The sequence below is a fragment of the Bacillota bacterium genome (assembly GCA_013177945.1).
Lineage (GTDB): Bacteria > Bacillota > DSM-12270 > Thermacetogeniales > Thermacetogeniaceae > Ch130.
The window spans coordinates 54,957-112,627 of record JABLXW010000016.1; the positions used below are offsets into that span (position 1 = coordinate 54,957).

Annotated in this window: 54 protein-coding genes, 4 tRNA genes, 1 pseudogene, 1 riboswitch and 1 other annotated feature (3 of these 61 running past the window's edge); of the genes and pseudogenes, 55 read left to right on the forward strand and 4 right to left on the reverse strand. The window is 56.5% G+C overall.

Features of this window, described 5'->3' with window-relative positions; all coding sequences use genetic code 11:
* Positions 1 to 14: the 5' end (the start) of a glycosyltransferase gene (locus HPY58_11105; GenBank protein NPV30174.1), read on the reverse strand. Its footprint begins 1,135 nt before the window's first position; the window shows 14 of its 1,149 coding nt (coding positions 1–14); it begins with the start codon at positions 12 to 14; the stop codon falls past the left edge of the window.
* A 265-nt stretch (positions 15 to 279) separates the two neighbouring features.
* On the opposite strand from HPY58_11105, the gene HPY58_11110 reads away from it, so the two are divergent.
* The 34 genes from HPY58_11110 (at position 280) to cadA (ending at position 33,978) form a co-directional block, all read left to right on the forward strand.
* Positions 280 to 846, forward strand: a complete 567-nt coding sequence (locus tag HPY58_11110; GenBank protein ID NPV30175.1) for a DedA family protein — start codon at positions 280 to 282, stop codon at positions 844 to 846.
* Between the two features lie 78 nt (positions 847 to 924).
* Positions 925 to 1,770 (forward strand): hypothetical protein, encoded by an 846-nt coding sequence (locus HPY58_11115; GenBank protein ID NPV30176.1) that lies wholly within the window; start codon positions 925 to 927, stop codon positions 1,768 to 1,770.
* An 82-nt stretch (positions 1,771 to 1,852) separates the two neighbouring features.
* On the forward strand, positions 1,853 to 2,911 hold the full coding sequence (locus HPY58_11120) for an HlyD family efflux transporter periplasmic adaptor subunit (protein ID NPV30177.1): 1,059 nt from the start codon (positions 1,853 to 1,855) through the stop codon (positions 2,909 to 2,911).
* A 65-nt stretch (positions 2,912 to 2,976) separates the two neighbouring features.
* Positions 2,977 to 3,960, forward strand: coding sequence for an ABC transporter ATP-binding protein (locus tag HPY58_11125; protein NPV30178.1), 984 nt, complete (start codon positions 2,977 to 2,979; stop codon positions 3,958 to 3,960).
* Positions 3,938 to 4,744 (forward strand): ABC transporter ATP-binding protein, encoded by an 807-nt coding sequence (locus tag HPY58_11130; GenBank protein NPV30179.1) that lies wholly within the window; start codon positions 3,938 to 3,940, stop codon positions 4,742 to 4,744. The genes HPY58_11125 and HPY58_11130 overlap by 23 nt, the downstream gene beginning before the upstream one ends.
* 6 nt (positions 4,745 to 4,750) lie before the next feature.
* A complete protein-coding gene (locus HPY58_11135) occupies positions 4,751 to 5,875 on the forward strand; it encodes an ABC transporter permease (protein ID NPV30180.1) in 1,125 nt (374 codons plus the stop codon).
* Positions 5,876 to 6,010: 135 nt separating this feature from the next.
* The gene (locus tag HPY58_11140) at positions 6,011 to 6,319 is read left to right on the forward strand and encodes a metal-sensitive transcriptional regulator (protein NPV30181.1); all 309 of its coding nucleotides are present in this window, start codon (positions 6,011 to 6,013) and stop codon (positions 6,317 to 6,319) included.
* Positions 6,320 to 6,392: 73 nt separating this feature from the next.
* On the forward strand, positions 6,393 to 6,746 hold the full coding sequence (locus HPY58_11145) for a hypothetical protein (protein NPV30182.1): 354 nt from the start codon (positions 6,393 to 6,395) through the stop codon (positions 6,744 to 6,746).
* A gap of 75 nt (positions 6,747 to 6,821) precedes the next feature.
* Positions 6,822 to 9,173, forward strand: a complete 2,352-nt coding sequence (locus tag HPY58_11150; GenBank protein ID NPV30183.1) for a copper-translocating P-type ATPase — start codon at positions 6,822 to 6,824, stop codon at positions 9,171 to 9,173.
* 59 nt (positions 9,174 to 9,232) lie between these two features.
* A complete protein-coding gene (locus HPY58_11155; GenBank protein NPV30184.1) occupies positions 9,233 to 9,865 on the forward strand; it encodes an isoprenylcysteine carboxylmethyltransferase family protein in 633 nt (210 codons plus the stop codon).
* A gap of 3 nt (positions 9,866 to 9,868) precedes the next feature.
* Positions 9,869 to 10,066 (forward strand): hypothetical protein, encoded by a 198-nt coding sequence (locus tag HPY58_11160; protein NPV30185.1) that lies wholly within the window; start codon positions 9,869 to 9,871, stop codon positions 10,064 to 10,066.
* 155 nt (positions 10,067 to 10,221) lie between these two features.
* Positions 10,222 to 10,352, forward strand: a riboswitch (SAM riboswitch).
* 770 nt (positions 10,353 to 11,122) lie between these two features.
* Entirely contained in the window at positions 11,123 to 12,391 is a 1,269-nt protein-coding gene (ltrA, locus tag HPY58_11165; protein ID NPV30186.1) for a group II intron reverse transcriptase/maturase, read from the forward strand.
* 101 nt (positions 12,392 to 12,492) lie between these two features.
* The gene (locus HPY58_11170) at positions 12,493 to 13,737 is read left to right on the forward strand and encodes a homoserine O-acetyltransferase (GenBank protein NPV30187.1); all 1,245 of its coding nucleotides are present in this window, start codon (positions 12,493 to 12,495) and stop codon (positions 13,735 to 13,737) included.
* A complete protein-coding gene (gene metW / locus HPY58_11175; protein ID NPV30188.1) occupies positions 13,734 to 14,342 on the forward strand; it encodes a methionine biosynthesis protein MetW in 609 nt (202 codons plus the stop codon). Before HPY58_11170 ends, metW begins: the two co-directional genes overlap by 4 nt.
* Before the next feature lie 330 nt (positions 14,343 to 14,672).
* Positions 14,673 to 14,786: a YezD family protein gene (locus HPY58_11180; GenBank protein NPV30189.1), complete on the forward strand. Its 114-nt coding sequence runs from the start codon at positions 14,673 to 14,675 to the stop codon at positions 14,784 to 14,786.
* A gap of 147 nt (positions 14,787 to 14,933) precedes the next feature.
* Positions 14,934 to 15,917 carry a cysteine synthase A gene (cysK, locus tag HPY58_11185; GenBank protein NPV30190.1) on the forward strand — a complete coding sequence of 328 codons (984 nt, stop codon included), beginning with the start codon at positions 14,934 to 14,936 and terminating at the stop codon, positions 15,915 to 15,917.
* A gap of 22 nt (positions 15,918 to 15,939) precedes the next feature.
* Complete coding sequence (locus tag HPY58_11190) at positions 15,940 to 16,767, forward strand: ABC transporter permease subunit (GenBank protein ID NPV30191.1); 828 nt, start codon at positions 15,940 to 15,942, stop codon at positions 16,765 to 16,767.
* Between the two features lie 226 nt (positions 16,768 to 16,993).
* A complete protein-coding gene (locus HPY58_11195) occupies positions 16,994 to 17,437 on the forward strand; it encodes a permease (protein ID NPV30192.1) in 444 nt (147 codons plus the stop codon).
* 153 nt (positions 17,438 to 17,590) lie between these two features.
* Complete coding sequence (locus HPY58_11200; protein ID NPV30193.1) at positions 17,591 to 18,388, forward strand: ABC transporter ATP-binding protein; 798 nt, start codon at positions 17,591 to 17,593, stop codon at positions 18,386 to 18,388.
* Between the two features lie 123 nt (positions 18,389 to 18,511).
* On the forward strand, positions 18,512 to 19,531 hold the full coding sequence (locus HPY58_11205) for an ABC transporter substrate-binding protein (protein NPV30194.1): 1,020 nt from the start codon (positions 18,512 to 18,514) through the stop codon (positions 19,529 to 19,531).
* 27 nt (positions 19,532 to 19,558) lie between these two features.
* Positions 19,559 to 20,482, forward strand: a complete 924-nt coding sequence (gene cysK / locus HPY58_11210) for a cysteine synthase A (protein NPV30195.1) — start codon at positions 19,559 to 19,561, stop codon at positions 20,480 to 20,482.
* 39 nt (positions 20,483 to 20,521) lie between these two features.
* Positions 20,522 to 21,406, forward strand: a complete 885-nt coding sequence (locus HPY58_11215) for an epoxyqueuosine reductase (protein NPV30196.1) — start codon at positions 20,522 to 20,524, stop codon at positions 21,404 to 21,406.
* Positions 21,407 to 21,608: 202 nt separating this feature from the next.
* The gene (locus HPY58_11220; GenBank protein ID NPV30197.1) at positions 21,609 to 22,895 is read left to right on the forward strand and encodes a homocysteine synthase; all 1,287 of its coding nucleotides are present in this window, start codon (positions 21,609 to 21,611) and stop codon (positions 22,893 to 22,895) included.
* A 92-nt stretch (positions 22,896 to 22,987) separates the two neighbouring features.
* Complete coding sequence (locus HPY58_11225; GenBank protein ID NPV30198.1) at positions 22,988 to 24,421, forward strand: hypothetical protein; 1,434 nt, start codon at positions 22,988 to 22,990, stop codon at positions 24,419 to 24,421.
* A 156-nt stretch (positions 24,422 to 24,577) separates the two neighbouring features.
* Positions 24,578 to 25,030, forward strand: a complete 453-nt coding sequence (locus HPY58_11230; GenBank protein NPV30199.1) for an Rrf2 family transcriptional regulator — start codon at positions 24,578 to 24,580, stop codon at positions 25,028 to 25,030.
* 73 nt (positions 25,031 to 25,103) lie between these two features.
* Positions 25,104 to 26,273, forward strand: a complete 1,170-nt coding sequence (nifS, locus tag HPY58_11235) for a cysteine desulfurase NifS (protein NPV30200.1) — start codon at positions 25,104 to 25,106, stop codon at positions 26,271 to 26,273.
* Between the two features lie 27 nt (positions 26,274 to 26,300).
* The gene (nifU, locus tag HPY58_11240; GenBank protein ID NPV30201.1) at positions 26,301 to 26,675 is read left to right on the forward strand and encodes a Fe-S cluster assembly scaffold protein NifU; all 375 of its coding nucleotides are present in this window, start codon (positions 26,301 to 26,303) and stop codon (positions 26,673 to 26,675) included.
* Between the two features lie 218 nt (positions 26,676 to 26,893).
* Entirely contained in the window at positions 26,894 to 28,168 is a 1,275-nt protein-coding gene (locus HPY58_11245) for a 2-hydroxyacyl-CoA dehydratase (protein ID NPV30202.1), read from the forward strand.
* 78 nt (positions 28,169 to 28,246) lie between these two features.
* Positions 28,247 to 28,690 carry a hypothetical protein gene (locus HPY58_11250; protein ID NPV30203.1) on the forward strand — a complete coding sequence of 148 codons (444 nt, stop codon included), beginning with the start codon at positions 28,247 to 28,249 and terminating at the stop codon, positions 28,688 to 28,690.
* A gap of 2 nt (positions 28,691 to 28,692) precedes the next feature.
* The gene (locus HPY58_11255; protein NPV30204.1) at positions 28,693 to 29,160 is read left to right on the forward strand and encodes a hypothetical protein; all 468 of its coding nucleotides are present in this window, start codon (positions 28,693 to 28,695) and stop codon (positions 29,158 to 29,160) included.
* Between the two features lie 144 nt (positions 29,161 to 29,304).
* The gene (locus tag HPY58_11260; protein NPV30205.1) at positions 29,305 to 30,189 is read left to right on the forward strand and encodes a DUF2837 family protein; all 885 of its coding nucleotides are present in this window, start codon (positions 29,305 to 29,307) and stop codon (positions 30,187 to 30,189) included.
* 160 nt (positions 30,190 to 30,349) lie between these two features.
* Positions 30,350 to 31,090 (forward strand): DUF169 domain-containing protein, encoded by a 741-nt coding sequence (locus HPY58_11265; GenBank protein NPV30206.1) that lies wholly within the window; start codon positions 30,350 to 30,352, stop codon positions 31,088 to 31,090.
* A gap of 348 nt (positions 31,091 to 31,438) precedes the next feature.
* Positions 31,439 to 31,819, forward strand: coding sequence for a winged helix-turn-helix transcriptional regulator (locus HPY58_11270; GenBank protein NPV30207.1), 381 nt, complete (start codon positions 31,439 to 31,441; stop codon positions 31,817 to 31,819).
* On the forward strand, positions 31,819 to 33,978 hold the full coding sequence (cadA, locus tag HPY58_11275) for a cadmium-translocating P-type ATPase (GenBank protein NPV30208.1): 2,160 nt from the start codon (positions 31,819 to 31,821) through the stop codon (positions 33,976 to 33,978). Before HPY58_11270 ends, cadA begins: the two co-directional genes overlap by 1 nt.
* 29 nt (positions 33,979 to 34,007) lie before the next feature.
* On the opposite strand, the gene HPY58_11280 is transcribed toward cadA, so the two are convergent.
* Both HPY58_11280 and HPY58_11285 read right to left on the reverse strand, forming a co-directional pair.
* The gene (locus tag HPY58_11280) at positions 34,008 to 34,301 is read right to left on the reverse strand and encodes a PIN domain-containing protein (protein NPV30209.1); all 294 of its coding nucleotides are present in this window, start codon (positions 34,299 to 34,301) and stop codon (positions 34,008 to 34,010) included.
* A complete protein-coding gene (locus tag HPY58_11285; protein ID NPV30210.1) occupies positions 34,298 to 34,504 on the reverse strand; it encodes a hypothetical protein in 207 nt (68 codons plus the stop codon). The genes HPY58_11280 and HPY58_11285 overlap by 4 nt, the downstream gene beginning before the upstream one ends.
* 89 nt (positions 34,505 to 34,593) lie before the next feature.
* On the opposite strand from HPY58_11285, the gene HPY58_11290 reads away from it, so the two are divergent.
* From HPY58_11290 to HPY58_11355, 14 genes are all read left to right on the forward strand, one after another.
* A complete protein-coding gene (locus tag HPY58_11290) occupies positions 34,594 to 34,869 on the forward strand; it encodes a helix-turn-helix transcriptional regulator (protein NPV30211.1) in 276 nt (91 codons plus the stop codon).
* Between the two features lie 197 nt (positions 34,870 to 35,066).
* A complete protein-coding gene (locus HPY58_11295; GenBank protein ID NPV30212.1) occupies positions 35,067 to 36,155 on the forward strand; it encodes a C4-dicarboxylate ABC transporter in 1,089 nt (362 codons plus the stop codon).
* A 382-nt stretch (positions 36,156 to 36,537) separates the two neighbouring features.
* On the forward strand, positions 36,538 to 37,563 hold the full coding sequence (locus HPY58_11300; protein NPV30213.1) for a thiazole biosynthesis adenylyltransferase ThiF: 1,026 nt from the start codon (positions 36,538 to 36,540) through the stop codon (positions 37,561 to 37,563).
* Positions 37,564 to 37,568: 5 nt separating this feature from the next.
* Entirely contained in the window at positions 37,569 to 38,720 is a 1,152-nt protein-coding gene (locus HPY58_11305; GenBank protein NPV30214.1) for an aminotransferase class V-fold PLP-dependent enzyme, read from the forward strand.
* A gap of 434 nt (positions 38,721 to 39,154) precedes the next feature.
* Positions 39,155 to 39,368 (forward strand) — a binding site (T-box leader).
* Positions 39,369 to 39,418: 50 nt separating this feature from the next.
* Entirely contained in the window at positions 39,419 to 40,114 is a 696-nt protein-coding gene (cysE, locus tag HPY58_11310) for a serine O-acetyltransferase (GenBank protein NPV30215.1), read from the forward strand.
* The gene (locus HPY58_11315) at positions 40,083 to 41,585 is read left to right on the forward strand and encodes a cysteine--tRNA ligase (protein ID NPV30216.1); all 1,503 of its coding nucleotides are present in this window, start codon (positions 40,083 to 40,085) and stop codon (positions 41,583 to 41,585) included. The genes cysE and HPY58_11315 overlap by 32 nt, the downstream gene beginning before the upstream one ends.
* Positions 41,586 to 41,618: 33 nt before the next feature.
* Positions 41,619 to 42,329: an FAD-dependent thymidylate synthase gene (locus HPY58_11320; GenBank protein ID NPV30217.1), complete on the forward strand. Its 711-nt coding sequence runs from the start codon at positions 41,619 to 41,621 to the stop codon at positions 42,327 to 42,329.
* Complete coding sequence (gene rlmB, locus HPY58_11325; protein NPV30218.1) at positions 42,304 to 43,047, forward strand: 23S rRNA (guanosine(2251)-2'-O)-methyltransferase RlmB; 744 nt, start codon at positions 42,304 to 42,306, stop codon at positions 43,045 to 43,047. Before HPY58_11320 ends, rlmB begins: the two co-directional genes overlap by 26 nt.
* A gap of 37 nt (positions 43,048 to 43,084) precedes the next feature.
* Complete coding sequence (locus HPY58_11330; GenBank protein ID NPV30219.1) at positions 43,085 to 43,597, forward strand: NYN domain-containing protein; 513 nt, start codon at positions 43,085 to 43,087, stop codon at positions 43,595 to 43,597.
* 259 nt (positions 43,598 to 43,856) lie between these two features.
* The gene (gene sigH / locus HPY58_11335; GenBank protein NPV30220.1) at positions 43,857 to 44,501 is read left to right on the forward strand and encodes an RNA polymerase sporulation sigma factor SigH; all 645 of its coding nucleotides are present in this window, start codon (positions 43,857 to 43,859) and stop codon (positions 44,499 to 44,501) included.
* Positions 44,502 to 44,634: 133 nt separating this feature from the next.
* A tRNA-Thr gene (locus HPY58_11340) sits at positions 44,635 to 44,711 on the forward strand.
* Positions 44,712 to 44,747: 36 nt separating this feature from the next.
* Positions 44,748 to 44,832 (forward strand) — tRNA-Tyr (locus HPY58_11345).
* 3 nt (positions 44,833 to 44,835) lie between these two features.
* Positions 44,836 to 44,911, forward strand: a tRNA-Met gene (locus tag HPY58_11350).
* Position 44,912: 1 nt separating this feature from the next.
* Positions 44,913 to 44,988: transfer RNA gene (locus HPY58_11355), tRNA-Thr, on the forward strand.
* 91 nt (positions 44,989 to 45,079) lie between these two features.
* Here HPY58_11355 and HPY58_11360 read toward each other — a convergent pair.
* Positions 45,080 to 45,343 (reverse strand): hypothetical protein, encoded by a 264-nt coding sequence (locus tag HPY58_11360; GenBank protein ID NPV30221.1) that lies wholly within the window; start codon positions 45,341 to 45,343, stop codon positions 45,080 to 45,082.
* Between the two features lie 149 nt (positions 45,344 to 45,492).
* Between HPY58_11360 and HPY58_11365 the strand changes: the two genes are divergently transcribed.
* Positions 45,493 to 46,857, forward strand: a complete 1,365-nt coding sequence (locus HPY58_11365) for a copper amine oxidase (protein ID NPV30222.1) — start codon at positions 45,493 to 45,495, stop codon at positions 46,855 to 46,857.
* Between the two features lie 128 nt (positions 46,858 to 46,985).
* Positions 46,986 to 47,882 (forward strand): NERD domain-containing protein, encoded by an 897-nt coding sequence (locus HPY58_11370; protein NPV30223.1) that lies wholly within the window; start codon positions 46,986 to 46,988, stop codon positions 47,880 to 47,882.
* A 388-nt stretch (positions 47,883 to 48,270) separates the two neighbouring features.
* Entirely contained in the window at positions 48,271 to 48,432 is a 162-nt protein-coding gene (locus HPY58_11375) for an NUDIX domain-containing protein (GenBank protein ID NPV30224.1), read from the forward strand.
* 57 nt (positions 48,433 to 48,489) lie between these two features.
* Positions 48,490 to 51,886, forward strand: a pseudogene (locus tag HPY58_11380) (DUF3883 domain-containing protein).
* Between the two features lie 189 nt (positions 51,887 to 52,075).
* Positions 52,076 to 57,199: an ATP-binding protein gene (locus HPY58_11385; GenBank protein NPV30225.1), complete on the forward strand. Its 5,124-nt coding sequence runs from the start codon at positions 52,076 to 52,078 to the stop codon at positions 57,197 to 57,199.
* 83 nt (positions 57,200 to 57,282) lie between these two features.
* A protein-coding gene (locus tag HPY58_11390) for a DUF1156 domain-containing protein (GenBank protein NPV30226.1) crosses the window boundary here: on the forward strand, positions 57,283 to 57,671 show its 5' portion. The gene runs 49 nt beyond the window's last position; 389 of the gene's 438 nt are visible here — the first part of the coding sequence; its start codon is at positions 57,283 to 57,285; the stop codon falls past the right edge of the window.
* Positions 57,647 to 57,671 carry the 5' portion of a hypothetical protein gene (locus HPY58_11395; GenBank protein NPV30227.1) on the forward strand. The gene runs 683 nt beyond the window's last position, so only the first 25 of its 708 coding nucleotides appear in the window; it begins with the start codon at positions 57,647 to 57,649; the stop codon falls past the right edge of the window. Before HPY58_11390 ends, HPY58_11395 begins: the two co-directional genes overlap by 74 nt.

Below are 57,671 nucleotides of genomic sequence, written 5' to 3' on the forward strand. Positions count from 1 at the left end.
AGAATGTTTAGCATTGACTCCTCCCCCTATTCGGTATTGTTTTAAGAATTTTATGCCGGCCGGCCCAATATTTTTTCTTCACTGCCGGGGGCGGAAATCGCAACTGCCGTTCCTGAAGCATGTCCCCCAAGAACAATTCAGCGTTTTGTTAATTTTTCCTCCCCCCGGGTGGAATTCTTCCGTTGAATGAAACACGGCTGCAGGGACCGTTTTCTCGAGCAGGGAAGCGGAAAGATCGGTCGAAGAATATAAACAGGTAGCTCGAGAAGGGAGAAGTTAATGGACGATCTGGTAGAGTTTCTGCTCCAGTACGGTTTGGCCGGATTGCTTGTGGTTGCTTTTGTTGAAGCCTCTTTCTTTCCGGTTCCTCCCGATGCCCTGCTGATTCCCCTGGTGCTTTTAAAGCCCGGGCGCGGCCTGTGGTACGCTTTCCTCTGCACCCTTGCCTCGGCCGCAGGGGGCCTCTTCGGGCATTTCCTGGGAAAACTGGCGGGACGCCCCCTGCTGGAGCACTATGTTCAGGGGAAGCGGCTTGCCCGGATCGAAGATCTTTTTCAGAAGTACGGGGGCTGGGCCGTGGCCTTCGCCGCCCTGACTCCGGTTCCCTACAAGGTCTTTACCATCGCGGCGGGGGTTTTTCTCGTAAGGCGGCGGATCGTTTTCGTGAGTTCTTTGCTGGGGCGGGGAGTGCGTTTTTTCTTTGAGGCGCTGGCTGTTGATCTGATGGGGCCCGCGGCGGTGGCCCTCCTGAAAAAGTATTCGGGGCCGGTTACCTTTGGCCTTGGGGTTTTGCTGGTGGGCGCGGCGGTGTGGTATACTTGGTACAGACAGAAACGCTCCAGGTGATTTTTAGAAGGGGAGAGGAGCAAGGCAAAAGCTTGACTCAGTGGTCTGAACTCTTTTAGTTAAAGGGGGGCCTTGCCGATGCCAGATGCGGCCCGGGACTTGCTTTCGACCGCTGAAGTCTGCCGGATTCTGGGGGTTACGCCGCGCGAGGTGCGCCGCCTTGCTGCGGAAGGCTATCTTGAAATCAAGCGCGTTGACCGCTGCAAGCACGGAATCCTGCCGTTTTTTTCTGAGAGGCAGGTGGAAGCTGTCCGGCGCCAGCTGCCCCGGATTTTAAGACAGTGGGAAGGGAGGGAGGGCGCCGAAAGGGGGGCGGCGGCCGCCTGGAAGCGGCTCAGGGAGTGGCGCTCCTGCCATCAAACTAAATTAAGAAAAGAAAGGTTTCTCAAAGCCCTGGAAGAGCTTCCGGAGAAGAGCGGTCTGCTCCTGCGTGCCGCCTATTACCTTTACCACCTCAACCACTATGCGAAGGCGGGGGAATCCTATCTTTACGATCTCAAGGAAAAAGTGCTGGCCTGTATGGCGGCTCATTTTGCGCCCGAAGATGGCTTGCGGTTGTACTTTATTCCCGGCCCCGCCCGGATTCGCCTCTGCCCTGCCTGCAGGCGCCGGGCGCGGAGTCAAAAGAAAACCTATCTGGAATACTGCCGTCTCACCGGAGGGTGCCCCTGCTGCCGCAGGGATGAAGATTACTACAGCCTGTACGAGTTTCTGATTGAGTCAGAGGAGCACCGCTTCTGCTTCCATACTCCTGCCCAGCTCGGCCGGAAATGGCTCAAAGGGATGGAGATCCCGGAGAAGGAGGGTTCGGAGCGGGAAGGCGGCTACCCTTTTGGGAGGCCGATTTTCCCAGGGGAGGCGGCAGCCGTAAACCTCGCCGAGGTGATCGAAGAACTCGAAAAGTTCCTCAAAAATTTTACCTGATAGAAAAGATTTTTCGGGGGCTTGACCGGAGCCGGTCAAGCCCGTTGGTGCGTGAGCCCAACACAAGGCAGGAGGGTGAACTGTGGCGGAAGAGAAGGATCAAGAGAGGCAGGGGTCGGGAAGGGGAGCCAGGCGGATTTTGGGAGTTATCCTGCTTTTCTTTTTCCTCGGGGGAGGGGGAGGGTTTGCCTGTCTTCGTTTTGGACCGAAGCTTCGGTCAAAAACGGGCAGTGCCGGCCTGATTTCTGCAAGCGGAACCATTGAAGCGACGGAAATCGATGTCTGCCCTGAGGTGGGGGGCCGGATCGTTTCCCTGCAGGTGGAGGCGGGCGAGCAGGTGAAGGCCGGACAGGTTATTGCAGTTCTGGATCAGGCTCAACTCCAGGCCCAGGTCGAGGGGGCAAGGGCAGCCCTCGCCCGCGCCCGGGCGCGTTTGGAGGATCTCGAGGCCGGGGCGCGGGAGGAGGAAAAAGGTGAAGCGGCAGCAGCTCTGGAGCAGGCGCGGGTGAGCCGCGAGCGCGCGGCGCGGGACTGGGAACGGGTGGCTGCGCTTTACGAGGCAGGAGCAGTTTCCGAACAGGAGCGCGACCGGGCCCGGACCGCTCTTGAGCTTGCCGAGGCGCAGCTGAAAGCGGCAGAGCAGCGCCTTGCTCTGGTGGAGGCCGGAGCGCGGCCCGGCGTCATTGCCCAGGCGCGCCAGGAGGTGCGCCAGGCGCAGGCCGCCCTTGCCCAGGCGGAGGCGGCTTTAAGCCGCACCGTGCTCCGGGCGCCTGTTAGCGGAACAGTTTTGCTGAAGAATTTCGAGGTCGGGGAAATCGCGGCGCCCGGTGTACCCGTCGTCACCCTTGCGGACCTCCGGCAGATGTGGCTGCGCCTGTACCTGCCCGAGCCTGATCTGGGGAGGGTGAAGCTGGGGGCGGAGGTTGAAGTCAGCGTAGATTCTTTTCCGAACCGGACTTTTCGGGGAAAAATCACCGAAATCTCCCAGCAGGCGGAGTTCACTCCCAAGTTTGTGCAGACAAAAAAGGAGCGGGTCAACCTGGTCTTTGCGGTGAAGGTGCTCGTTCCTAACCCTGAAGGGCTGCTGAAGCCCGGCATGCCGGCTGATGCCGTGATTCACACCGGCCTCAACGGTAGTTGAACTGCCCCTTAAGGCCGGGGCAGGATTTATGCTTGCCGGGTATAGCAGGAAACGGGAGGAAGGAATTGGGGGAAGCGGTTGTCATCACCCGCGATTTGCAGAAGGATTTCGGGAGCGTGAAAGCGCTCCGGGGCCTCGATCTTGAGGTCAGGCGGGGTGAAATTTGGGGTCTTATCGGGCCCGATGGGGCCGGTAAAACCACGGCTTTGCGCCTCCTGGCCGGCCTCTTTCCTCCGACCCGGGGAGAGGCTCTTGTTTTAGGGGCGCGGCTCACCCCCCTGGGCGCCGCGGCGCTGGAGCGGGCGCGGCACCGGATCGGCTACATGCCCCAGGGCCAGTGCTGCTACGGGGATTTAACAGTTTCCGAAAACCTGCACTTTTTCGGGCGGATTTACGGTGTCGGCAGCCCCGCCAGAAAAGAGCGGATCGATTTCCTGCTGGAGTTCACGGGCCTTGCTCCCTTCGCGAGGCGCCCGGCGGATCACCTTTCAGGTGGGATGCGCCAGAAGCTGGGCCTGGCCTGCAGCATTCTCCCTGAACCGGAGCTCTTGCTTCTGGATGAACCCACCACCGGCGTCGACCCTGCAGCCCGCCAGGATTTCTGGGATTTGCTCAGGGCTTTACGGCAGGAGCGGGAGCCGGCCGTTCTCATCGCCACCCCCTACATGGACGAGGCCGCCCGCTGCGATCAGATCGTGCTTTTGCACGAGGGGAGGGTCCTGGCGGTAGGGCCCCCGGCCTCCCTTGCCGGATTGCTGGAGGGAAAGATCCTGGAAGTGAAGGTGGCGCAGGGAGCGCAGATCTACCGCGCCCGGGAGGTGCTGGCCTCCCTGCCGGGCGTAAAAGATGCCAACCTTTTCGGCGACCATTTGCACCTGACAGTGGAGCAGATCCAGGAGGAAGAAGTGCAGGCTGCCCTGGCCGGGGCAGGGCTGCCCGATGCGGAAGTCCGGCAGGTTCCTCCCTCCTGCGAGGACATCTTTCTTTCCCTCCTGGCGCGCCGGGGAAATATGGTGGAAAGAGGGGATGGCAGTGACGGCCCTGGTTAAAAGCCGGGGAGAACAGGGGCTGCCGGAGGGGCGAGATAAGCAGGCGGTAATCGTCACCGAAAACCTCCTGAAAGCATTCGGGAGCTTCGTTGCCGTCGACCGGGTCAGCATCACGGTCCGGGCGGGGGAGGTTTTCGGGCTGCTGGGGCCGAACGGGGCGGGAAAGTCCACCCTGGTCCGGATGCTCTGCGGAATTCTTGCTCCTACGGCAGGAGGGGCGCACGTTCTGGGCTTCGACCTGAATTCAGAAGCCGAGCGGGTCAAGGCGCACATCGGCTACATGTCCCAGCGCTTCAGCCTCTACCAGGATCTGACAGGAGAGGAGAACCTGTTGTTTTACGCCGAGATTTACGGGGTTTCGGGGAGGCGGCGCAGCTTGCGGATCGCGGAGGTTGCGGCGCTGCTCGATCTGACGAAGTGGCTCCGCCTGCGGGTGGAGCATTTGCCTCGCGGCATCCGGCAGCGGCTCGCGCTGGGCTGCGCCCTCCTGCACGAACCCCCTCTTTTGTTCCTGGACGAACCCACCTCCGGGGTGGACCCCCGGGCGCGGCGCCTTTTCTGGGATATCATCCACCGTCTTGCCCAGGAAGGGGTGACGGTTTTAGTGACGACCCACTACATGGACGAGGCGGCTTACTGCCACAGGCTTGCTTTTATGTATGGAGGAAAGCTCCTGATCTGCGGAACGCCGGAGCAGGTAAAAGAGCGGTCAGGAGAGCAAAACCTGGAGGCGGCCTTTGTGAGGCTGGTGCGCGGCCAGGGGAATTTTACAGCCAGGGGGTAGATGTCCGTGCAAAGGGTGCTTCCGATTATTTACAAGGAACTGATCCAGATGCGGCGCGACCGGCTGACCCTCGCAATGATGCTCCTGCTTCCCGTAATCCAGCTTTTGCTTTTCGGGTTTGCCGTAAACACAGATGTCAAGCACCTCCCCACCGTGGTCTGGGACCAGTCCCGGAGCCGGGCAAGCAGGGAGATCCTTGATGCCTTCCAGCACTCCCAGTACTTCGACCTGCGCTACGCCGCCGGGAGCTACCGCGAGGTAACCGCCTGCCTGGACAGCGGGAGGGCGCGGGTGGGGATCATCTTCCCCCCGGACTTCGCCCGGAAGTTGAAGCGGGGTCAGAGCGCCCCGGTGCAGGTGCTCGTTGACGCTTCGGACCCGATGACGGCCACTTCTGCCATCAGCACTTCCCAGCTGATCGGGCAGTTGAAGTCCTTCGAGATCGTTGCCCGTACCCTCCCGGCGCGGAGTTCCGGCAGCGAAGCCCTTCCGGTTGATGTCCGGGTGCGCGCCTGGTACAACCCGGACCTCCTCTCGGTGAACTTTATGGTGCCGGGGCTCCTGGGGGTAATCCTGACCATCGCGATGGTCCTGTTTACCGCAATGGCCGTCGTCCGGGAACGGGAGCGGGGGACGCTGGAGCAGCTGATCGTCACTCCGGTCCGCCCTGCGGAACTGATGGTTGGAAAAATTTTACCCTACATGGCCGTTGCCCTGGTGATGATGACCCTTGCCCTGCTGGCGGGGGTGATCGTCTTCCGGGTTCCCATCAACGGGAGCATCGGGCTCCTTTACCTTCTTTCCCTTGTTTTCATGCTGGCCTGCTTAGGGATCGGCCTCCTTATTTCCACCGTTGCCAGAAACCAGCAGCAGGCGATGCAGATGGCCTTTTTCATCATTTTTCCTACCATCCTGCTCTCGGGGTTCGTCTTCCCCCGCGAGGCGATGCCCCCCTTCTTTTACGCGCTCGGCTACCTCGTTCCCGCCACCTACTTCCTTCAGATCCTGCGCGGGATCATTCTCAAAGGGATCGGGCTCAACTACCTCTGGCCCCAGGTGCTTTCCCTCCTGGTCTTCGGCCTCATTGTGAACCTCGTCAGCATCCTGCGCTTCCACAAAAGACTTTCCTGAAAAAACTTCTTGACACGGGGCGGTGCAATGTTTTATACTTCCCTCAAAGGTGAGTAAAAATATTTAAATACTTAGTTATCTTAAAAAACGATTTTTTAAAAAACTGCCGAGAATACCCTACTATGGTATAGTAGTATGGCAAAATTAAAAACGGCACGGGGAGGTGGGAGCTTGAATTCTTACGAACCTGTCAGGGATGAACTTCTGGAGAGATTGCGAAAAATCGAAGGGCAGGTCCGGGGCCTCCAGCGCATGGTCGAGGATGGTCGCTACTGCATTGATGTCCTGACGCAGCTTGCTGCCGCAAGGCAGGGCCTGAACCGCGTGGGCCTCCTCATTCTGGAGCGCCACCTGAAGGGGTGCGTCGTCAACGCCATCCGGGCGGGGGAGGAGGAAAGGGCGGTGAAAGAGCTTCACCAGGTTCTGCTCCGGTTTCTTCGTTGAGTTTGTAAAAAGATTAGGGGTGGCCCTTTTGAGGCGTCCTTTTGAAGGGAGAAAAAGCTAAGGAGGCAAAGAGATGCGGAAGGTTGGCTACCTGTTGCTTGGTTTCCTGTTTCTGGCAGGTGTGCTGGGAACCCTTTGGTTTCAGGCTAATGCCGGACCCCGGCCGGCAGAGGAAATTCCGGACCGGGCCCGGCTGGCTTCAAATCCCGGCTGGATAGAATCCCACCGGGAGATGATTCAGCAGTGTCACCCGGAGGCAAACGAAAAGTTCCTGCAGGAAATGGCGCAAGGCTGCCCTGCTTTCCAGGGCCCAGAGTCTTCGCCGGGGAATAAGCGGCAGCAGGAGAGGGGTAAAATGATGCAGAGATCGGGAATGTGGGAACTGCACCAGCAGCACCACGAAGGGGGAGTAGTCAGAAACCTTTAAGCCATTTGGGGCCACCTCTCTTTCATGTGTAGCCATTACGAAGGTTTTACACCTTACCCAACAGGAGGTTGGTTTATGGAGCGGGAATTAAGGGATGCTGCGCTAAGAGGCCCGACCGGGGGCCAGGGGCCCCCTCCGGAGCATCAAGAGAAAGGAGGGAAGGGACCGGCCCCGGAAGGGGAAACGAAGCGCCTTTACCTGACCGTCCGGGGGATGTCCTGCGCGGCCTGCGTGCGCAGGATTGAAAACGCCCTCCGGCAGACGCCCGGCGTTGTTCAGGCCTCCGTCAACTTTGCCGGGGAAAAGGCCGTCGTCGACTACGTTCCCGGGGTTGTCGCCCCGGAGGAACTGCGGTCCCTGGTGCAGGGTTTGGGGTACGAGGCCCTGCTGGACGAGGAACAGCCGCCGGACCATGAGGAGGCGGCGCGGGAAGGCGATCTTAAGAAACTGGGCCGGACGCTGCTCTTTGCCGCGGCTTTCACGGTGCCGGTGGTGCTGGGCAGCTTCCGGGAGTTTCTCCCCGGCATCCCTGCCTTGCTGGCCAACCCCTGGCTCCTGCTTCTCCTCACCACGCCCGTTCAGTTCGGAGCAGGGTGGCGTTTTTACCTGGGCGCCTGGTCGGCACTCAAGGCCCGCAGCGCCGACATGAACGTCCTCATCGCTACGGGTACGAGCGCCGCCTACCTGTACAGCCTCCTCATGACCGTGGCGCCTGGCTACTTTGAGGCGCGGGGGATGACCCCCGTGATTTACTACGATACGGCGGCGGTGATCATCACCCTGATCCTGCTGGGCCGGTATCTTGAGGCGCGGGCAAAGCGGCAGACCTCAGCGGCGATCAGGAAGTTGATGGGATTGCGGCCCAAGATGGCCAGGGTGGTGCGCGCCGGGAGGGAGGTGGAGGTCCCTGTAGAGGAGGTGGTTCCCGGCGATCTCGTGGTCGTCAGGCCCGGGGAAAAGGTCCCTGTGGATGGGGTGATTGTGGAAGGGCATTCCACCCTGGATGAGTCGATGCTGACAGGTGAAAGCGTTCCGGTGGAGAAGGGGCCGGGAGACGAAGTGATCGGGGCGACTTTGAACAGGACGGGAACCTTCCGGTTCCGCGCCACAAAGGTGGGAAGAGAAACGGTTCTCGCCCAGATTATCAGGCTGGTGGAGGAGGCCCAGGGATCAAAGCCCCCCATTCAGCGCCTTGCCGATGTGGTGGCGAGCTACTTCGTGCCGGCCGTTTTAGGCATCGCCGTCCTCACCTTCCTCGGCTGGTACTTTTTCGGGCCCGCCCCCTCCCTGCTCTACGCCCTGCTTAATTTCGTCGCAGTTCTGATCATCGCCTGCCCCTGCGCCCTGGGCCTGGCAACGCCCACTGCAGTGATGGTGGGCACGGGAAAGGGAGCCGAGTACGGAGTCCTGATCAAAAACGGGGAAAGCCTGGAGCTGGCCCACAGGCTGAGTACCATCGTTTTCGACAAAACGGGGACCCTGACCGAAGGGGAGCCGGTTGTGACCGATGTTATGGCGCGGGGAGCAGGGGAGCGGGACCTGCTGTTCTATGCCGCCGCTGCGGAGCAGGGCTCGGAGCACCCTCTGGGGGAGGCGGTGGTGCGCCACGCGCGGGAGCAGGCCGGCCTTGATCTTCCCGGCGCGGAAGATTTTGAGGCGATCCCCGGGCGGGGGGTGCGCGCCCTGGTTGCGGGGAAGGAGGTTCTCGTGGGAACTCCGGAACTCCTCGAGGGGAGGAAAGTAGTTCTAGGAGACCTGAAGCATGAAGGAGAAGTCCTCGCGGAGCAGGGAAAGACTCCCATGTATGTTGCGCTCGATGGGGTGTGCGTGGGGCTGATCGGTGTTGCCGACCGGCTCAAGCCCACCTCGCGGCGCGCCATCGCCGCCCTGCACCAGATGGGCCTGGAGACGGTGATGATCACCGGGGACCACGCCCGCACTGCGGCGGCCATTGCCCGGGAAGCCGGCATCACCCGGTTCCGGGCGCGCGTCCTGCCGGGGGACAAGGCAGCAGAGATCAAGAAACTGCAGGAAGAGGGGCGGATTGTGGGAATGGTGGGCGACGGGATCAACGACGCCCCGGCGCTTGCCCAGGCCGATGTCGGAATCGCCCTGGGAACCGGCACCGATGTGGCGATGGCCTCCTCAGACATCACCCTGATCACCGGCGACCTGCTGGGGGTGGTTACGGCACTCCAGCTGAGCAGGAGAACGATCAGGACGATCAAGCAGAACCTTTTCTGGGCTTTTATCTACAACATCATCGGAATTCCCGTTGCCGCGGGGGTGCTTTACCCGTTTTTCGGGGTCCTGCTCAACCCGATGATTGCGGCGCTGGCGATGGCATTCAGTTCTGTCTCCGTTGTTACCAACTCCTTGCGCCTGCGCTCATTCAGGCCGCGCTTTCCCCGGCTGCCGGAGGGCTGAAGAACGAAAAAATTGATGGGAGAGGTGAATCTGTCTTGAGTACCACCTATGATTACGGAATGTGGAGTCTTGTTTTCTTCAACAGCGCCCTCTTTTTGCTCTTTGTGTTTGCTTTCCTCCACCCCCGGAAGAAGCGAGAGTGGCGCTCTCTGGGGGTCGCCGCTGCCTTTATCGTCGCGCTTTTTACGGAAATGTACGGCTTTCCTTTAACAGTTTACATTTTAACCGGGGTTTTAGGTGCTAAGTATCCTGCTTTGCAACCTTTTTCCCACGCCCGGGGGCACCTCCTGGCCACTTTGTTTTTAGGTGAAAAGTGGACGCTTGTCGTTTGCCAGCTTGGGAACCTTTTCATGCTGGGCGGCATGGCGCTTGTGGCTGCAGGGTGGTGGCGAATTTACCGCGCCCAGGGAGGACTGGTCACCGGGGGGATCTATCGCTACCTGCGGCACCCCCAGTATCTCGGGTTGATCATTTTTGCAGCGGGCCTCATCGTCCAGTGGCCGACCATTGCTGGCCTGCTGATGTTCCCGCTGGTGGTTCTTGCCTATGTGCGTTTGGCCGGCAGGGAGGAAAAGGAACTGGAAAGAGAGTTTGGGGAGGCTTACCTTTTCTATAAAGAGAGAACCCCGGCCTTTCTTCCTTTCTTGAGGCGCTCCGCACTCAATTCGTACAGTTCGTGCAGGGAGGTGTGAAAGGTGGAGAAGTGGATCTGGCTGATCGCTTTGGGTGCGTTGTTCCTTTTGATGTTCTGGCGCGGCGGCTGCTGCGGTCACATGGGGTCCTCCCGGCGAAACAAGGAAACCTCTGCTGCCGAAGGGGATGCTCCCGGCCGGAACGAGGAGAACCCTCGGTCGCATGACTCTCTGCGCTCCAGGGGCGGTTCCTGCCACTAAGATAGCTGGTGGGCATAACCGTTCTTGCCGGCCTTGCCTCACTCCTTTTTGAGCCCCGGCTCTTTGGCCGGGGTTTTTTCAAAAAATTGTAGTTGACAAGGAGATGCGCAGCATATATATTTTGTAGTAAATCAATAAGATTAATCAGTTATATCTTCTTATCCAGAGAAGGGGAGGGAAGGGCCCGAGGAACCTTCGGCAACCATCCCGGCACCAGGAATGCCGGGAAAGGTGCCAATTCCCGCCGGGATGACCGGAAGACACCGGAAACCCGGAAAGATAAGAAGAGGAGTTGCCATACCGGCCCTCTTCTTATGCAAGAGGGCCTTTTCGTTCGCCCAACATGTCTGCTGAGCCGATGGGTTGAAAGAAACCCTGTCGCCTAACCAGCGGGAAGACAATCCGTAGGCAAGGGTGTCGCCGGTAACGGCGGGATCTGAAGGAAGCCGAAGGAAGAACATGGAACGTAGCGCAAGCGAACCGGGGTTGGCTTCTCAGGTGGGTAACCTTGCGAAAAGTGGGAAAGCCCGAAGGCTGGATGACCTGAGGAGTTTGGACGGACGGGTTCATGTTCAGGCAGGCAGGCTTAATTGGGGAAGCCCTGTATCATCCAGGCCAGACCTGGTAAGCTCGAACAAGCCGGGAGGCAAGGGAGAGAAGAAGTGGTGCAGGGTGGCAGATGAGTCCGTAGTAGTGATGAACCTTCAGCCAATGAAAGCCGGTAACGGACTGGAGGGTAAAACTGAAGGGACAGCATCCGAGAGATGCTGGGCCAAAGGAGCCAAAAGTTCCTCTGGTTGCGAAGGGACGAAGGCAAACCAAAGCGTGCGACCGCGGATCGAACGAACATGGGAGAAGACAACTGAGGCTGAGATGCCAAGGGGAACGGGGCATCCGGGGGTGACGAGCCGGCTGGAGCTTTCGTCCGCTCAGCAGATTATCGGAGCAGAGCGCGGTAGATTGCCTTAGAGCTAGAGACGCCGTGCGAACTTTGAGAAGGAACTGCAACCATGCGAGGGAGAGACGCAGGGAGTACGGCGAGATGCGGGAGAAGAGATGAAGTACTACAGCCTAATAGACAAAGTATACCGTATTGAGAACCTGAAGAAGGCATACGGTGCCGTCAAGGCGAACAATGGTGCTCCCGGGGTAGACGGGGAGACCGTGCGAGCCTTCGGCGAGAATCTAGACGATGAAATAGCCAAACTTCATCTTGAACTCAAGACCGGGACGTACAGACCAAGCCCAGTCCTGAGGGTGGAGATACCCAAGCCGGATGGAGGGAAGAGGCTGCTTGGGATACCTACCGTTAGGGACAGGGTAGTCCAGCAAGCACTGTTAAACGTACTTCAGCCAATCTTTGACCAAGACTTTCACCCGTCAAGCTATGGATACCGACCGGGGCGTTCCTGCCAGCAGGCAGTAGCCAAAGCCGAGAGGTTCATGAACCGGTATGGACTTACACATGTAGTAGACATGGACCTCTCCAAGTGCTTTGACCGTCTTGACCATGACCTAATTCTTCAGGGAGTGAACCGGAAAGTCAGCGATGGTTCTGTGCTGCGATTAATCCGGTTGTTCCTGGAGGCTGGCGTCATGAGGGACGGGGTCTTTGAAGGGACTGAAGTAGGGAGTCCACAAGGTGGTGTAATATCACCCCTTCTCACCAACATCTATCTGGACTATTTTGACCGGGCGATGAAAGAGAGGGGTATTCGCATAGTTCGCTATGCGGACGATATTCTCATCTTTGCCAGGACACCCCGGCAGGCGGAAAGGTACATGAAGACTGCCTATGAAATCCTTGAAGGCGAGCTCAAACTCGTTGTCAACAAGGAAAAGACGCGTATAACCAGCGTCTATGAGGGTGTAGCCTATCTTGGGTTTATCATCTACCCCAAGAATGTGGGCATTCACCCCAAGAAAATAAAGGCCTTCAAAGAGGCTATCCGCCAGCTGACGCCCCGGAACCATGGCATGAATGTGGAGGAAATGGTCAGGAGGCTTAACCCCATCCTGCGGGGGTGGATTAACTACTTCCGCATAGCGAACTGCAAGAGAGTACTTCGCGAGCTCATGGGATGGATACGTCGACGGCTCCGAATGAAGAAGATGCTGGAGTGGAAGACCTGGAAGGCGTTTCATAAAGCCCTTCGCCGTCGAGGTTACAAAGGGGAATTTGAGAAGATATCCATGCGAAGATGGAGAAACTCAGCCAGTCCTCTCGTTTCGATGGCTCTTCCAAACACCTGGTTTGACGAAATCGGTTTAGTTAACCTCGAGAGATATGAGGTTGGCATCTTGCATCGTTATTATGAAAGCTAACGACTGAGGTTTGCCAGGAGCCGTGTACGTGGCCCGTACGCACGGTTCTGTGAGAGGGACAGCGCTAGACTGATTACCTAGCGCTGCCCTACTCGATAATCTTGTCAAAAGTTCGAGGTGATCCCAGGGTGAGCGATCCGCTCAACGTTCTCGTCAAAAAGGCTCCCGATCAACATGATCCACCTGACTCTCTGCGTTCCGTAGGGTGGACCGTGCCGCATCGGGTGCGGCTTGCAGATGAAAAAAACCCCCTTCCCCTCGACTGCGGGAGAACCTTTGCTCCCGTTGATGTGGAGTACGAAGTTTACGGGGAGCTGAACCCCGCTCGGGACAACGCCATCCTGATCCTGCACGCCCTTTCGGGAGATGCTCATGCTGCAGGCTGGAGCGCCAGGGCCGACGAACTGGGCCGCCCCTGGCTTAAGAAAAGGCCCGGCTGGTGGGACGGGATGATCGGCCCGGGCAAGGCTTTTGATACCACGAAGTACTGCGTGATCTGTTCCAATCTTTTGGGAAGCTGCTACGGAACAACAGGCCCCGCTTCCATCGATCCCGAAACCGGGCGGCCCTACGGCCTCCGCTTTCCTGTAGTAACCGTGGGAGACTGGGTCCGGCTGCAGGAGCGCCTGGTCAGTTATCTCGGCATCACGCGCCTGCGCGCGGTGGCAGGAGGTTCCCTGGGCGGGCAGCAGGCCCTGGAGTGGGCGCTTGCCTACCCGGAGCGCGTGGAATCGGCTCTGATCATTGCTTCTGCGGCCCGCCTGAGCGACCAGGGGCTTGCCTTCAACGCCGTTGCCAGGCACGCGATCACTACCGATCCCAATTTTCAAGACGGCGACTACTACGGGAAGGCGACGCCGGACCGGGGGCTTGCAGCCGCCCGGATGCTCGGCCATATCACCTACCTTTCGGAGGTTTCGATGCGCTGGAAATTCGGCCGCAGGTTTTGCAACGGGGAGGGCCCCGGGTTTCACCTGGGCGTGGATTTCGAGGTTGAGAGCTATCTCCGGCATCAGGGAGAGGCCTTTGTGGAGAGATTTGACGCCAACAGCTACCTTTACATCACCCGGGCGATGGACTACTATGATGCCGCGAACTGGGGGGAGGGGGACCTGGATCGGGCCTGCAGCAGGATTCAAAGCAGATTGCTCCTGGTTTCTTTTTCCTCCGATTGGCTTTATCCACCGGAGCAGATGAAGGAACTGGCGCTTGCCCTGACCCGTAGCAGGAAGCGGGTGAGTTATGTCAATATTCCATCCACCTACGGGCATGATGCCTTCCTCCTTGAGGTCGAGAAGCTCTCCTGCCTGGTCCGCTCCTTTCTGGAAGGGGGGAGGCTCGCGTGAACGGAAACGGAAAACACCGCTGGGATCACGAGGCCATTTTTGATCTTATCCCCGAGGGGTCCTCTGTCCTCGACCTGGGCTGCGGGGATGGGGAACTCCTCGCAAGGCTGATGGCAGAGAAGAAAGTCGAGGGGCTGGGAATTGAAAAGGATTTTCACCGGGTGGCAGGAGCCATCGCCAGGGGGGTTCCCGTCCTGCATTTGGATCTGGACGAGGGGCTGACAGGCTTGCCGGACGGTTTTTTTGATTTTGTGGTTTTGGAGAAAACCCTGCAGGAGGTCAACAAACCCCTCTTTGTTCTTGAGGAAATGCTCCGGGTTGGAAGGGCCGGGGTGATCAGTTTCCCGAACTTCGGACACTGGCATGTCGTTGCCTCGCTGATTTTAACGGGGAGAATGCCGGTGACGCCGGCCCTTCCCTACCAGTGGTATGAGACTCCAAACATCCACCTCTTCACGGTGAGAGATTTTCTCGATTGGGCGCGCTCCAGTCAGGTCCGGATAGAACGGGGGTTGTCTTGGGTCGAGGGAAGGGTTCTTCCTTTTTGCGAGGAGGATGCCGTAATTGCCGAGGAGGTTTTGTTTGTCGTCTCCCGTGCTTTGTAAGTCCAAGCTTTATTAAGAGGTGATGAGGGTGAAACTGGCAACACAGCTTAATTCCGATGGAAGTAAGGCGGCAGTTGGGAATAAATGAATGCCTGCTCAGGCTTTCTGTGGGACTAACGGGCATTTTAATTTCCGGCAAAATTTCTGTTATTTTTTTCTCAGCCCCTTGACACCTGCAATATTAATTGTTATATTGGTAAAAAAGTATAGTAAACCAAGTAACATACTAGGAATTCCTGAGTCGGGAAGGAGGGTGAGGCTGTGGGTGCGCGCCAGTTTTTTCTGGAGAAGGAAGGGGAAGATGTTAAATCCGTAGTACAGGCACCCTGGCTGAAAGGGCTTCTCTTGCTTTTAAAAGATCTCCGCTACGGAAGTGTGACCCTCGTGGTGCAGGACGGGAAAATAGTCCAAATGGAAAGAATTGAAAAAGTTCGCCTCTGTTGAGCAAACGAGAGGCTGACCGGACAACCGGAGGCCAGGCAAGTTTCTTGCCTGGCCTTTCGTTTCAAAATGGCATTTTCCGGGCATGGGATGGGGAGCACCGGACAGGAAGAGACTCAAAAAATTTTGAGAGAAGGAGTGGAAATGTTCATGCGCATTTATGAAAACCTGACGGAGCTGATTGGGGGTACACCCTTGCTGCGCCTGAAAACGCTTTCTCAGGGTACAGGTGCAGAGATCGCGGGAAAGCTGGAGTCCTTCAACCCTGCCGGCAGCGTCAAGGACCGGATCGGCTACGCCATGATCAAAGATGCCGAGGAGCGGGGATTGATTGACAAGGATACGGTGATCATCGAGCCCACCAGCGGGAACACGGGGATTGCCCTCGCCTTCGTCTGCGCCGCCAGGGGTTACCGCTTGATTCTCACGATGCCCGAGACAATGAGCATCGAGCGGCGCAACCTCCTGAAAGCATACGGGGCAGAACTGGTCCTGACACCCGGTGCAGAGGGAATGAAAGGAGCGGTCCGGAAGGCAGAAGAACTGGCGGCCCAGATCCCGAATTCCTTTATTCCCCAGCAGTTCCGGAATCCCGCGAATCCGGCCATCCACCGCGCCACCACGGCTCTCGAGATTTGGGAGGATACCGAAGGCCAGGTGGATCTTGTTGTGGGCGGAGTCGGCACGGGGGGAACGATTACCGGTGTCGCAGAAGTGCTGAAACCCCGCAAGGAGTCGTTGAAGATTGTTGCCGTCGAGCCGGCGGAGTCCCCCGTGCTCTCGGGAGGGAAGCCGGGGCCGCACCGCATCCAGGGGATCGGTGCGGGTTTTATCCCTGAGGTGCTCAACCTGTCCCTTGTTGATGAAATTATCCAGGTCCGCTACGAGGAGGCGGCTGCAACCAGCCGGATGCTGGCGCGCAGCCTCGGGCTGCTGGTCGGGGTTTCTTCAGGCGCGGCGGCCTTTGCAGCCCGGCTGGTGGCCCGGCGCCCCGAAAATCAAGGGAAGCTGATCGTAGTCATTCTCCCCGATACGGGGGAACGCTACTTGAGCACCACCCTCTTCCAGGAAGAGGAAAACATCAACCAGTTGCGGGGCGTGCTTAACCTGGCTGCCGTTCAGGCCCGGTGCTGAAACCAGGAGGAAGGTGATTTTAATGGAGGCAGTTTCGGGACGGATCGATCTCAGCCGGAGGCTGCTGCGGTTGCAAAAAGCCTTAAAAGAGCCCTGGGGGCGTCAGGTTCCTCTTCTTCTGGCGATACTGGTGCTCGTCTTGCTGTGGGATCTGCTTACAAGCAGGTTGCGCCTGCTTCCTCTCCCGTATTTTCCGGCCCCAGGTGAGATTCTATTCGAACTCTGGCGGGACCGCTCCCTGCTCGGCCTGAGCATCGTCCATTCCCTTCGTCTGCTTGGCCTGGGCTATCTTGCCGGAACTCTTGCGGGGCTTGGAACCGGCATCTTGATGGGCTGGTTCAGGCAGGGGGAATACTGGCTCCAGCCGGTGCTCCGCTTTATGGGCCCCATCCCCGCACCGGCGTGGATTCCCCTTGCAATGGTACTCTTTCCCAACAGCTTCTCCGCCAGCATTTTTCTCCTGGCGCTGAGCGCCTGGTTTCCCGTGACCATTCTCACCTGGTCGGGGGTGGCAGGTGTGAACAGGTCCTACCTGGAGGTGGCACGGACGCTGGGGGCCGGGGGGTGGGTTCTTTTGTGGAAAGTGGCGATTCCCGCGGCGCTTCCCTCGATTTTCGTCGGGCTTTTCATGGGGTTGGGGCTTTCCTTTGCAACCCTGGTTGTGGCTGAGATGCTCGGTGTGAAAGCGGGGCTGGGCTGGTACGTTCAGTGGGCTCAGGGGTGGGCCGAGTACGACAAGGTTTACGGAGCCCTTCTGATCATGGCACTGCTTTTTTCAACACTCTTAACTGTTATTTTCCGCTTCCGGGATCGCTTTCTGGCCTGGCAGCGGGGACTGATCAGGTGGTAGGAGGGGGCTGTATATTCCACTTCCTGCCGCTGGTGGCAGCCTTTGTGGGGGCCGACAACGCGGCGGTCCTGCCGGCCCTGTTGCCGATACTCCCGGAAATCAATGAGTCAGGTTTTGGGGTGCCCGGGAATTTATGTTATGGAATGGAGGAAGGAGGTAATTTATGCCACCACAGATGATGGGCCAGATGATGAACGAGATGGTGAAGCAGGCGATGAGCCAGCAGATGACCCACTACATGGAACTGCTGGCAACAAATCAACCGTGGAACCTGATCATCTTCATGGCCATCCCTGTGATCTTGGCCGAGACCCTTACGGTGACCGAATTTTTTGTGGTTTTCCGCCGGCTGCACGAAGGTCCGCTCCGCCACTTTAACCGGTGGGTGGGGATTATCCTGGGCTTCTATTTTCTTGGGATTTTCCTGTACCTGACGACGAAAGTGGTGCCGGGAATTGAGTGGCGCGGGTTGGTGGACATCCTGGCGGTAGGGTTTTATTTGAGCGGCGTGATTTTCCTCTTCGGAATCGCCCTTTTGGAGCTGGGAATCCTGGGCAGGCACCGGGATCTTGAGGGCAAGATGCAGCTGCACTTTACCCTCTTGATCGGTTTCCTCATCGTTGCCCATATCGCCATGATCTTCGGAATGATGAATCCGTCTCTGCTCTAAGCCAGGAGGGGCCGGGCACCCCCTTTTCTTGAGAAACGGTGCAGTTTTTGGGGCAGCGCCCCCCGGAAGCAACGCCGGTTTGCCCTTTAACTGAAAAGAGCGTTGAAGTTTAGGGGGAAACCCTGAATTACCCCAGAGAATGGAGGAATAAAAGTGCAGGCAAAAAAAGGGGGAGGAGATATTCTTCTGCAAAATGTGACCAAGGTTTTTCCAGACGGGAGCGGCCAGGAGATACCCGTCCTGGCCGGAATCAACCTGGAGGTCGGGGCCGGAAGTTTTGTTTCTTTGCTCGGCCCCAGCGGTTGCGGAAAGTCAACCCTGCTCCGTTTGCTGGCGGGCCTTGAAAAACCAACCTCAGGCTCTCTCTATGTCAACGGCGAGGCGGTCCAGGGGCCCCATTACAGCCGGGGGCTTGTTTTCCAGGATCCAACCCTCTTCCCCTGGCTGACGGTGGAGGGGAATCTCACTTTCGGCCCCAGGGCGCGGGGGGAGCGTGTAAGTCCCGAGGTTGTGGAGGAGTTCCTCGAGCTGACCGGACTTAAAGAGTTTAGAAACATGTTTCCTTACCAGCTTTCGGGAGGGATGGCCCAGCGGGCGGCGCTGGCGCGGGTGCTGATCAACCGGCCCGTTGTACTCCTTCTCGACGAGCCTCTGGGGGCGCTTGATGCCTTGACGAGGATGCAGATGCAGGATGAGCTTTACCGCATCTGGCGCCTCCGGCGCACGACGGTCATTCTGGTGACCCACGATATTGATGAAGCAATTTACCTCAGCGAGCAGGTTGCAATCCTTACTCCCCGGCCGGCCCGGATCCAGAGCATACTGGATATTCCTTTGGGGTACCCCCGCGCCCGGGATCATCCGGATTTTTTCCGCCTGCGCAGCCAGATCTTAAGGCTGCTTCATTTGAACCGCGATGAAGAGGAGGGAGAGTTGACTTATGCCATCTAGTTTACCGGTGCAGCTTAACCGGTGCAGGCAGTTGTTGGAGGAGGTGAGTTGTCGAGTTTAGCTGAATTTATTTTACCGGAGCAAGCCGTTCTTATGAAAAGCATTGGAAAAGGGGGAGTTTCCGTGAAAAAGAGGGCGGCAGCCGTAATCCTGGTGGTTGCCTTGCTGGCGCTGCTCGTTTCCGGGCTGGCTGGGTGCGGCCGGAAGACGGAGAGCCAGAAGCAAGAGGACAGCGGAAGCACAGGTCAGGTCAGAACTGTAAAAATAGGCAGCGCCGGTGCGCTTTGCTATGCGCCTATTTACGTTGCCGCAGAGAAAGGTTTTTTTGAAAAGGAAGGCTTAAGTGCCGAGGTTGTCAGAACCGATTTTGAGCACATCAGGGAGGGTCTTGCTACCGGGAAAATCGATGCAACTCTGGGGCTCTTCCATAAATGGATCAAACCTGTCGAGCAGGGGACAGATATCAAGTTTACAGCTGGATTACATACCGGTTGCATTCAAGTTGTGGCGGGAAATAATAGCGGGATTACAAAAGTGGAAGACCTTCGCGGGAAACGGATCGGGGTTGATGCCATCGGCGCGGGCCCCATGAACTTCCTTGCCGTTGCTCTAACCCGGGCAGGAATTGACTGGAAGCGCGACGTGACCTGGAAAGCATACCCCCCCGATCAGTTGGAAACGGCACTGGATAAGGGGGAAATTGATGCTGTGGCGATTGCCGACCCGTGGGGACAGTTGATCCTCGACAAGAATAAAGGCCGACTGGTTATCAGCCTTTCGGAGACCAAGCCCTATGCCGACGAGTACTGCTGCTATGTTGCTGTGAGCGGGAAGTTGATTAAAAAGGATCCGGAGGCTGCGGCAGCCCTTACCCGGGCCTTGATGAAGGCAACTCTTTGGGTAAATGAGCACCGCGAGGAAGCGGCGCAACTGAGTGTGGAGAAGAAGTACACGGGAGGCACCGCGGCCGGGAACGCGAAGCTGCTGGCCAAGTACCGGTACGTCCCCGGGATCAAATCGGCCCAGAGAGATCTCTTCCAGGGGATTAAGAACCTCAAAGCTGCGGGTGTCCTTGAAACCCGGGAGCCCGTAGCCCTGGCAGAAAGGATCTTCGTTTCTGTAACCGACGACATAAAGAAGTAATTTAGAGTGATTTGGGAGGTTTTTGCGGTGCGAATTGCGCGCACGGTGGAAGAACTGATCGGAAGAACTCCTCTTGTTCAGCTGAACCGTTTAGCCAGGGAATCTCTCGGCAGGGTGGTCGTCAAGCTGGAAAGCTTTAACCCGGGCGGGAGCGTGAAGGACCGCATCTGCTTGAGCATGATCGAGAAAGCGGAGCGCGAGGGGATCATTGCTCCCGGTAGAACGACCATTATCGAACCTACGGGCGGCAACACCGGCATCGGCCTGGCTATGATCGGCGCGGTTCGCGGGTACCGGGTGATTCTGACCATGCCCGAGAGCATGAGCGTCGAGAGGGTCAGGCTGTTTCGGGCTTACGGCGCGGAGGTGGTATTAACTCCTGCTGAGGAGCTGATTCCCGGGGCGGTGCGCAAGGCCGAGGAACTGGCAAAGGAAATACCCGGTGCCTGGATTCCGAACCAGTTTGCCAACGAGGCCAATCCCGACATCCATTCAGAAACAACGGCAATGGAAATCTGGCGGGATACCGAGGGGAAGGTAGACATCGTTGTGGGAGGTCTGGGAACGGGAGGAACCGTTGTTGGTGTGGCGCGGAGGTTGAAGGAGATGCGGCCCGATATCAAAGTTGCAGGAGTGGAGCCCTTCCGCTGCCCGGTTTTCTCCGGAGGGAAGCCTGCCCGCCACAAGATTCAGGGCATCGGGCCCGGTTTCGTTCCTGCCGTTTTCGACCGGAAGGTGGTGGACGAGATCATTACCGTGAAGGACGAGGAGGCCTATGAAACATCCCGGCGCCTCGCCCGGGAAGAGGGCCTCCTCGTCGGAATCTCCTCTGGTGCGGTGGCCTTCGGGGCGCTCCAGATCAGCAGCCGCCCCGAGGCGCGGGGGAAGCTGATTGTAGCCATTCTCCCCGATACGGGAGAACGATACTTGAGCACCGATTTGTTCGATTGAGCCTGGTCAGGTAAATTCAAGAATCTGGAGGCCGAAAAGATGAGGGAGCTTACTGAAAGTTTGCGCAGGTTTGCCCGGGCCCTTGGGGCTGATTTAGTCGGGATCACTCCTGCGGCGCGGCTGGACGCGGCCCTTACACCTCCGAACCGGGCCGGGGACCAGTTTCCCGGCGCAAAAAGCGTGGTTGTCCTGGGCCTGCATATCCCCGATGCGAGCCTTGAGGTTATGCGGAAGGGAATTTCCAATTACTCTTACAACATGTTCGGTTATGCGTACCTCAACCGCGAGCTGGACTACCTGGCCTACCGGGTGACCCGGTACCTGGAGGATCACGGCTTTCTCGCCTTGCCCATTCCGGCGCGGGGAGAGCACTACTGGGAGCAGCGCAGACACTACGGGCCGCTTTCTTTCCGCCACGCGGCAGTCGCGGCGGGCTTGGGAACTTTTGGGTGGCAGGGGCTGGTCCTGACACCTGAGTTCGGGCCAAGGCAGCGCTTTATTACCGTGCTGACGGACGCCGAACTGGAGGCGGATCAGGTTCTAAAAGAAGATGTCTGCAGGCGCTGCATGGCCTGCGTCAGGAACTGTCCGGCGGGGGCGATTAAAGAGGAGGAGTGGGAGGTTGTTATCGGAGGGAGAAAGTTTGTTTACGGTGTGGTAGATTCCGATGCCTGCTGGTGGACGGCAGTAGGCTTGAGCACCAGATTGTGGGAGGGGACTCCTTTCCAGCCCCAGGTGGATCTACCCCGCCCCTCTTCCCTCAGCCCCCGCCTCATCTATGAATATTTATGGCACCGGAGGGACCCCCGGCTCGTGAACAGCGAGCATCCCGAAGGGAATTTCGGGGCGAGTTTCTGCGGCAGGTGCCTGATCATCTGCCCTGCTGGGCATGCGGCCGCCCGGCGCCGCACCGGGGGAAAATGAGGGTGCAGGCCTGCGGGCCTGGCCGTGCCGGGCCTGGCCCTGGGCTATTTTCTGATCAGGATTGCGAACATTGCCAATCAGGAGGTGCCGGGGCGGGTCACGGAGCACAATTATTCAGGAGAATATTTACAGAAGCAGTTTCCAGGAGGATAATAAACTTATCAGACAAGTTTTATAGGGTTTCTGAGAGGAGAGTGCAAAAATGAGTGACAACTGGAAATTCGCCACCCTGGCCGTACATGCCGGGCAGCAGCCCGATCCCACGACCGGGGCGCGGGCTGTTCCCATCTACCAGACTACTTCTTATAATTTCCGCGATGCCGATCATGCAGCCGCCCTTTTTGCTCTGGAAGAGCCTGGCAATATTTATACCAGGATAATGAACCCGACAAATGATGTTTTTGAAAAACGGATTGCAGCTCTGGAAGGCGGAGTTGGGGCTCTGGCCACCGCTTCCGGCCAGGCGGCAATTACTTACGCAATTCTGAACATCGCCGGTGCCGGAGATGAAATTGTTTCTTCCAGCAGCCTTTATGGAGGCACCTACAACCTGTTCTACCACACCATGCCCAGGCTCGGCCTGACCGTAAAATTTGTGGACCAGGCGGCTCCCGAGAACTTCCGCCGTGCGCTGACGGAAAAAACGAAGGCGTTTTTCGTAGAAATCATCGGCAATCCGAAACTGGATGTTCCCGATCTTGAAGCGATTGCACAAATCGCCCATGAAGCGGGGATTCCTCTGATTGTTGACAACACCTTTGCAACCCCCTACCTCTGCCGCCCGTTCGAGTACGGCGCCGATATCGTGGTCCATTCGGCCACCAAGTTTATCGGGGGGCACGGCACTGCGATTGGAGGGGTAATCGTTGACAGCGGCCGTTTTGACTGGACGAACGGCAAGTTTCCCGGCCTCACCGAACCTGACCCTAGCTACCACGGCATCAGGTACGTAGAAAATTTCGGAAACATGGCCTACATTGTCAAGGCCCGCGTTCAGCTCCTGCGGGATATTGGCGCCTGCCTCGGCCCCTTCAATGCTTTTCTCTTTCTGCAGGGATTGGAGACCCTTCACCTGCGGATGGAACGGCACAGCGCCAACGCTCTGGAAGTGGCGCGGTATTTGCAGCATCATCCTGCCGTTGCCTGGGTGAGTTACCCCGGCCTGCCCGATCACCCCTCCTACCGGAATGCCCGGAAGTATTTGCCCAGGGGCGCGGGGGCGATCCTTTCCTTTGGAGTTAAGGGGGGAGCAGAAGCGGGCCGCCGCCTGATCAACAGCGTGAAGCTTTTCTCCCTCCTGGCAAATGTCGGCGACGCCAAGTCGCTGATCATTCACCCTGCAAGCACGACCCACCAGCAATTAACTCCGGAGCAGCAGCTGAGCTCCGGTGTGACAGAAGACATGGTGCGGCTTTCCATAGGGATTGAAGATGTCGCCGACATTATTGCCGATCTCGATCAGGCCCTCGCGGCCAGCCAGGCTCGATAAAACATCAACAGCTGCTGCTTAAAGCCGGGCTGTTTCTTTATCGAAGCTCGTGGTACAATGTTTTCGCGGACATTGGGATAAAAGGTTTACAGGTGAGAACAATGCTTTACGAAGCCAGACAAACAACATTGCCTGGATTAAAAACTCCCGAACAGGAATATTGGGAGCTGATTAATCGCGGTGGTTGCTCTTTTTATGAGGCTTTAAGTGTTCTTGATAAGATAGGCTGGGACTTCAAAGATTTTACCACTCAATATCTAACACATAAGTTTCATTCTTACCCTGCAAGATTTATCCCTCAAATACCACTTACTTTTATTAAATTATTTACAAAAGAAGGTGAAACAGTATTAGATCCATTTTGTGGTTGTGGCACTACTCTTGTGGAAGCATTTTTAAACAATAGAAATTCAATAGGAAACGACTTCAATCCATTGGCCACTTTGATCAGCAAAGTTAAGGTTACGCTAATCGAAGATGAAGAATTCAGATACTTAAAAGAGAAGCTCAAGAAAATGAAGAGCCGCTTAGATCTGGACTATAAGAGAATCGATAAGCGCTTGAAGTCTTTACCCAATAGAAAGTTAAGCAAGATATTTAACAGAGCCGTTATCTCGAAGCTCGAAGCAATTAGAGAGACTTTGCTGGAAATTAAGGAAGAAGGAGGACACGAAGATATATTCGATTTGGGGCGAGTATCGCTGTCTTCGACTGTTTGGTCGTTAGTTGAGAATGGAGGCGGCATAGATGTGGATGTAGATGATTTATTTATGAAAAAAGTTCATTCCATGGAGAAAGAATTAAAAAAGATGGCCAAAATTGTAAAGAAAATACCAGATGTAAAAATTATTAATGGAGATGCCAGAAGGCTTGAAGTTGAAATGAATACGGTTGATCTGATAGTGACGTCCCCCCCATATGTTAATGCGCTGGATTACTATAGAGTGCATATGTATAACATGCTCTGGTTGGGTATGGACTTTGACCTTTTCAGAAGGCATGAAATCGGGGCCCACTCCAACTTTATTAATAATAGATTTAGATTGCTTTCCGGGTATTTAGGAGATATGCTTCGCTCAATGATAGAGATGAACCGCGTTTTGAAGAAAAATAAATTATGCGTAATCGTGGTAGGCAATTCCAGTCTTGAATATGAACTGATTGAGAGTTATAAGTTTTTTGCAGATATGTCGAAGTTTATTGGTTTTAAGCCTTTAAAAACGTACTTTAGAAATATTGATAAAACGAGAAAATACACAAGTGCAGATATTGGTAAAATTGATGACGAATATATTTTAGTATTGCAGAAGGTAAATGACGCGGAAGTATCAGCAAGTGACGGCGGTTTTGTAGCGGATATTGTCACGCAACAAATGGATAAATTTAAGAAGCAAATTGAAAAAGTTCAGGGAACATCGGTCAGAGGGAGGAAGCCAACAAAGGAGAGGCTGCTCGAGAATGTAGATAAAATTAAAGAAGCGATAGCACATATTCCTGATGATGTAAAAATGGAGAGGCAGAGGTGACAAATTGAAGAAATTAATTGACAAAATATTTTCCGGCGGGAGCCTTCTCAGAGCTGCCGCCTTTTCGCGCCTTCCTGCTTGACAGATCGCTTAAAATTCTGGTATTCTTAAAAAAGAAATCCGATTAATTTAATAGGAATTCCAGGGGTGATGATCATGAAATTTTCTACCAGGGCGCGCTACGGTCTCCGGGCGATGCTGGAGCTTGCGCTGAATTACGGAAAGGGCCCTGTTTCGGTAAAAACCATCTCCGAAAACCAGGAAATCTCTGAAGCTTACCTGGAGCAGCTGCTGGCTTTACTCGGGAAGGCCGTCCTGGTAAAAAGCGTCCGGGGGGCGCAGGGGGGTTATCTTTTGGCCCAGGAGCCTGCCGGGATCAGGGTCGGTGACATCATCAGAGCCCTTGAGGGTCCCATTGCTCCGGTGGATTGCGTGAAGAGAAAGGACCCTCTGATCTGCACCAGAGCCGAAAAGTGTGTTTCCCGCATTGTTTGGGAGCGGATTCGTGATGCCGTTGACGAGGTCCTTGACTCCCTTACCCTGGAAGATCTCCGGACCGAGCTGGAGAAAATGGAGGTGAAGCAGCAGAGTTACATGTACTACATTTAATTAATCCTGCCCGGGGTAATTTTTCAGGTTGCCTCATGACCGAAATTACGAATGCGGGGGAGATGAATCTCAAGTGCGCAGGGTGTATTTAGACCACGCCGCGACCACGCCGCTTCATCCTGAAGTTTCCTCCTTGATGTGTGAATTCATGGCAGAAACCTTTGGAAACCCCTCAAGCCTCCATTCTTTTGGAAGGGAGGCAAGAAAATGGATGGAAGAGGCGCGCCAGAAGGTGGCAGAACTGATTGGTGCTGCCTCTGAGGAAATCATTTTTACCAGCGGGGGGACCGAGGCGGACAATCTTGCCATTCTGGGGGTTGCCTGGAGCAGGCGGGAAAAGGGAAACCATCTGATTACCAGTGCCATTGAGCACCATGCCGTACTGGATACCTGCGAGTTTCTGGCAAGAAACGGTTTTGAAGTCACCGTTCTTCCTGTGGATGGTTACGGGGTTGTCGACCCGGATGCGGTGCGAAGGGCTATCAGAAAGAGTACCATCCTGATTTCCATCATGCACGCCAACAACGAAATCGGGACCATTGAGCCGATCGAAGAAATCGGGAGAATTGCCCGGGAGCACGGTGTGGTTTTCCACACCGATGCCGTCCAGACGGCAGGGAAGATTCCCGTCAACGTGGTGGACCTGGGTGTGGATCTCCTCAGCCTCTCGGCCCATAAGATTTACGGCCCCAAGGGCGTAGGCGCGCTTTACATCAGGAAAGGGATCAGAATCAAGCCGGTCCTGCACGGAGGGGGGCAGGAAAGAAAGCTCCGCTCCGGCACCGAGAACACCATTGGGATTGTCGGCTTCGGAAAAGCTGCGGAAATTGCAGCCCGGGATTTGGAGCAGGAGGCCTCCCGCACCAGGACGCTGAGGGACAGGTTAATCCAGGGGGTCTTTGAAAAAATCCCGGAGGTGCGGTTGAACGGGCACCCCGAGCAGCGACTCCCTCATAATGCCAACTTCAGCTTTTCTTACGTCGAGGGAGAATCTTTGATTTTGGGCCTCGACCTCCAGGGAATTGCAGCCTCCTCCGGCTCTGCCTGCAGTTCCCGGTCGCTGCAGCCCTCCCACGTCCTGAAGGCCCTGGGCCTCCCCCCGGAATTGGTTCACGGCTCGGTCCGGATGACCCTGGGGCGCGCCAATACCGGGGCGGATATCGACTACGTCCTGGAGGTTTTGCCCGGGATTGTGGAACGGCTCCGCCGGTTTTCTCCCCTGGCCCGGCAGTTGCAGGTTTAGGAGTTCTGATGAAAGGAGTTCACTCTGATGTACAACGAAACGGTGCTGTCCCACTTCCAGAACCCTCAAAATGTGGGGGAAATCCCCGATGCCAGCGGGGTCGGAGAAGTGGGGAATGTGATCTGCGGGGACATCCTGCGGGTATATATCAAGGTAAAGGATAACGTCCTTGAAGATGTAAAATTTATGACCTACGGCTGTGGTGCGGCGGTGGCCAGCGGCAGCATGTTGACGGTGCTGGCGAAGGGAAAAACCGTTGAAGAAGCGCTCCAGATCACGAACAGGACCGTTGCCGAGGCCCTGGGCGGCCTTCCCCCACAGAAAAAACACTGCTCCAACCTGGCTGCCGATGCCCTGCATAAAGCAATTGAGGATTGGAGGCGGAAAAACGGGCGGGAGTGAGAAGAGGTGCAGCAGTATAAGTGGTTAAGAAAATGCCGAGAACCTGTTCAACTGGTTCTCTTTTTTATTTCCAGATTATTTCTGCAGGCAGGAGACCCGGGTAACTAATGCAATTAATAACAAAAAGTTATAAATATTAGAACAGGAAGCTATAAATTAGCCTCGAACTAATAACATTCGAGGATGATTTAATGATTTACTTGAGGAGGCTGAAGAACTTGGCTAACTATACCGAACTGTGGAATCAGCTGGGCATTGACCTGGGCCGCCACGATCAGCTCTGTCTCGCCCTGCCGGGCCTCTTTGAAGAGGTTTACCTGGAGCAGGAAAACCGCCCGGAGGGAATGAGTTACTGGAACATGCTGATCGGAGAGATCCACGGCCTGAGAATTCAGGAACTGGCGGATCACAGGGCGCGGGGAGGGAAGGTGGTCGGCACCTTCTGCCTTTTTGTGCCCGACGAGGTTTTGCTGGCGGCAGGAGCCGTCAGCGTCGGGCTCTGCGGCGGCTCCCAGTTCTGGGTTCCGGATGGAGAAAAGGTGCTCCCCCGCAACCTTTGCCCGTTAATTAAAGCCCTTGTGGGAGCGAAAATCAGCAGGACCTGCCCCTATTTCCAGTCGTGCGACCTGCTGGTTGGGGAGACTACCTGCGATGGGAAGAAAAAAGCCTGGGAGATCCTCGGCGAGTATGCCCCCATGTACGTGATGGAGCTCCCCCAGAAAAAAAACGGGTCCGCCAGGGCGCGCTGGGCCGCAGAGATCGCCGCCCTGGCCGAAAGGGTTGAAGAATTAACCGGAAATCAGATTACGGTGGCGGGTTTGCGGGAGGCCATCGAAAAGGTCAACCGGCGCCGGAAGGCCCTGGCCCGCCTGGCGGCGACGCGCAGAAACGATCCTGTACCCATCAGCGGCAAAGATGCCCTGCTCGTCGGCCAGACGGCTTTCTACGACGACCCGGAGCGGTTTACGGAGCAGGTCAACAGGCTCTGCGAGGAACTTGAAGAAAGGGCTGCCAGAGGAGAAGGGGTATTTGCGCCCGGCACGCCCAGGTTCCTCGTTACGGGCACCCCGATGGCCATTCCCAACTGGAAGCTCCATCACGTCATCGAAACCGGCGGTGGAGTGGTGGTTGGCGAGGAGAACTGCACCGGATACCGGTACTACACTCACCTGGTTGAGAACCGGGGCGAAACGCTTTCCGAGCTTTACGGGGCCCTTGCAGACCGCTACCTGAAACTCAACTGCGCCTGCTTCACGCCCAACGAAGAGAGGGTCCAGGACATCCTTACCCTTGTCCGGGAGCACCGGGCAGACGGGGTTGTCTACTACAACCTACAGTTTTGCCAGACCTATGCGGTGGAATTTTACCAGGTCGAAAAGGCGCTGAAAAGCGCCGGCATCCCCGTCCTTTACATAGAAACGGATTACAGCGAGCAGGACCTGGAAGTGCTCCGGACACGGGTCCAGGCCTTCCTGGAAATGCTCCGGAAGTAAGCTCTGCCCCCGATCCAAAAGGCGGGATCTCTCCTCTGAACACGGGGCCCTTTGTCTTGCCTGGAAACCTGTGGTACAATGTATTCGCAAAGTGGTCGGAAACCGAACCGGGCCGACCGGGAATGGTGCTGCGGGGACGGCCTGGCAGGAAGTGATTTATTGATGGAGGAAGGTTTTTCCACTCATCTCCTGGATGCCGTTTTAGAGAGCAAGCGGAGGAAGCGGGAAGCTGCCCGGAAGGAGATGCTCGAGAAGGTCCTGTCCCTCCTGGACCGGCTGGCGCAGCGTATTGATTTCAAGGAAGCATTTGTATTCGGGTCTCTCGTGAAGCCCGGGCGCTTCGTACCGGGCATTTCCGATGTGGATATCGCGCTGGGCGGCCTCAGGGACGAGGACTTTTTTCCGGCTGCGGCTTTTCTTTCTTCGGAGTTGGGGATAGACGTGGATTTGATCCAGCTCGAGAAGCACCCGCTGGCGCAGGCGATCAGGGAGGAGGGAGTCCGCTGGAAAAGGCGCGTTTAGCCGTGTTGAAGGCAAAAATCAAAAGCCAGGTGGAAACCATCGAAAAACTTTTTGCAAAGGTTGAGGAGCGCCGGGCACCACAGTCTTCTGCCGAGTGGGAGAGCCTTGCTTTCCGGCTGCATAACCTCTATTGCGCCTTTGAGGACCTGTTTAAAATTGTGGCCGATGCCTTTGAGAATCAAATCGAAGAAAAAACCAGGTATCATGCAGAGTTGCTCAAAAGGATGGCAATGGAAATCGAGGGGGTGCGCCCTGCGCTTCTTTCCTCCGAGACGGTTCGGCTGCTGGACAACCTCAGGTCTTTCAGGCACTTCTTCCGCTGGGCCTATACCTCAGACCTCGATACCCGCAAGCTGCGCCTGGTGCTGGAGGATGCCCTGAGCCTGAAGAACAGGTACCGCCATGATGTTTCTGTCTTTATGCGGAGGCTTTTCGAATCAAGCACCACCAAACAAAAGGAGGGAAAATAAGAACTTTCAAACAAGCCCGGCCCCTGACCTGGTCTTGAACAGGGGAGTGAAGCATATAAGAAAAAAAGAGGTTCTGGTGGCGCGGCAGCCTTGCGGCAGCCCTGCAGCCCGGACAGCCTGGGGCCGAATGAAGGGGGGCTGGGGATGGACCGGATCCTCCTGGTGGCACTTCTTACCGCCGTAATCCACCTTGCCGATACCCTCTTTTATGCGGTTCGCCTTTCCGGCGTGAAGACCCGGCGCCTGGCGACGGCTTTTTCCCTTTACCAGCTCGTTTCCCTGCTGGCCGGGGTGGCCAACATGATCCAGGCGCCGCTGCTTTCTGCCGTGGTGGAGCAGGGGATCCATGCCAGCTTCTCTTCTTATCAGGCTCACCTGGAGCGGCTGGAGGGCGATATCAGGTTGATTATCCTTGCGGCCTCCGGAGGGACTGCCGGGGCGGCCCTTTTAACTCCCCTCACCATCTTTATCTTCAACAGGGCGATTTTTTTGTTTGAAAGGGTCGGCTCCCTCCCCCTCCTCTTGCTGTCCTTCCTGTCTCCTGCCCGGATCTACCGGATCTTGAAGGAGACGCGCCGTGCCCTGGCATCCCGGCGGAGCTTTCTGGCCTCCCGGCGCTTTTTCCGGAAAAGGGGCCCTCTTTCCGGTGATTCTTTCCCGGGGCATAACTTCCTTCCACTCTGGCTCTTCCTGATCCACATTCTGGTCATCGGGATCTGGACGACCGGGGTGCTTTCGGCCCTCTACGCCGGCGCCCTCCTTCCCTCCTTCCGCTCTACGGCAAGCCTCCTTTCGGGGATTGTGAACGGGATCGCGGTGGTCCTGGCGGCTTTTTTGATCGATCCTGTGACCGCCGTGATCACCGACCAGGTCCTCCTGGGGTTGCGGGAAGAAAGGGAGATCATTTACCTCTCGTTCTGGCTGATCTTAAGCCGGCTCCTCGGAACCTTTCTTGCCCAGCTTCTTTTTCTGCCCGCTGCACACCTGGTCAAGTTCGTTGCACTGCTCCTCGCCGGAACCGGGCCCTGAGGGGGGCCTTCCCTTGCGGGGTAGGCTGCCGGCAGGGAACGTGCATGCCCGACGGCTTCGGGAGCCGGGAGAGGTCCCGGGAGCACGAGGCAGGACTCCCAGTTCTTTTAGCGAACCAAGGGTAGTAATTAATCCGGTTAAACAAGGGGAGGGTTAGATGATGAGTTTTCCGAAGTTGAGCGAAGCGCTGTGTTTGATGGGAGAGCCCGTGGCGGTCCTCTGGACCGACGAAAAACCCGCAGGCGCGCTGGGCTTCAAAAAGGCCGGCGGCCACGGCTGCATGATCCCCCTGGTCCGGCAGGTGGCCTTCGAGGGCAGAGTGGCGGCGCTGGGACGGGACTGTTACGGCTGCGCAGGGGGTGGCTATTACCTGGGCTTTACCAGGGAGCGGGACCCCCATCGCTTCCGGTATTTCCTCTCCACGGGCCTGCCGGGCGAGATCGAGGGGGAGGGCTACAAAAAGTCGCCTGAACTGGTGGACGAGATGATGAAAATAAATGCTGACCAGTACCTTCCCGCACCGAAGGATTACTGTGTCTTTAAACCAGTTTCCCTCCTTGCTCCCGGGGACGAACCGGAGGTGGCGATCTTCCTGGTCAATCCGGACCAGCTCTCGGCCCTGGTGGTGCTGGCCAATTACGACCTGCCGGGCAATGACGGGGTTGCCGCCCTCTTCGGTTCCGGGTGTTCGAGCCTTGTCCTCTATCCCCGCCTGGAGCGGCTGGGTAAGAAGCGGGGGATTATCGGCCTGACGGATGTCACGGTGAGGGGGTTTTTGCCCCCGGAAATCCTGAGCTTTGCCGTGCCCTTCGAACGGGCGCTGGAGATGGAGGCCAGCGTCCCCGGGAGCTTCCTGGAACGCAAGGTCTGGCAGGGAATTCGGTCCAGGCTCCAGACCTAGCGCTTTTGGCGCCTGGAACCGGTGAGGTTGCCGGAGAAACGGCGCGGATCATCACGAGAGAATTGAGTTCTGTAAATGGTTAAGTCCGGAAAGCAAATCCTGCTCTTCCCTGGCTCATTCCTGCCGGGCCGGGGCTTTTTTGTGCCCGGATCGCCTCCGGCCGCGGTATGGCCGGGATTGCGGTGGCCGCGGCGGCGGAGGGGCATTGCAAGGGCACATCCCCGGCTTTTTCGGAGTGGTGTCCGGGTCATTTTCCCGTTGACAGTTTTAACGGGAGCGAATATTATAACATTAAAGTACATGTTTTAATAAGATGACCCGAGCGGCCTGCTGATGAGAGGTGATTTCATGGTCGATCGCCGGTTTGCCGGGGAAGGTTTTACTCCTGATGTCTGTGAAATCTTCTGTTCCGATACCGAAAAGGTCAACCGGTTGAAGCAAGAAGTGGCGGTTACGGAGGGCATGTCCCTGTTTTTCAAGGCGCTGGCCGACGATACCAGGTTGAAAATCGTTTACGCCCTTGCCCGGGAGGAGCTCTGTGTCTGCGATGTGGCCAACCTGATCGGTTCCACCGTCCAGGCCGCTTCTCACCACCTCCGGTTCTTGAGGAACATCGGCCTTGCCAAATACCGCAAGGAAGGGAAGATGGTATTTTACAGTTTGAAGGAGAAAAGGATCGCCGGTCTGATCGAAACGATAATCCGGGAACTCAAAGGGAGCGGTGAGTGATGCCGGCTGATGCTTTCAAGGTTGCGTCCGGGAGGGAAGGAAAGCTCGTTTTCAAGTTATCGGGCCTTACCTGAATCGACTGCGCCGCCAGGTTTGAAAAAGACGTGGCGGCGATCCCTGGAGTTACCAGGGTGGAAATCAATTTCGGCGCCTCCAGGTTGACGGTGGAGGGAAGGTTTGACCCCGAGGCGATTACCCGGGAGGGCGCCAGGCATGACATCATCGCCCGGCCGGAAGGGGAAAACCCCGTTGAACAGACCTTCTGGCAGCGGCACAAGCGCCTCCTTGTCACCGGTTTGTCGGGGTTCGCCCTCCTGGCGGGCTGGATCGCGAAGTTTACCGGCGCTCCGGGCCCTGTCACCATAGCCTTTTTCCTGGCGGCGATGGTGATCGGGGGAGCGGCCACGGCCCGGCGGGCATGGTTCAGCCTTCAAAAGTTCCGGTTCGATATGAACGTGCTGATGACCGTGGCGGTGATCGGCGCGGCGGCGATCGGGGAGTGGTCCGAGGGTGCGGTGGTGGCCTTTCTCTACTCTGTCTCCAACACCCTGGAGTCGTATACCATGGAAAAGGCCCGCCAGTCGATCCGGGAGTTGATGAGCATTGCTCCCAGGGAGGCGCTGGTCAGGCGCAGCGGCAAAGAAATCCTGCTTCCCGTCGACGAAATTCGGGTGGGCGACATCATGATCGTTAAGCCCGGCGAAAAGATCGCCATGGACGGCAGGATTGTCAGAGGAAATTCCGCCGTCGACCAGGCGGCCATTACTGGGGAGTCAATTCCGGTAGAAAAAGGGGAAGGGGACGAGGTCTTCGCAGGCACCCTGAACCATGCGGGGGCCATCGAGGTTGAAGTGACCAGGCTCGTCAACGATACCACCATCGCCAGGATCATCCACATGGTGGAGGAGGCTCAAACCCGGCACGCGCCGTCCCAGGCCTTCGTGGATCGCTTTGCCGCGGTTTACACTCCTGTCGTCCTGGCGCTGGCGGCGGTTATTGTTCTGCTGCCTCCTCTTGCCTTGGGACAATCCTGGGGCCCCTGGATTTACCGGGGCCTGGCCCTGCTGGTGGTGTCTTGTCCGTGTGCCCTGGTGGTGTCGACCCCAGTTGCCCTGGTGGCGGCCATCGGCAACGCCGCCCGCAACGGGGTGTTGATTAAAGGCGGCATTCACCTGGAAGAAGCCGGCGCCCTTTCGGTGGTAGCCTTTGACAAAACTGGAACGCTGACGGTGGGGAAGCCGGTGGTGACGGACGTGATCCCCACAGGAGGGCAGGATAAGCGCGGGCTGATCGCCCTGGCCGCCAGCATCGAGCTGCTTTCCGAACATCCCCTGGCCAGAGCAATTGTGACGAAGGCGGGGGAGATGAAGCTCGAGTTGTCCCGGCCGGAGAATTTTCAGGCCCTCGCCGGAAAAGGCGCCCGGGGGGAGGTTGCCGGCAGGGTGTATTACATGGGCAGTTCCAGGTTGTTTGAGGAGATCGGGGCGCCGGTGAGCCGGATCAAACCGCTCCTGGGGCGGCTCCAGGAACAGGGTAAAACGGCGATAATCATAGGAACCGAAACAGAGATCCTGGGAGTCATCGCAGTGGCCGACCAACTTAGGGAGATGAGCGAAAATACCGTCCGGGAACTGAAGAGAACCGGTGTGCGAACCGTCCTGCTGACCGGCGATAATGCCGCCACCGCCAAAGCCATTGCGGGGCAGTTGGGGATCGACGAGTTCGAGGCCGACCTGCTGCCCGAAAACAAGGTGGAGGCCGTGAAAAAGCTGATCGAAAAATACGGCAGGGTGGCCATGGTGGGTGACGGGATCAACGACGCTCCCGCTCTGGCGCTGGCCACCGTAGGGATCGCCATGGGCGGGGCGGGAACGGACGTCGCCCTGGAAACGGCGGATATCGCCCTGATGGGGGATGACCTGTCCCGACTCCCCTTCTGTATCCGTCTGAGCAAAGCGGCAGTGAGAGTAATTAAGCAGAATGTCGCCTTTGCCCTGATTGTCAAGCTGGCTGCCGTGCTGCTGGTTTTCCCCGGCTGGCTGACCCTCTGGCTGGCCATTCTCGCCGACATGGGGGCTTCGGTGCTGGTGACCCTGAACGGAATCAGGCTGCTCCGGCTCAAGCCGCAGAACCGGGCGGAAGAGAATGATCACCTGTAGAGAGCAGTACCTGGTTCCGGAGCTTCCCGTCAACAAAGGCCAGCGCCAGGGCCAGCCCGCGGCCGTCGTTGTAGGCGAGAAACGTTTTGAAATACTTCGGGAAGAACCGGCAGGCGTTCGATCCGGAATAACTGGAGGAAGTTTTTTAAAAACCTTTCGGAAATGGAGAACTTGCGTAGCAGAACCATTTCTGCCTCTGTTTCAGTTTGTTCACAGAGCACCAAAACATGGTCATTCTTAAGAATACTTTCTAATAACCGGCGCTCCAGTCCTTGAAAAACCATCCCAGAGATTAAAACGTTAGTATCAAGCATTACTCTCATGCTTGGTCTCCGTAAAGTTCTCTAAAAAGCCGTTCCCGCGCAGCCTCTATTTCCTGCTCGATTTCCCGACGGGTATATCCTTTATCTTTAGCTTCGGCCACCAGGTCTTTCAGAAGTACGTCTAGAGAGGTCACCGGTTCCAGCACTACTTTATTGTTTTCCACGTAGACCCAAATAGACAAACCGCTTCCTGAGCGGCGCAAATTGAAGTGGGTAAACGGTTACCGGCAGTTGCTGGCGGTGCGGGTGGTAACGTCAAGGAGGCTTCTCGTGGGAAGGTAGAACCCAAAAATTGACGCTGGAGGAAGTGGCCCGGCAGGTTCACCTCAGCCCCGCCTATTTTTCCTATTTATTTCGCCGGGAGCAGGGACAGACGTTTACGGATTATCTCACGGCCACAAGACTGGATAAGGCCAAAGAACTGCTCAGAACCGATCCCGCCCTTTCTATCTCCGAAGTCGCCGGGAAGGTGGGCTACGAAGATGCCAATTATTTTTCACGCCTGTTTAAGAAAAAAACCGGTTTAACTCCCGCCCGCTATAGAAAAAAAGAAATCGAGCGTAGATAATTCATTTGATATTCCGTACCGGAAATAAATCCGGTTTTTTTTATGTCTTTTTTTCGATTTTTATGGGTTCACCTGCCAACCTAAAAATAATCCAGAAGTGCGAAAAGATCGTGCAGTGATTACCGGGAGCAATCTTTCTAAAATGAAGGCGAAAGGAAACAACGCCTTGTCCGGAGGTTTGGAAAGGAGAGATTGTATTGGAAGCAAAGGTGCAGTTGCAGGAACCCGGGATGAAGGGTTTGACAAGGGTTATAAAAAATTTTGCCCCGGCCTGGTTTGCCTCTGTTATGGGGACGGGAATCTTCGCGGTCACCAGCAAATACTATTCCTGCTACTGGCCCTGGTTAAACAACGTGGCAGCCTGGTTATGGGTGATCAACATCCTCCTCTTTTGCGCGCTCATTCTTCCCTGGACCCTGCGCTGGTTTTGCTTCACAGAGCAATCCCTGCGTGACCTGCAGCATCCCATTACAGGGCAATTCTACGCCACGATGCCGATCGGGTGTCTGGTGCTGGCGGCAGATTTCCTGGTTATAGGTACCGAATACCTGGACGTGGATTTGGCGGTCAAGATCGCCAAGGTCTGCTGGGTATCGGGGGGGATCCTGGCCCTGGCGTTCGCCGTCATCACCCCGGTTATCAATTTGTTCAACAGGGTAACGGTTGCCGACCTGAATCCGGCCTGGTTCATGCCCCCGGTGAGCCTGATCGTGGCACCCATTGCCGGCGCCAAACTCATTCCCTACTGGCCGCAATCCTTTCAAAAGTTGCTGCTGCTGGTAAATTACGCCTCCTGGGGGACCGGCTTCTTTCTCTTCATATTCCTGGCGGTGATCTGTTTCTATAGATTTATTGTTGCTCAACCACTTCCGGGGGCCTTGATCCCCACCATCTGGATCTACCTGGGGCCCATCGGTGCGGGTACTCTTGCCCTGCTGAATCTGGGAACGGTCAGCGCGCCCTGGCTGGGAAGCCTTGCCCTGCCGGTAATAAAAATTTTCGGTCTGATCTACTGGAGCTTCGGCTTCTGGTGGCTCGTTGTGGCAGGTATTGTTACCCTTACCAATATCCTGCGTAAGAACCTGCCCTTCGCGCTTTCCTGGTGGGCGTTCACCTTTCCGCTCGGCGCCTACGCCGGGGCAACCTTCTCAATTGCCGCAGGTTTCCAATGCTCACCGCTCAGATTCTACGGGTTTCTATGCTATTGCCTGCTGGCCTTCTGCTGGCTAACCGTGTTCGGTAAAACGTTTTTCCGGGTCTGTACAGGCGACCTCTTCAAGGGTTAGGAATTGAGGTGATGGGGAACTTGCGGAACACCTGGCTGATTCGGAAAAGATGCCGAAAGAAAACAGTCGTAATCTGCTTCACGCCTGACATGGTCGGTGAAATCTGCCGGGAGGATGGTGAGGATTCGGCATTCCCTTTATCAGTGCGGTGATGTTTCATGAGTTCCCGATACCTGCAAATATCTTGAGAAAAATGGCTGCGAAGCGGCCTTTTTGCCGTGCTTTTAAAGAGGGCCGGACTTGTTATTGCATTTAGTTTAAGTGTTTAAGGGATAGGGGTGGTTGCTTCCCATTAATCCTAGATATATGATTGACTTAGTAGAATATCAATGGTATTCTGTAACAAGCAGCGTAAGGCCAGGGATGTAGGGAGAGGAGGTAGATGGTGATCATACCTGAGAGGTATGCCCGGCAGGCGCTTGTATCGGAGATCGGTGAGGCCGGCCAGCAGGCGATAAGACAGTCAAGGGTGGTGGTAATCGGCCTGGGAGCGCTGGGAAGCAACATTGCGAATATTCTCGCCAGGGCCGGGGTGGGTTCCCTTTGCCTGGTGGACAGGGATTTTGTCGACTGGACCAATCTCCAGAGACAGGGGCTTTACGAAGAGGAGGACGCCGCAAACTCCCTGCCGAAAGCGGTTGCGGCTAAAAACCGGCTGGCACGGATAAATTCGGAGGTTGATTACGAGGTTGTCGTTGATGACGTAAATTCCGGGAACGTCGAAAAGATTATTTCGGGCGCCACGGTGGTGCTCGACGGGCTTGACAACTTCTACACAAGGGCGCTGATTAATGAGGCCTGTGTAAAAATGGGGATACCCTGGATCTACGGCGGCTGTATAGCCACGTATGGCAGTACAGCCACCTTCGTCCCGGGGATCACCCCCTGTTTCAACTGCCTCTTTCCCGGGGTGTCGGGGCACACCTCGCCGTTTACCTGCGACACTGTCGGAGTGTTGGGTCCGATCGCTTTTATGGTTGCGGCCTGGGAAGCCTCGGAGGCTTTGAAGATACTGGTTGGGAAGAAAGATCAGGTGTCGCGCGGCCTGACCTTCATCGAGCTCTGGCATAACAGCGTTACCATCGCTCCGGTGGAACGGCTGCAGGGGTGTCCTGTCTGCGAAAAAAAAGAGTTCACTCTGTTGAACCGCTCGGGCGACCTGATGACCACATCCCTCTGCGGGCGGAAAGCGGTTCAGGTGGTGCCGGCAGGGAGCACCAAAATTAACTTCGAGCTGACCCTGGAGACGCTGAGCAAGATCTTCCGAGTGGAGCATAATGCCTACCTGCTGAGGTTTCGCTGTGGGGAATATGAAATTGTTCTTTTCCGTGACGGCAGGGCGATTGTTTTCGGAACCGAAGATCCCCAGGTGGCCAGGAGTCTTTACGGGAGATACATAGGAGGGTAACCGGAGTGGACGGCCCATTCGTATATCTCGACAATGCTGCCACCACGTGGCCGAAGCCGGAATCTGTTTATAAAGCGGTGGACGAAACGCTGCGGAAGTTCGGGGCCAATCCCGGCCGTTCCTCGCACCATATGTCCCAGCAGGCCGAGCGGATCATTGCGGACGCCAGGCATGCAGTAGCGAGGTTCTTCAACGCCCCTTCCCCCGAGCACGTGGTCTTTACCCTCAACTGCACCGACTCCCTCAACATTGCCCTGAAGGGGCTGATAAAACCCGGGGACAGGGTGGTTACCGGCCCTTACGAGCATAACTCGGTGATGCGGCCGCTCCGCACCCTGCAGCGTTCGGGGGTGTCCGTGGCGGTGGCCCGGGGAACCGCCGATTTTCAGATCGATCTCGATCACTTCCGGGAGTTATGTCAAGGCGGCATCGACTTTGCCGTAATTTCGCACGCATCGAACGTAACCGGATGTCTCTCACCGGTGCGGGAAATCGCCCGGATCGTGCACGAGCGGGGCGGTATCCTGATTCTGGATGCCGCTCAAAGCGCCGGAGTGGTTGAAGTGGATATGGAGAGGCTGGGGATCGATATACTTGCTGCCCCGGGACATAAAGGCCTGTTGGGCCCCATGGGAGTGGGGATTTTGATCCTCGGGAGGGATATCCCCGTCGATCCCTTCCGGGAGGGGGGAACGGGCATCAAGTCTGAAGGCGATTACCAGCCGGAGGAATTACCGTGGCGCCTGGAGGGGGGAACCGCCAATCTCCCGGGAATCGCCGGGCTGCTCGCCGGCATCCGCTTTATTGAGTCGGTGGGGATTGACTCCATCGCAAGCCATGAAGCCGAACTTGCCCGGCAGCTGGTGGAAGGCTTAAAGGGAGTGGACGGGGTGCGGCTGTTCTGTGATCCCTTTGGGCCGAAAACCGGTGTTGTTTCCTTCACCCTGGATGCAATGGACGTCGCCCTTGCGGGAACGATTCTTGATCAGGCTTTCAAGATCGGGGTGCGTACCGGACTCCACTGCGCTCCGGCGGCCCATAAAACGCTGGGAACGTTTCCGGCGGGTACGCTGCGGGCGAGTTTCGGCTATTTCAACGATGAAAGCCATGTGGAGCGGCTTGTCACCGCCGTAAGGCAGCTTTCAAAAACCGGTTAGGATAATAAACCCGGTTAGGCCCCCAGACCCGATTTCTCCGTAAATAATATTTTACCGGTTCTTCTCCAGGTTTACCGGGTGTTGCCCGGCATTCTTTTTTTATTTTTAACATATTTCCTTCTCGGAAAGTGGTGATCGCTTGTTAATCCTGGGAATCAACGGGAGCCGGCCCGGTATGGCTACCGCGTAACACGGCAAACGGGCAAGCCATCTTCGCCTTACGACAACCCGGCAGGGGGATGCCGTGGGGAGACTATCGCCTTCTACCCTAACAAGCAGATCACCACCGGCGAGGAGGGATCCAGGTAATTTTCTCCAATTCCGTCTGGAAAACAGTTTGGAAATTTCTGCGGCGGGTCCGGCTGGCGGGGTTGACAGTCGAGCAAGAGATCCAATATAATTATCCCAAATATTCGTCGGGTGAAATCAAACAGGCAAAGACGAGGAACGGGAAGAGTAAGTACCGGCTCCCCCAGAGAGGAACCGCCGGCGGCTGGAAGCGGTTCTGGTCAAGCGGTACCGAAAGTGCGCCCGGGAGTTGTGGCGCCGAAAACCGGTAGGCGCCAACGGTTCGACCGTTAGCAGTTTCAAGAGGGGTATCTTGCCCAAGCAGAGTGGAACCGCGGAAGGGATCCTTTCGTCTCTGGGAGGCGAAAGGATTTTTTAGTTTCAAGGCAGAATTTTGAGGAGGGGGAGATGTGGGGTTCTTACGGCGGATTAAAAGGGATATCCAGGTCATTTTCGAGCGCGACCCGGCGGCGAAAAGCGTTTGGGAGGTCATCCTGTGTTACCCTGGTTTTCATGCCCTTTTGCTGCACCGGATTGCCCACTGGCTCTACCGGAAGAACCTGGTTCTGCTTCCTCGCTTGATCTCTCAGTTCAACAGATTCCTGACCGGCATCGAAATCCATCCGGGCGCTAAAATCGGTGAAGGTCTTTTCATCGATCACGGGATGGGTGTGGTGATCGGGGAGACTGCCGAAATTGGCGATAATGTGACGATATACCAGGGGGTTACGCTGGGGGGAACCGGCAAGGAAAAAGGGAAGCGCCACCCCACCATCGGCAACAACGTGGTGATCAGCGCCGGAGCAAAGGTGCTTGGCTCCCTTACGGTGGGAGATAACGTGAAAATTGGCGCCGGTTCGGTGGTGCTCAGGAACGTACCGCCCAACTGCACTGTGGTAGGAGTTCCGGGAAAGGTTGTGGTTCGGGACGGGCGGAAAGTTGCGGACGCCCAGCCTGATGCCATCGACCTCCAGCACCACCTCCTGCCCGACCCTGTAGGGGAAATGATCCTCTGCCTGCAGCGAAAAATTGCCCGCCTGGAAAACCGGATCGAAGAACTGGAGGCGAAAATCCATGAGTCTCAGGGTCTACAACACGCTCACTAAGCAAAAGGAGGATTTTATTCCGGCATCGCCGCACCAGGTTAAGATGTACGTGTGCGGCCCCACTACCTACGACTTTATCCATCTCGGAAATGCCCGCGCCCTGGTTGTCTTCGATACCATCAGGCGGTATCTGGAGTACAAGGGCTACCGCGTTTTGTATGTCCAGAATTTCACCGACATCGACGATAAGATCATTGCCCGCGCAGCTGAGGAAAATGAAGATGCGCTGGAGCTTGCGAACCGGTACATCAGGGAGTATTATCGGGATGCAGATGCCTTGAGGGTTCTGCGCGCCGATGTCCACCCCAGGGCGAGCGAGCACATCGCCGAGATGATTCAAATGGTGGAACGCCTCCTGGAAAAGGGAATGGCCTACCAGGTGGATGGCGACGTTTATTTTAGCATCCGCCAGTTTCCGGGATACGGGAAGCTTTCCGGGCGGACGCTGGAGGAGATGCGGGCCGGGGCGCGGGTTGAGGTGGACGCGCGCAAGCGCGATCCGCTGGATTTTGTCCTCTGGAAGGCCGCAAAACCGGGGGAGCCGGCCTGGGAAAGCCCCTGGGGCAGGGGAAGGCCCGGGTGGCACCTGGAATGTTCGGCGATGTCTTTAAAGTACCTGGGCTTCGGCTTCGATATCCACGGGGGTGGAAGCGACCTGATTTTTCCCCACCATGAAAACGAGATCGCCCAGGCCGAGGCCTATGCAGGCGCTGCCCCATTTGCCCGCTACTGGATTCACAACGGCTTTGTTACCGTTAACGAAGAAAAGATGTCAAAGTCGCTGAGGAACTTTTTTATCGTGAGGGACCTCCTGCAGGAGTGGCCCCCTGAAATCGTGAGGTTTTTTCTCCTTTCAACCCACTACCGGAGCCCCCTTGACTTCAACCTGGAGCAGCTGGAGCAGGCGCGCCGGAGCTACAGCAGGCTCCGCAACACCCTGGAACTCTTGGAAGAAGTAACGGGGAAGCAGGAGGTGGTTCCCGCAGGGAGGCTCTCCCGGGAGGCGGTTGCCTTTCGGAGCCAGATTGTGGCGCGGGTCGAGGAGTTCGAAACGGCCATGGATGACGACTTCAACACCGCCCTTGCGCTGGCCGCGCTTCACAACCTGGGACGGGATGTGAACGGTTTTATCAACCGGGAGGATTTCAACCCGACCCCTGCTGTGATCCACGTCCTCGTCCGGGTCCGCCAGTATTTTATCCGGCTGCTGGACCTGCTCGGTCTTGTGCCTGGGGAAAGCAGGGAACTGGGCAGCGAATACTATCCCGCACTCAAGGAGGCGGCAGTTGGGGTTCTTCCGGAGCCCTTGCCTGCGACGCCGCAGGAGCTTCTGGCGGAGCTTTTAAAGGCGCGTGAAGAAGCGCGCCGCCAGAAAAACTACCAGGCGGCCGATGCCCTCCGGGAGACCCTGCGGAAGATCGGAATCATCCTCGAGGATACGCCCCGGGGTGTCCGCTGGCGCCTCGTTTAGGGGGAGCCTGAGCTGGAGATGCAGGTGGAAGGTATGAAAGTCGAGTTATTGAGTTACACCCCGGAACCTGAAGCTACCGTAGCCGCCGCGGCGCGCCTCTGCTACACCGCGCGGGGCGCCGCGGAATTAAAGGAAAATTTGAGTCGTGCCGAAGTTGTCTCCCTGCTCCGGAAGCTGGTTGCGGTTGGCCACCTTTCCCCTGCCGAGCATGCCAGCTTCACTTTTGCCATCGAGGGCGTCAGCAGGGCTCTTTCCCACCAGCTGGTACGCCACCGGATTGCTTCTTATTCCCAGAAGTCCCAGCGCTACGTGGATGAGCAGAATTTTTCGTATATCGTTCCTCCCACAATTGCTGCCGACCCGGAAGCCCTTGCCCTGTTCCGGGCAAAGATGGAGGAAATCCAGGCCGCTTACCGGGAGCTGGCAAAAAAAGTGCCCCGCGAGGATGCCCGCTACCTGCTTCCCAATGCCGTCGAGACAAAGCTGGTCTGCACCTTCAACGCCCGTTCCCTGTTTAATTTTTTCCGCCTCCGGTGCTGCATGCGCGCCCAGTGGGAAATCCGCGCCCTGGCGCTGAAGATGCGGGAGGAGGTGCGCCGGGTGGCGCCGGTGCTCTTTGCCCTTGCCGGCCCCTCGTGCGAGACTGAAGGGATCTGCTGGGAGGGGGAATTTTCCTGCGGAAGGGCTCGGGAAGTCCGGTGCCGGGAGGTTCCAGATGATGGAAGAGACGATCTGGGGACGTAACCCGGTTCTGGAGGCGTTAAAAGCAGGCCGCCCCTTAAATAAAATTCTCGTCGCGCGCGGAAGCCGCGGGAATGTTCGGGAGATCGTTGCGGAGGCGCGCCGCCAGGGAGTTCCGGTGCAAACCGTTGAGCGGCAGGTTTTAGATTTCCTGACAAAGGGCGGCGTGCACCAGGGGGTGGCGGCTTACTCCAGCCCGAGACCCTACGCTGCCGTAGAGGAGATCCTTGCGCGGGCTGCAGCCCTGGGGGAGGATCCCCTCGTCCTGATCCTTGCCGGATGGGAGGACCCCCGGAACTTTGGGGCGGTCCTCCGCAGCGCCGAGGCTGCCGGAGTGCACGGCGTTGTTATCCCTGCCCGGAGGGCCGTGCCGCTGACCGGTGCTGCGGCGAAGGCTTCGGCAGGAGCCCTCGAACATCTCCTCATCAGCAGGGTGGTTAACTTGAAGCAGAGCATTTCCGATTTGAAAGATGCCGGCCTCTGGGTGTTTGGCGCCGACCCCGGGGCCAGTCTAAACTGTTACGAGGCAGATTTAACCGGCCCCCTTGCCCTTGTTGTCGGAGGGGAGGGAAAAGGTTTGGGCCCCTCGCTTTTGAAGGTTTGCGACTGCCTGGTCCGGATCCCCATGCGGGGGAAGGTCTCGTCTCTGAATGCAGCGGTGGCAGGATCGATTCTCCTTTACGAAATCCTGCGCCAGCGGACCGCGAAGAAACCTGTTTGAAAGGGAAGGGCGTTTCATCCTGGAGGGCACTCTTTTAGTGGACGGTTATAATATTTTAAATGCCTGGCCTGAACTGGCTCTCCTGAAGGAGGAGGACCTCGCCCACGCGCGCGAGCGGCTGGTCACGATTTTGAGCGAGTTTCACGCCCTCTCGGGAATCCGGGTAATTCTGGTTTTTGATGCCCATCAGGTGGAGGGGGGAACGGAGAGGCGGGAAGAATGCGAAGGGATTGAAGTAATTTTCACCAGGGAAGGGGAAACCGCCGACCAGTGGATCGAGAGGTTCGTTGCCCAGCGCAGGATTCACCCGCAGCGCGAGGCCCTTCCTCTTTTTGTGGCCACCTCCGACTGGCTTGAGCAGCGGATTGTCTCCGCCCAGGGCGCCTGCCGCATTACTCCTTCCGAGCTTCGCCGGGAAATCCAGAGGCTGAAAAAGGAAAGAAAAGAACTTTTGCGTGAATCCTTTGACTGCGTTCCCCTGGACAACCATTTGCCGGAGCAAATGAAAAGGATTTTTGAGGGCTGGCGCCGCCGAAAATTTAAGGAATAGGAATGCAGTATACCTTGACTTTAACCTGAAGTTTTCGTATAATTGGTCTTGGTATTGCGGACAAGCCAAAATCAGAGTGTTCCCACAAAGTAAAGTCTGCCGTCAACGCCTCCATTTTTTTTCTTAGAAAGATAATGGACAGGCGATTTTATTTGGCTTGGAAGCTTGTGAAGAATTTCTTGTGGTTTTTCAAAATTTTAAAAACTGAATAAGGGCCCATGTACACACCTTGAAATCTCTCACGGAGGCGATGTTCGGAATGGGTAATCTCGCGCAGCGAGAGACATGTGACATGTACCAGTTTATGGCAGACGAAGATGTAGTAGAACTTGCCAAAGATGGAGATGACGTCGCCCTAGAGCACCTGATTAACAAGTATAAAAATTTCGTCCGGGCAAAAGCAAAATCATACTTTTTAATTGGTGCTGACCGAGAGGATATCATTCAGGAGGGGATGATCGGGCTTTATAAGGCGATTCGGGACTTCCGGTGCGATAAGCTTTCTTCATTCCGGGCCTTTGCAGAACTCTGCATCACGCGGCAGATTATTACGGCCATCAAAACGGCAACCCGCCAGAAGCACATACCTCTTAACTCCTATGTTTCCCTGAATAAACCCATTTACGATGAAGACTCAGACCGGACATTGCTTGATGTGATTTCCGGCTCAAAGGTAAGCGATCCGGAAGAACTCATCATCAGCCGTGAGGAATTCGATGACATTGAAGAAAAGATGGGAGAAATCTTAACTTCTCTGGAGTGGAAAGTGTTGATGTCGTATCTTGAGGGGAAATCGTACCAGGAGATGGCCTCGGACTTAAAAAGGCATGTGAAGTCGATCGATAACGCCCTCCAGCGGGTGAAGCGGAAGCTGGAACGTTATCTGGAAAGGCGCGAACACTAGATCGAGCAGGGAAACAGGTTAGTCCTGGTTCGCAGCCAGAAGAAAGCAAATCTATTGTGAGAGCAAAAACCCCGAGCGACTTGATCTGCCGGGGATTCCTTTGTATAATAGAAGGTGCTGAAACTTCCTTCATGCCGGCGTAGCTCAACAGGTAGAGCGGCTGACTTGTAATCAGCAGGTTTAGGGGTTCGAGTCCCCTCGTCGGCTCCATAATGATCACTCCATAATAGCCAATATTACAAACGTGGAGGGGTTCCCGAGTGGTCAAAGGGAGCAGACTGTAAATCTGCCGGCGCAGCCTTCGCAGGTTCGAATCCTGCCCCCTCCACCATACCGCGGGGTGGAGCAGTTGGTAGCTCGTCGGGCTCATAACCCGAAGGTTGCCGGTTCGAATCCGGTCCCCGCAACCATGCCCACATAGCTCAGTAGGTAGAGCGTCGCCTTGGTAAGGCGGAGGTCACCGGTTCAATCCCGGTTGTGGGCTCCAGCGATAAACCTAAGTCCCGCAAACTTTTGCGGGACTTAATTTTTTGCCGGGGGCCACATAAACATTCACTTGGGGACAATTTGGGGGCAGCTCACGGTGTTCCCCTGCACTTAGTCAGGATGCTGTCCATTTTATCGGCGGCATCCCCATCGGCACTCTTCAGGGCTTTGGCGTAGATGTTGATGGGGCAGGACTTGTGGTGCTTTTTTAATCCTGCGCGGGATGCTGCGGCAGGAAAAAGTTTCATATTGGCGAATAGTACAACGCGGCAGCCGCACCGGTGCCGGGCGGTGGGGCCGCGAAGCAGGCCAGCAGTACAAACTATACAGGCAGCGCCCGGTCGAAGGTCTTCCACCTTCCCGCCTGCGAGTGCTTCCCGCCTGCGAGTGGGCGCAGAAGATAGCGCCGCAGAACCGGGTGGAGTTTAAGACCGGGGAAGAGGCCCTGAGTACCGGGTACAGGCCGGGCAAGGTGTACGGGCCGTAAAGGGAGGCGATGAGAAGGATGAGAAAACCTGCCATTTTGCTTGTTGTAGCAATAGTAGCAATAGCAATGCTTTTTATTTTTGTTTCTCCTGCTCGGGCCGGTGGTGGAAATACTGCAGTTTTCACAATAGGCAAAAACTCGTATTTGCTGAACGGTAATACTGTTGTCATGGATGTTGCTCCGTACATTAAAGAAGGGAGAACATTCCTGCCCCTGCGGTTTGCGGCAAACGTGGCAGGTGTAGCTGACGACAACGTCCTGTGGGATGCCACAACTGGTAAAGTCACTGTTATTAAGGGTGATCGTGTTGTTCAGTTTACCATAGGCAGCAATATAATGCTGCTGAACGGTGCAGCTGTAACCATGGATGTTGTTCCTGAAATCGTTACAGGCCGGATCATGCTGCCGATCCGCTGGCTGGCAGATGCTCTTGGCGTGGCCATAGAATGGGATCCTGCATCTCAAACTGTTGTGGTTAGAGTTCCTGACGAAACAGGCAAGACGGGGTCACTTCCGGCCGGCAATAAACAGGAAGGGGCGCTTGAGGAGCCTGCTGCGAACTATAAGGCAATTGTAAAAGAGTACAGGTGGCACGATAAGCAGGGCAACGAATGGACGTGGCGGGTGCCCATTCCGGAAGAGATGTACCGGTATTACGGAAGCCAGCCCAGGATCCACGAACGCGTTTTGAAAGAGTACCTGGAGCGGCTCAACAACCTGAAGCAGCAAGCGGAAGAGCTTAAGCGTTACATGGATTTCTGGTATCAACAGTGCAGGATTTTGCCAGGTGATTCTTACTACGAAGCCTGGCGAAAATACCAGGCGTATATGAGCGCATATTATGAAGCTCAACGCGATCTAGACCGGATCTGGTCGGAATACCTGGAACTGCAGCGATTGTACCGGGAAGCGGAGTACCGGCGGATGCTTGACGGATATGTGCCTTACGTGACGGAAGAGAAAAACAGCGAACTGGTGAGAACCCTGGCCGGAGCAATTGCCGAAAAAGCGCCCCGGACTCCCAGAGAGAGAATAGAGTTTGCGGCGGCGTTCGTCCAGGAAGCAATACCCTACGTAAGCGAAAAAGGAGAGTACCCCAGGTATCCGGTTGAGACGCTGGTGGATGGCGGTGACTGCGAGGACAAATCTATCCTGCTTGCCGCGATTCTTAAGGCGATGGGTTACAGAACAGCGCTTCTGGTTTTCAGCGGCAACCCCGGCCACATGGCAGTGGGGGTGGAGTGCCCGGACTGCTGGGGAAGCTATTACCAGAAGGATGGGGTCAAGTACTTCTACCTTGAGACCACTAAACCTGGCTGGCCACTCGGCGAGATTCCGCCGGAATACCAGGGAAAAGGCGCGCTGGTTTATGTTGTTCCATGAAATTTATCTCTTTTCTGCGAATTTTGCTGTAGGTTGTGTGGGTCGTAGCTTCAAGTTTTAGAGGTAGCGGAACTGTGAAAGGCTTTTCAACCACAAGAGGGTTCTACGTGTGAAGGGAGGCGTTGGATATGCCAGCCCGCATAGTCAAACAGAACCGCGAGATAAAAGAGCTTTTCCGGGCAAAAATCCGGGAGAAAGTGGAACGCGAAAGGAAGGAGATGCACGAACGCATAGATGAGGAAGTGCCATCCTGGTTCAGGTGGGCCGTCAGGCCGCTGGCGGAGTGGCGGTTCAACGCCGTGCGGGCCAGGGACAAAGCCAAAGGAGAAGGCGGGGAAGACAACGCTTTCTTGCATTTCTGGCTCCTCCTGCCGAACAGCTGGGTTGTGGTCAATGACGCCGTAGTAGAACCGGAGCCGGACGAGTTCGTCCAGATAGACCACGTGCTGATCGGGCCGCCGGGGATGTTTCTGGTGGAGACCAAAGCCTGGGAAGGGGCCTTTCTGGGGTACAAGGATAACTGGAAGCGGAAGGAGGGCAATTCCTGGGTGCGCTGCGAGAGCCCCACGAAGCAGAACCTGCGTCATAAGCGACTGTTTGCGGAGTGGCTCAAGGGGTCGAAGCTGTGCCTGCCAGGAGATTCTGGAGAGTATGTGTTCCCCGTGGTTCTCTTCACCCGCTGCCGGTGGCTGAAGGCCGAGGACTGCTCCATGCCCGTCTTCCGCGGCGGGGCGGAGTTGGTGGGGTATTTGCGGCGCTGCGCTAAAGAAAAGACGGTGCTTTCCTCTGATCAGATAGACGCGGTGGCCCGGGCTTTGGCCGATGCCAGGCCGCTGTGTATGCAGTTCGGGGTGGAACGAATCGAGAAGGTGGAGACAAAAAAAGGGAAAAAGTGTGTACGTGTCCTCGGTCAGGGGGAGAAGGCGGAGCTGGTGCGAGGAATGTACACAGCCAGAGGTAGAGAGGTTTCCAAGCTTTTCGCGGATAAACGCGAAAGCGGGTGGTGGTGTTTTTATTTGGATTAACTTTAACCTGTTCTGCTTCAGGGGTGGGAAGTATACAGATTATAGTTACGAGGCATTGTGTTGGTTCCTCTACGGAAGGTAGACGTAGAGGCGCACTGTTAGGAGACGTTGAGGTGAAAAATTCCGGCGGTCAGATTGGTGGGCTGCGGGAATAAGCCCGGCCAACCGGGTGGACTTTGGAAGCAGGGAAGAAGCGATCCGGCAGGGTTATATCCCGTGCAAGGTGTGCAGGCCTTGGCTTCTGGAGGGGATATTCTTGGAAAATCAGAGCGATAGGGATGGTATAAAGATTCGTGAGAATGCTTTGCATATCCAGGAAAAAGACCTGATGACGTGTTGAAGACGATTGAACAGGAAAACTCCAAAACCTCTGTAGCCCTCATTCGTAATGGAGTCAAGGTACTCATTGCCCGGCGGCAGGTGGGCTTTGGCGGGCGGCAAGTGGGAATTCCCTGGTGGCAAGCTTGAACTTGGCGAAAGCCCAGAGCAGTGCCTGGTGAGAGGCCTCGAAGAAGAGCTAGGCATCGCGGGACGTGAAACCGAAGGGTGAGCGTATCAGTTCCAATTCTCATGGTGGCTGGTAAGTTGCTTTTGGAGGGCGTAATCTATGAGTGATAAAGAATCCCTCATTCAACCCGGTGTCGTTCTCGAAGGGGAGATTTTCCCAGAGCCGATCCGGGCTCTATTCGTGCAACCCATTGGGGCTAATCTGAAAGTTGGAGGACAGGGGCTTCGCACCCAACACTACCACGAGCGCCTTCTGAGTCCGGACCAGGTCCATTCCCTAAAGATCATTCCCGCCGAAGCCTCCTTTGATGGCGATGCGTTACGGTTCCGATTGGGGATTGAAGCGGCCCGCTTGGGTTTGGCCTACGAATATGACCCTTATTTCTCTCTCTCCATCGCCCGCGTGGATCCACTTCCTCATCAGCTTGAAGCGGTTTACCACTATATCTTGCCTCTGCCCCAGATCCGCTTCTTGCTGGCCGACGACGCCGGGGCCGGGAAGACCATCATGGCGGGTTTGCTTCTCAAAGAGCTGAAGGTCCGGGGGCTCGTTACCCGAACTCTCATCGTCGTACCCGCCAACCTCGCCTTCCAGTGGCAACGGGAGATGCGGGACCGGTTCCGTGAGCGGTTTGACATCATCCGAGGAGTAGATCTAAGAAACGCCTATGGCGTCAATCCCTGGCAGGACAAACCTCAAGTCATCACTTCCATGGATTGGGCAAAGCGTGAAGAGGTTTTGGAAAGCCTTGGCCGAACGACTTGGGATCTAATTATCGTGGACGAAGCTCACAGGATGAGCGCCAGCGATCCCGAACATAAAACGGAGCGTTACAAACTTGGAGAACTCCTTTCGCAGAAGACGCACCATCTCTTACTGCTCACCGGTACGCCCCACAAGGGAGACCCCGTGAACTTCTGCTTCTTTTTGCAGCTCTTGGATCGAGACGTATACGGCGATGTTCGCAGCCTTGAGGAAGCCATGAAGCGCAATCGCGCCCCCTTCTATCTCCGGCGGACCAAAGAGGCGCTTGTAACTTTTCCCGATCCCGATACCGCGAGGTCCGCAGGTTGTTTACGAACCGAGAGGTGCGTACGGTCCGTTTTGAATTAGATGGCCAAGAGTTTGAGTTTTATGAGGCCTTGACCCGGTATGTACAGGATCAATCCATTCGTGCAGCAGCGGATCCCTCGGCCCGCGGTCGGGCCCTGGGCTTCACCATGGCGATGTATCAGCGCCGGTTTGCTTCCAGTATTCATGCAGTCCGCCGGAGTCTTGAGCGGCGTCTCCAGAAGCTGGAGGACCGCCTGCGCTGTCCTCAACCAGAAGTCGTGGCAGACCTAACACGGCTGGATGAGATGGACGAGCTGCCGGAAGACGAAGTCGCCCGGTTGGAGGAGGAAGTTGAGCAGGCCTCTCTGCCATCGGAGCGTCAAGCAATCCAGCGAGAAATCGAAGAACTCGGGGTTTTAGTACGAAAGGCCCGAGCCCTTGAGGAACGAGAGATGTCCTCAAAGCTGAACAAGCTCCGTGAAGTGCTCACGGACCAGAACATCTTTGGCAACCCTAAGACAAAGCTACTGATCTTCACGGAATTCAAGGAGACACTGGACTACCTGGTTGAGCGGCTCGGGAAAGGGAACAAGGAGCGGCCCGGTTGGGGGCTGAAAGTCACGCAGATCCACGGGGGAATGAAAGTCGGCGACCGGGATACCCCGGGCACCCGGATTTACGCCGAACGGGAGTTCCGCGAAGAGGCCCAGGTCTTGGTGGCCACCGAAGCTGCAGGCGAAGGTATTAACCTTCAGTTCTGCTGGCTGATGGTCAACTTCGACATCCCGTGGAACCCCATGCGGCTCGAGCAACGCATGGGCCGCATCCATCGCTATGGCCAAGAGCGAGATTGTCTCATCTTCAACTTCGTGGCGGCCAACACGCGGGAAGGACAGGTTCTGGAGCGGTTACTGGAGCGCCTGAGAGAAATCCGCCGTGAACTTGGTAGCGACCAGGTCTTTGATGTAGTCGGAGAGATCGTACCCGCCAACTATCTGGAGCGTTTGCTTAGAGAGCTCTATGCAGGACGCTCTCACAGCAGGCAGTTCTCGATCGAGTCGTAAGAGACTTTGACAGGGAACGGTTTGCACGAATCTGCCACTCTACTCTTGAGGGGTTGGCCAAGAAAGAATTGAACCTTTCGGCTATCTTAGGACGCACCGCCGAGGCGAAAGAACGGCGTCTCGTCCCTGAAGTGGTGGAGGAGTTCTTCCTTCAGGCAGCCCCTGTTGCCGCACTGCCCACCCCAAAGGGGCGTAACGGAATCTATACCCTAGGCCGCATTCCAAGGCACCTTCAATTAGTGGGCGAGCGTCTGGAGCCTCGCTTCGGCTCGCTGGGACGAGAATACCGTCGGATCACCTTCGACAAACGACATCTCACCGAAGACCCCACGCTGGAGTGGGTCACCCCCGGCCATCCGCTCTTTGAGGCCGTCCGCGAGGATGTCTGGGAGAAAGTCCAGACAGACCTTCGTCGGGGTGCAGTTTTCTACGATCTAAATCGCACAACACCCTCGCGCCTTGAGGTTTATGCAGCTTCCATCGCCGATGGGCGTGGAAATACGCTGCACCGACAACTCTTCGTCGTAGAAGTGGCCGATTCGGGTGAGATACGACTGCGCCAGCCCACCGCCTTTTTAGACCTGACCCCCGCGGAGACTAAAATCACTATGAAGCCGCCAATCGCCCTTGACCGTACAGAAGTAGAGCGATTTCTACTGGAGAGGGGGCTTCAGCCCTTCTTGGAAAAAGTCCGGGAGGAACGCCATAAAGAGCTGGATACCATTGCCCGGCATGTAGAAGTGAGCCTTCTCACCCTCATTGACCGCCAGCAACGGCAGGTGGTGGAACTCCTGCAGCGGCAGGAGCGAGGCGAGGACGTGGCTTTAGCGCTCGGCGAGGCCGAACGGCGGCTGGACGAGTTGAACGTGCGGCTGGAACGGCGATGCCGGGAAATCCAGCGGGAGCGGCAACTGGCCATCGCTGATTTCACCCACATCGGCTCAGCTCTGGTCCTCCCTCACCCGGAGCGAGAGAATTTCGCGCCGGTGATCCGCGACGAGGAAGTTGAGCGCATTGCGATGGAGGAAGCCATGCGCTACGAGCGGGAAAGGGGTTGGATTCCAGAGGATGTCTCCGCCGAAGATCGCGGCTTTGACATCCTGTCGCGGCACCCCACCAGCGGCGGTGTTCACTTCATTGAGGTCAAAGGACGTGCTGGCACGGGCCCGGTGGTCTTGACCCGCAACGAGTACAAAACTGCCGCACGATTGGGCGGCGACTACTGGCTTTACGTGGTCTTCCATTGCGCTACCCGTCCGCAACTCGTGCCCATCCGGGACCCGGCGCGGCTACCGTGGGAGCCTATCGTGAAGATTGAGTATTATCAGCTTGCGCCCCAAGCAATTCGCCAAGATGAGGGAGATGTGGCGACTGATTGAAGCCGACTCACCTAGGAGTGGTGTATCTCTAACGACTCCAGCCCACTCACCTCTTTCGGTGCCCCGACAGGGGCTGAGCTTTATTGTTAGACATTGTGTGATGCTTGCTGATAGAGAGGGTCGATAACCATGGGTAAGGAAACTGAAGGAAAAACCCCTCATACCGTAGCAGATCGAAAGACCGGTGCGTTGAACGTGGGACGCGTATCAAGTCCCGCTTCTACCAGTGGAGCAGGCACCTTTTTTGAGCAACACGTCGTTGCCTACTGGCTTGCCCAACTCCTTGTGCGGGCTATCCCGCCCATATTGCTCGACTGTTTGGTCGTAGAAGTACATCTACAAACCGCGCATCTTGGCTGGCACACCGATGATTTCCTGATTGTTGGCCAAACTGGTTCAGGCGAGCGCCGGAAGTTAGCGGGTCAAGTAAAGCGAACTTTTACCGTCAGTGCTGCTGATGCCGAATGCAAGAAGGCGATGCAGGATTTCTGGGGGGACTTCCAGAACTCCGATCTCTTCTCGCCGGATACCGACCGTTTCGCCCTCGTCACACAGCGAGGTACGAACACGCTCCTTGAACACTTCTCTGGGCTCCTGGACTGTGCACGTGCATCTCGTGATGCTAGCGATTTTGAGCATCGGTTGGCGGCACCGGGATTCGTTAGCAAAAAAGCTGCTCAGTACTGTGAGGAAATCCAAAAGATCATCGGTGAGGTCGAGGGGAGAAGCTTGTCTGCGGCCGAACTCTGGCCGTTCCTCCGCGTTCTGCACGTTCTTAGCCTGGACTTGTGCACTGACACGCGGCAAACGGAAGCCAATATCAAGTATCTTCTTGCATACACAGCAAGTGAACATGATGCGCTTGAGGCTGCGGAAGCAACGTGGAACGCGTTGCTTCAAGAAGCGAGCCGGGGGATGAGTTCGGCTCGTAGCTTCAGGTACGAGGACCTTCCCGAGAACTTGCGGCAACGCCATTCGCCTATTGGTGTAAATGAACACCGTGCTTTACAAGCATTGAAAGAGCATTCCGCGCTTATCCTCGATGGTATCCGTTCTACGATAGGGAAGGACCTTCACCTGGGGCGCCCTAGGCTGGTACAGCAGGTCATCGAACAGCTGGAATGCACCCAAGTGGTCTTGATCTCAGGACCTGCTGGCATCGGTAAGTCTGTCATTGCTAAGGATGTCATCAGTATCCTTAGCCGTGATCATTTCACGTTCAGCTTCCGCGCAGAGGAGTTTGCACGCCCTCATTTGGATGAAGCATTGCAAAGTAGCCAGATCCCAGCGAACGGCAAAAAGCTTCAAGCGATCCTCGCCAGCCAAGCTCGGAAAGTCTTATTGGTCGAAAGCGTAGAACGCCTCCTCGAAAAACTCCCCCGTGATGCTTTCTTCGATCTTCTCGTACTTGTAGCCCAAGATAAGAGCTGGCGCCTCCTTCTGACGTGCCGTGACTATTCCACCGATCTCGTTCGTTCTGCTTTGCTACAGCGCGCAGGGTTCGGCCATTCCGTTGTCAAAGTTCCCCCCTTGGACGATGAAGAACTGGGTAAGGTAAAGGCTGAATACCCTACCTTGGCCCGCCCTCTCGACAACGCAGCGCTTCGTGAGATGCTTCGTAACCCCTACTTCCTTGATAAAGCCCTTCAGATCAACTGGTCGGCAGAACGTGCGCTACCCCAGAGCGAGTGGGAACTCCGCGCGCTCTTCTGGCGGGAGATCGTCCGCGCTGAAGATCGTAGCACAGGCGGGATGCCCCGCCGGCGGTCGGATGCGTTCGTGCAAATCGCCCTGCGGCGGGCGCAGAGACTATCCCCCTACGCTGACTGCGGAGACCTCGATCCTCAAGTTGTGAGCGCTCTCCGGAACGACTCGCTCATCGTGTCTCACCCCGAAAGCGATGTGCTCGTCGCACCAGCGCATGACGTCCTTGAAGACTGGGCGATCCTGTATTGGATAGAAGAGCAGTATGTGAGGCACAAGGACGCAGTCCAAGACTTTGCCGCCGCTATTGGTACGCACCCTGCTGTACGGAGGGCATACCGCAAGTGGGTGGCTGAACTCGTCCAACGCAATTGCGCCGGTTCAGATACATTATTTCGGGTTGCAGTGAGTAATAGCGATCTCCCTAACCACTTCCGGGACGACACATTGGTGTCGCTTTTGCGTTCGCCATACGCGACGGATTTTTTGGAGAGCCATAACAAGGAGCTCTTGGCGAACAATAAGCAGCTCCTTCGGCGGGTGATCCATCTTCTGCGGGTTGCATGCGTAACCGCCCCTGATTGGCTTGAAACGCTGGTGCCTCCAGCATCGCTCTTCAACATACCGGACGGGCCGGCGTGGGCGTGCGTTCTGAAATTGATCCTAAAGCATCTATACTCATTCGGTTCGGAAGATCGCTTGTTGCTTCTTGGGCTTATAGAGGATTGGGCTCGGGGGGTTACCTGGAAGAATCCCTACCCAGATGGGGCCGAATCCGTCGCAGCGATCGCTCACTGGCTCCTGCCTGGCTTTGATGACTACCGGGCGGAAGCGGAGCGGAAACGGACACTGCAGGTGATTGCCAAGATTCCGAAGGCGGACCCGGAGCGCTTCACCGCTCTTTTGCAAGGACGTTGCAGCGACGATGAGCGAGGTCGCCTAGCGCAAGAATTGCGGCAGATCATCTTTGAAGATCTGGAAGGCATGCCGGCAGCCAGGGATATGCCTGAGCTTGTAGTATCAGTGGCAAAGGAGTATCTGCTGTGCTCGGAGGCCGACATTAGCCGGGAGTGGCGCTACTCAATTGACCTGTACCTTGAACCCGTTCTTGGGATTAAGCGACAAAGAAGCTTTGACTTCTTCCCAGCGAGCGCGTATCGCGGCCCCTTCCTTTCGCTTCTCCGATATCATCCTCAACAGGGTCTTAACTTCATCATCGACGTTTTCAACCACAGCGCCAAATGGTATGCGCACCCGAGAGTGCCGTGCGATATTGAACCACCCTTCGAGATCACACTATCCTTCCCGGATGGAACCATCCGGAAGCAGTGGTGTAACGCTCGGCTCTGGAACCTATATCGAGGAACCTCGGTCGGTCCGTATGTGCTGCAATCCCTTCTCATGGCCTTGGAGCGGTGGTTTCTGGAGTTTGCGGAGGCTCACCCAGACAAATTGGATGAAGTCCTCCTGAGCATTCTGAAACAGAGCAACTCTGCCGCGCTCACGGCGGTGGTCGCAAGCATCGCAACCGCCCATCCCCATGCGTCCGGTGAAACTCTTTTGGTCTTGCTCCGATCGAGAGAATGCATCTTGCTCGATCGGCAACGGCTTGCGAGTGAATCTCAGGCTCCTTCCCGGATAGCAGGTTTGCTACCTCAACTGGATGCCAGAAAAAAGATCTACGAAACGGAGCGGAAGGAAGCGGATGCATTTCCTCATCGGCGTTGGGATCTGGAGCATGCAATTCTAAATCTGCAATTAGGGCCCTTAGCTCCGCAGGTCTACAGAATCATAGATGAACACCGTGCTGCGATGCCACCGCTTGCGGAGCAGTACGAGAGCGACCGAATCTGGAGACTGGCGCTTCATCGAATGGACTTGCGCCAATACGGCGTAGCCGAGAACGAAGTCAAGGCCTCTGATCCCCCAAGGAAGCCAACTTCTTCTGAAAAAACTGGCCGACAGTTCATTCGCTTAGCTCTCAAGGAGCCTGAGTCTGATCTCAAGAAGATGGTGGACGAAAGCAACGCCCAGAGGCAGTCCGTCAATGCCAGGTTCGACCTGCTGATGTGGGGGCTTAAAACTTTCAACTACGAAAAAGCTGCTAATTATGATCCCACCCAGTGGTGGCAGAGATTGCAAGAGGCTCGTTCCATCATCGTCGAAGGTGACGGTGGTGAAGATTACGACCTGGGTCGAGGTGGTCCAGGCGTCGTTGCCGCTGTCTGCGTTCGTGACCACTGGAATGAAATGTCGGAGGATGAGCGGAGCTGGTGCGTGGATGTTGTTTGCTCAGAGATAGAACGAGAATCAGACCAGTGGAATCACCTTGCACGTGTGCAACGAAACAGCATGTCTGCCGACCGGCCGTGTGCGTGGGTACTACCTCTGCTTCTGGGAAAGGACCTGAATACTGCCCAAATGGACCGAGTTCGGCGCGCACTCGTAATAGCCCTAACTCATGCAGTTGATGAAGTCCGCTGGTATGCGGCATTAGGTATCGGCAAGCATCTCTGGGCGGTCGATCGTGATTTAACCCTACGTTGTGTAAACGCACTTGCGATGGAAGCAAAGCTGGTACAGGAGGCACTAGACGCAGAGAGAAGCAAACCGTATGCACAGCAGAGAAAACTCGACGAGATCCAGAAGGATGCTGCTGCTCTCATTCGCCAGCGGTTCTTTGAAGCCGATGGCATTGCGAATGATGCCTACACTAAGATGGACACCTCCAGTTGGTTTGGAGCCGAGGCCAACAAATACATCCTTGCGATCTTCGAGCAGGCACCTACCGAGCCTGAAGCGATTGCGGCGTTCGAGCGGCTTGCATCCACGCTTGTCGAATGGTGGGATTCGGATGACGATAGGCGCCGAGATCGATACGCAGAGCGTCTAGAAAGGGATTATGAGACAGAGGACACCCTGACCAATTTGCTTGAGGAATTCTTACTCCGCACCCCAGCTGACAGCGCATTAAGCATCGTAAGGCCTATTGTTGATGCCATCGATCGTCATCCGGACAAAGTCTATTGGATTCTACTTGGATTGATCGCTGCTGAAGATCGCCAACCAAATACCCCGCAGTTCTGGTCACTCTGGGAGCAGTTTGCAGGCGGCGTGCGGCGGGCAACCTGGCTTTCAAGGATCGATGATGAGTATGCAAGAGGAACGGAAATGGTATCGGCTATTTTTCTCGGAACGTGGTGGAAAGAGGGGGTTCGCCACTGGCGAAGCCTGGAAGGACACGCAGGAAATGTCCACTCCTTATTCGAGGGCTTACCGCCGTCTTCAACGGTTTTGCATAGCTACCTTAAGTTCCTGTACCACGTCGGAGAGCAATCGCTTCCCGAAGCACTTATGCGCGTCGCCAAGCGTCTCCAGCAAGGAGATCCACGGAAGATGTTGATGAAAGGGGACACTATCTTACTGCTGGAAGTTTTACTCCAGCGATACGTCTACGGCAGACCCCTCGAACTGAAGCGTCAAAGGCACCTGCGGGAAGCCGTCCTCTTTCTGCTCGACTTGCTGGTAGAGCACGGTTCATCTGCCGCATTCCGAATGCGGGATGACTTCGTAACACCCATCCCGACTCCGAGTTCTTCACATGGCTGACAAGCAGGAGATTATGAACGTCACGAGTAAAATAACCGCTCGTGCAAATCGAGCGAAGGGGTTTCCACGGGAGGATGGTGGTTATGGACCGACAGAGCGTACGCCGCCTTATCGAAACCGATGAGATGCCCATCCGTATCATCTCCGAGTATTCGCGCCGGGACCAGAACGTGAAGAAAGGGCACCTGCACACCCTCCACGTGTGGTGGGCTACTCGCCCTGGCCGCCTGCCGGGCGGTGCTGATGGCCACGCTCCTGCCCGATCCCGCGGACGAGCGCTGTCCGGAAACGTTACGCCGGGAAACCCAGGAAGCTTTGAAGCCGTTCACCGGTCGGGATCTTTCCGACCCGGTGGCGCTGCGACAAACACTCTTGGATTTCATCGGCCATTTCGCTGCCTGGGAGAACTCCACCAATCGAACCTTTGTGGAAACTGCCCGTCGGCTGGTGCGCGCGGCCCATCCGGAGGGCC

Excerpts from the sequence above, each read along its gene's own strand:
- HPY58_11110 (NPV30175.1), top strand. The coding sequence starts at position 280 with ATGGACGATCTGGTAGAGTTTCTGCTCCAGTACGGTTTGGCCGGATTG.
- HPY58_11115 (NPV30176.1), top strand. The coding sequence starts at position 925 with ATGCCAGATGCGGCCCGGGACTTGCTTTCGACCGCTGAAGTCTGCCGG.
- HPY58_11130 (NPV30179.1), top strand. The coding sequence starts at position 3,938 with ATGGCAGTGACGGCCCTGGTTAAAAGCCGGGGAGAACAGGGGCTGCCG.
- HPY58_11140 (NPV30181.1), top strand. The coding sequence starts at position 6,011 with ATGGCAAAATTAAAAACGGCACGGGGAGGTGGGAGCTTGAATTCTTAC.
- HPY58_11145 (NPV30182.1), top strand. The coding sequence starts at position 6,393 with ATGCGGAAGGTTGGCTACCTGTTGCTTGGTTTCCTGTTTCTGGCAGGT.
- HPY58_11150 (NPV30183.1), top strand. The coding sequence starts at position 6,822 with ATGGAGCGGGAATTAAGGGATGCTGCGCTAAGAGGCCCGACCGGGGGC.
- HPY58_11155 (NPV30184.1), top strand. The coding sequence starts at position 9,233 with ATGTGGAGTCTTGTTTTCTTCAACAGCGCCCTCTTTTTGCTCTTTGTG.
- ltrA (NPV30186.1), top strand. The coding sequence starts at position 11,123 with ATGAAGTACTACAGCCTAATAGACAAAGTATACCGTATTGAGAACCTG.
- cysK (NPV30190.1), top strand. The coding sequence starts at position 14,934 with ATGCGCATTTATGAAAACCTGACGGAGCTGATTGGGGGTACACCCTTG.
- HPY58_11190 (NPV30191.1), top strand. The coding sequence starts at position 15,940 with ATGGAGGCAGTTTCGGGACGGATCGATCTCAGCCGGAGGCTGCTGCGG.
- HPY58_11195 (NPV30192.1), top strand. The coding sequence starts at position 16,994 with ATGACCCACTACATGGAACTGCTGGCAACAAATCAACCGTGGAACCTG.
- HPY58_11215 (NPV30196.1), top strand. The coding sequence starts at position 20,522 with ATGAGGGAGCTTACTGAAAGTTTGCGCAGGTTTGCCCGGGCCCTTGGG.
- HPY58_11220 (NPV30197.1), top strand. The coding sequence starts at position 21,609 with ATGAGTGACAACTGGAAATTCGCCACCCTGGCCGTACATGCCGGGCAG.
- HPY58_11230 (NPV30199.1), top strand. The coding sequence starts at position 24,578 with ATGAAATTTTCTACCAGGGCGCGCTACGGTCTCCGGGCGATGCTGGAG.
- nifU (NPV30201.1), top strand. The coding sequence starts at position 26,301 with ATGTACAACGAAACGGTGCTGTCCCACTTCCAGAACCCTCAAAATGTG.
- HPY58_11250 (NPV30203.1), top strand. The coding sequence starts at position 28,247 with ATGTATTCGCAAAGTGGTCGGAAACCGAACCGGGCCGACCGGGAATGG.
- HPY58_11260 (NPV30205.1), top strand. The coding sequence starts at position 29,305 with ATGGACCGGATCCTCCTGGTGGCACTTCTTACCGCCGTAATCCACCTT.
- HPY58_11265 (NPV30206.1), top strand. The coding sequence starts at position 30,350 with ATGAGTTTTCCGAAGTTGAGCGAAGCGCTGTGTTTGATGGGAGAGCCC.
- HPY58_11270 (NPV30207.1), top strand. The coding sequence starts at position 31,439 with ATGGTCGATCGCCGGTTTGCCGGGGAAGGTTTTACTCCTGATGTCTGT.
- HPY58_11280 (NPV30209.1), bottom strand. The coding sequence starts at position 34,301 with ATGAGAGTAATGCTTGATACTAACGTTTTAATCTCTGGGATGGTTTTT.
- HPY58_11300 (NPV30213.1), top strand. The coding sequence starts at position 36,538 with ATGGTGATCATACCTGAGAGGTATGCCCGGCAGGCGCTTGTATCGGAG.
- HPY58_11315 (NPV30216.1), top strand. The coding sequence starts at position 40,083 with ATGAGTCTCAGGGTCTACAACACGCTCACTAAGCAAAAGGAGGATTTT.
- HPY58_11320 (NPV30217.1), top strand. The coding sequence starts at position 41,619 with ATGAAAGTCGAGTTATTGAGTTACACCCCGGAACCTGAAGCTACCGTA.
- rlmB (NPV30218.1), top strand. The coding sequence starts at position 42,304 with ATGGAAGAGACGATCTGGGGACGTAACCCGGTTCTGGAGGCGTTAAAA.
- sigH (NPV30220.1), top strand. The coding sequence starts at position 43,857 with ATGGGTAATCTCGCGCAGCGAGAGACATGTGACATGTACCAGTTTATG.
- HPY58_11365 (NPV30222.1), top strand. The coding sequence starts at position 45,493 with ATGAGAAAACCTGCCATTTTGCTTGTTGTAGCAATAGTAGCAATAGCA.
- HPY58_11370 (NPV30223.1), top strand. The coding sequence starts at position 46,986 with ATGCCAGCCCGCATAGTCAAACAGAACCGCGAGATAAAAGAGCTTTTC.
- HPY58_11375 (NPV30224.1), top strand. The coding sequence starts at position 48,271 with ATGGAGTCAAGGTACTCATTGCCCGGCGGCAGGTGGGCTTTGGCGGGC.